The 57,671-nt window shown below is 72.7% G+C and carries 42 protein-coding genes and 1 pseudogene; 16 read left to right on the top strand and 27 right to left on the bottom strand.

From position 1 onward, the window contains the following. The first annotated feature begins 100 nt into the window (after positions 1–100). A complete protein-coding gene (locus P3T41_RS25805) occupies positions 101–1,114 on the top strand; it encodes a DUF5937 family protein (RefSeq protein ID WP_280692786.1) in 1,014 nt (337 codons plus the stop codon). A gap of 16 nt (positions 1,115–1,130) precedes the next feature. Here the strand turns inward: P3T41_RS25805 and P3T41_RS25800 are convergent, their stop codons facing one another. Further along, a complete protein-coding gene (locus P3T41_RS25800) occupies positions 1,131–2,417 on the bottom strand; it encodes a serine hydrolase domain-containing protein (protein WP_280692784.1) in 1,287 nt (428 codons plus the stop codon). Between the two features lie 211 nt (positions 2,418–2,628). Here P3T41_RS25800 and P3T41_RS25795 point away from each other — a divergent pair, with 211 nt between their 5' ends. Both P3T41_RS25795 and P3T41_RS25790 read left to right on the top strand, forming a co-directional pair. Next, positions 2,629–3,924, top strand: a complete 1,296-nt coding sequence (locus P3T41_RS25795; RefSeq protein ID WP_280692782.1) for a sensor histidine kinase — start codon at positions 2,629–2,631, stop codon at positions 3,922–3,924. Continuing rightward, positions 3,912–4,556, top strand: a complete 645-nt coding sequence (locus tag P3T41_RS25790) for a response regulator transcription factor (protein ID WP_280692780.1) — start codon at positions 3,912–3,914, stop codon at positions 4,554–4,556. Before P3T41_RS25795 ends, P3T41_RS25790 begins: the two co-directional genes overlap by 13 nt. Here P3T41_RS25790 and P3T41_RS25785 read toward each other — a convergent pair. Both P3T41_RS25785 and P3T41_RS25780 read right to left on the bottom strand, forming a co-directional pair. Next, complete coding sequence (locus tag P3T41_RS25785; protein ID WP_280692778.1) at positions 4,541–5,335, bottom strand: SDR family NAD(P)-dependent oxidoreductase; 795 nt, start codon at positions 5,333–5,335, stop codon at positions 4,541–4,543. The two genes, P3T41_RS25790 and P3T41_RS25785, sit on opposite strands and share 16 nt — an antisense overlap. Next, positions 5,332–6,267, bottom strand: a complete 936-nt coding sequence (locus P3T41_RS25780) for an alpha/beta hydrolase (protein WP_280692777.1) — start codon at positions 6,265–6,267, stop codon at positions 5,332–5,334. The genes P3T41_RS25785 and P3T41_RS25780 overlap by 4 nt, the downstream gene beginning before the upstream one ends. Before the next feature lie 102 nt (positions 6,268–6,369). On the opposite strand from P3T41_RS25780, the gene P3T41_RS25775 reads away from it, so the two are divergent. Beyond that, positions 6,370–6,789 carry a MarR family transcriptional regulator gene (locus tag P3T41_RS25775; protein ID WP_280692774.1) on the top strand — a complete coding sequence of 140 codons (420 nt, stop codon included), beginning with the start codon at positions 6,370–6,372 and terminating at the stop codon, positions 6,787–6,789. A 38-nt stretch (positions 6,790–6,827) separates the two neighbouring features. Here P3T41_RS25775 and P3T41_RS25770 read toward each other — a convergent pair whose 3' ends face one another. After that, positions 6,828–7,442, bottom strand: coding sequence for a LysE/ArgO family amino acid transporter (locus P3T41_RS25770; RefSeq protein WP_280692772.1), 615 nt, complete (start codon positions 7,440–7,442; stop codon positions 6,828–6,830). Positions 7,443–7,507: 65 nt separating this feature from the next. On the opposite strand from P3T41_RS25770, the gene P3T41_RS25765 reads away from it, so the two are divergent. Both P3T41_RS25765 and P3T41_RS25760 read left to right on the top strand, forming a co-directional pair. Further along, positions 7,508–8,401 carry a LysR family transcriptional regulator ArgP gene (locus P3T41_RS25765; protein WP_280692771.1) on the top strand — a complete coding sequence of 298 codons (894 nt, stop codon included), beginning with the start codon at positions 7,508–7,510 and terminating at the stop codon, positions 8,399–8,401. Positions 8,402–8,488: 87 nt separating this feature from the next. Continuing rightward, positions 8,489–9,175, top strand: a complete 687-nt coding sequence (locus P3T41_RS25760; protein WP_348533697.1) for a Type 1 glutamine amidotransferase-like domain-containing protein — start codon at positions 8,489–8,491, stop codon at positions 9,173–9,175. Between the two features lie 105 nt (positions 9,176–9,280). Here the strand turns inward: P3T41_RS25760 and pntB are convergent, their stop codons facing one another. The 5 genes from pntB to P3T41_RS25735 form a co-directional block, all read right to left on the bottom strand. Then, complete coding sequence (pntB, locus tag P3T41_RS25755) at positions 9,281–10,747, bottom strand: Re/Si-specific NAD(P)(+) transhydrogenase subunit beta (RefSeq protein WP_280692769.1); 1,467 nt, start codon at positions 10,745–10,747, stop codon at positions 9,281–9,283. 6 nt (positions 10,748–10,753) lie between these two features. Further along, a complete protein-coding gene (locus tag P3T41_RS25750; RefSeq protein WP_280692767.1) occupies positions 10,754–12,322 on the bottom strand; it encodes a Re/Si-specific NAD(P)(+) transhydrogenase subunit alpha in 1,569 nt (522 codons plus the stop codon). A gap of 240 nt (positions 12,323–12,562) precedes the next feature. Then, positions 12,563–13,912 (bottom strand): phenylacetate--CoA ligase PaaK, encoded by a 1,350-nt coding sequence (gene paaK / locus P3T41_RS25745; protein ID WP_280692765.1) that lies wholly within the window; start codon positions 13,910–13,912, stop codon positions 12,563–12,565. A gap of 326 nt (positions 13,913–14,238) precedes the next feature. Beyond that, entirely contained in the window at positions 14,239–15,792 is a 1,554-nt protein-coding gene (locus tag P3T41_RS25740) for a hypothetical protein (RefSeq protein WP_280692763.1), read from the bottom strand. 97 nt (positions 15,793–15,889) lie between these two features. Then, the gene (locus tag P3T41_RS25735; protein ID WP_280692761.1) at positions 15,890–16,420 is read right to left on the bottom strand and encodes a hypothetical protein; all 531 of its coding nucleotides are present in this window, start codon (positions 16,418–16,420) and stop codon (positions 15,890–15,892) included. Between the two features lie 95 nt (positions 16,421–16,515). On the opposite strand from P3T41_RS25735, the gene P3T41_RS25730 reads away from it, so the two are divergent. The 7 genes from P3T41_RS25730 (at position 16,516) to P3T41_RS25700 (ending at position 25,542) form a co-directional block, all read left to right on the top strand. Beyond that, the gene (locus tag P3T41_RS25730; RefSeq protein WP_280692758.1) at positions 16,516–17,085 is read left to right on the top strand and encodes a GNAT family N-acetyltransferase; all 570 of its coding nucleotides are present in this window, start codon (positions 16,516–16,518) and stop codon (positions 17,083–17,085) included. A gap of 146 nt (positions 17,086–17,231) precedes the next feature. Continuing rightward, positions 17,232–18,248 carry a GlxA family transcriptional regulator gene (locus P3T41_RS25725; RefSeq protein WP_280692756.1) on the top strand — a complete coding sequence of 339 codons (1,017 nt, stop codon included), beginning with the start codon at positions 17,232–17,234 and terminating at the stop codon, positions 18,246–18,248. Then, positions 18,245–19,960 (top strand): thiamine pyrophosphate-binding protein, encoded by a 1,716-nt coding sequence (locus tag P3T41_RS25720; protein WP_280692755.1) that lies wholly within the window; start codon positions 18,245–18,247, stop codon positions 19,958–19,960. Before P3T41_RS25725 ends, P3T41_RS25720 begins: the two co-directional genes overlap by 4 nt. After that, positions 19,932–20,612 (top strand): SRPBCC family protein, encoded by a 681-nt coding sequence (locus tag P3T41_RS25715; protein WP_280692753.1) that lies wholly within the window; start codon positions 19,932–19,934, stop codon positions 20,610–20,612. Before P3T41_RS25720 ends, P3T41_RS25715 begins: the two co-directional genes overlap by 29 nt. After that, complete coding sequence (locus P3T41_RS25710) at positions 20,609–21,634, top strand: ketoacyl-ACP synthase III family protein (RefSeq protein ID WP_280692751.1); 1,026 nt, start codon at positions 20,609–20,611, stop codon at positions 21,632–21,634. The genes P3T41_RS25715 and P3T41_RS25710 overlap by 4 nt, the downstream gene beginning before the upstream one ends. Before the next feature lie 267 nt (positions 21,635–21,901). Continuing rightward, on the top strand, positions 21,902–23,407 hold the full coding sequence (locus P3T41_RS25705) for a cytosine permease (protein WP_280692748.1): 1,506 nt from the start codon (positions 21,902–21,904) through the stop codon (positions 23,405–23,407). Positions 23,408–23,559: 152 nt separating this feature from the next. Beyond that, complete coding sequence (locus P3T41_RS25700; RefSeq protein WP_280692746.1) at positions 23,560–25,542, top strand: potassium transporter Kup; 1,983 nt, start codon at positions 23,560–23,562, stop codon at positions 25,540–25,542. A gap of 30 nt (positions 25,543–25,572) precedes the next feature. Here the strand turns inward: P3T41_RS25700 and P3T41_RS25695 are convergent, their stop codons facing one another. Together P3T41_RS25695 and P3T41_RS25690 are read right to left on the bottom strand one after the other, a co-directional pair. Beyond that, positions 25,573–30,069, bottom strand: coding sequence for a tetratricopeptide repeat protein (locus P3T41_RS25695; RefSeq protein WP_280692744.1), 4,497 nt, complete (start codon positions 30,067–30,069; stop codon positions 25,573–25,575). A 3-nt stretch (positions 30,070–30,072) separates the two neighbouring features. Continuing rightward, entirely contained in the window at positions 30,073–30,402 is a 330-nt protein-coding gene (locus P3T41_RS25690; protein WP_280692742.1) for a CU044_2847 family protein, read from the bottom strand. 127 nt (positions 30,403–30,529) lie between these two features. Here P3T41_RS25690 and P3T41_RS25685 point away from each other — a divergent pair, with 127 nt between their 5' ends. Further along, the gene (locus tag P3T41_RS25685) at positions 30,530–31,510 is read left to right on the top strand and encodes a hypothetical protein (protein WP_280692741.1); all 981 of its coding nucleotides are present in this window, start codon (positions 30,530–30,532) and stop codon (positions 31,508–31,510) included. A 25-nt stretch (positions 31,511–31,535) separates the two neighbouring features. Here the strand turns inward: P3T41_RS25685 and P3T41_RS25680 are convergent, their stop codons facing one another. The 13 genes from P3T41_RS25680 to P3T41_RS25620 form a co-directional block, all read right to left on the bottom strand. Further along, positions 31,536–34,118: an AAA family ATPase gene (locus P3T41_RS25680; protein ID WP_280692739.1), complete on the bottom strand. Its 2,583-nt coding sequence runs from the start codon at positions 34,116–34,118 to the stop codon at positions 31,536–31,538. After that, positions 34,115–35,509, bottom strand: a complete 1,395-nt coding sequence (locus P3T41_RS25675; protein ID WP_280692737.1) for a hypothetical protein — start codon at positions 35,507–35,509, stop codon at positions 34,115–34,117. Before P3T41_RS25675 ends, P3T41_RS25680 begins: the two co-directional genes overlap by 4 nt. Beyond that, positions 35,506–36,165, bottom strand: a complete 660-nt coding sequence (locus P3T41_RS25670) for a 4Fe-4S single cluster domain-containing protein (protein WP_280692735.1) — start codon at positions 36,163–36,165, stop codon at positions 35,506–35,508. The genes P3T41_RS25675 and P3T41_RS25670 overlap by 4 nt, the downstream gene beginning before the upstream one ends. After that, positions 36,162–36,665, bottom strand: coding sequence for a hypothetical protein (locus P3T41_RS25665; protein WP_280692733.1), 504 nt, complete (start codon positions 36,663–36,665; stop codon positions 36,162–36,164). The genes P3T41_RS25670 and P3T41_RS25665 overlap by 4 nt, the downstream gene beginning before the upstream one ends. After that, entirely contained in the window at positions 36,662–37,966 is a 1,305-nt protein-coding gene (locus P3T41_RS25660) for a hypothetical protein (protein WP_280692732.1), read from the bottom strand. Before P3T41_RS25660 ends, P3T41_RS25665 begins: the two co-directional genes overlap by 4 nt. Further along, positions 37,963–40,638 (bottom strand): hypothetical protein, encoded by a 2,676-nt coding sequence (locus tag P3T41_RS25655; protein ID WP_280692730.1) that lies wholly within the window; start codon positions 40,636–40,638, stop codon positions 37,963–37,965. The genes P3T41_RS25660 and P3T41_RS25655 overlap by 4 nt, the downstream gene beginning before the upstream one ends. A 5-nt stretch (positions 40,639–40,643) precedes the next feature. Next, entirely contained in the window at positions 40,644–41,846 is a 1,203-nt protein-coding gene (locus tag P3T41_RS25650) for a hypothetical protein (protein WP_280692729.1), read from the bottom strand. A 27-nt stretch (positions 41,847–41,873) separates the two neighbouring features. Beyond that, complete coding sequence (locus P3T41_RS25645) at positions 41,874–43,670, bottom strand: hypothetical protein (RefSeq protein WP_280692727.1); 1,797 nt, start codon at positions 43,668–43,670, stop codon at positions 41,874–41,876. A 178-nt stretch (positions 43,671–43,848) separates the two neighbouring features. After that, positions 43,849–46,839 (bottom strand): NHLP bacteriocin export ABC transporter permease/ATPase subunit, encoded by a 2,991-nt coding sequence (locus P3T41_RS25640; protein WP_280692725.1) that lies wholly within the window; start codon positions 46,837–46,839, stop codon positions 43,849–43,851. A 1-nt stretch (position 46,840) separates the two neighbouring features. Continuing rightward, on the bottom strand, positions 46,841–49,030 hold the full coding sequence (locus P3T41_RS25635; protein ID WP_280692723.1) for an NHLP family bacteriocin export ABC transporter peptidase/permease/ATPase subunit: 2,190 nt from the start codon (positions 49,028–49,030) through the stop codon (positions 46,841–46,843). Positions 49,031–49,149: 119 nt separating this feature from the next. Beyond that, positions 49,150–49,992 (bottom strand): HlyD family efflux transporter periplasmic adaptor subunit, encoded by an 843-nt coding sequence (locus tag P3T41_RS25630; protein ID WP_280692721.1) that lies wholly within the window; start codon positions 49,990–49,992, stop codon positions 49,150–49,152. Between the two features lie 200 nt (positions 49,993–50,192). After that, complete coding sequence (locus tag P3T41_RS25625; RefSeq protein ID WP_280692719.1) at positions 50,193–50,432, bottom strand: type A2 lantipeptide; 240 nt, start codon at positions 50,430–50,432, stop codon at positions 50,193–50,195. Positions 50,433–50,954: 522 nt separating this feature from the next. Further along, complete coding sequence (locus P3T41_RS25620; RefSeq protein ID WP_280692717.1) at positions 50,955–51,401, bottom strand: TetR/AcrR family transcriptional regulator; 447 nt, start codon at positions 51,399–51,401, stop codon at positions 50,955–50,957. A 32-nt stretch (positions 51,402–51,433) separates the two neighbouring features. On the opposite strand from P3T41_RS25620, the gene P3T41_RS25615 reads away from it, so the two are divergent. Both P3T41_RS25615 and P3T41_RS25610 read left to right on the top strand, forming a co-directional pair. After that, positions 51,434–52,318: an MFS transporter gene (locus P3T41_RS25615; RefSeq protein ID WP_348533696.1), complete on the top strand. Its 885-nt coding sequence runs from the start codon at positions 51,434–51,436 to the stop codon at positions 52,316–52,318. A gap of 109 nt (positions 52,319–52,427) precedes the next feature. Further along, a complete protein-coding gene (locus tag P3T41_RS25610; RefSeq protein WP_280692714.1) occupies positions 52,428–52,832 on the top strand; it encodes a hypothetical protein in 405 nt (134 codons plus the stop codon). 287 nt (positions 52,833–53,119) lie between these two features. Here P3T41_RS25610 and P3T41_RS25605 read toward each other — a convergent pair whose 3' ends face one another. From P3T41_RS25605 to P3T41_RS25595, 3 genes and pseudogenes are all read right to left on the bottom strand, one after another. Continuing rightward, entirely contained in the window at positions 53,120–55,252 is a 2,133-nt protein-coding gene (locus tag P3T41_RS25605) for a UvrD-helicase domain-containing protein (protein ID WP_280692712.1), read from the bottom strand. Positions 55,253–55,444: 192 nt separating this feature from the next. Further along, the gene (locus P3T41_RS25600) at positions 55,445–57,001 is read right to left on the bottom strand and encodes a hypothetical protein (protein ID WP_280692711.1); all 1,557 of its coding nucleotides are present in this window, start codon (positions 56,999–57,001) and stop codon (positions 55,445–55,447) included. 32 nt (positions 57,002–57,033) lie between these two features. Beyond that, positions 57,034–57,671 (bottom strand): annotated as a pseudogene (locus P3T41_RS25595) (glycosyl hydrolase family 32); the annotation flags it as partial.

Below are 57,671 nucleotides of genomic sequence, written 5' to 3'. Positions count from 1 at the left end.
CCCTGGCCATGAATTTAGACTGAGCTAATTCGACGGGCCGCCGCCCGTCGCCCGTCGCCCGTCGCCCGTCGCCCGTCGCCCGCCGAGGAAGGCCTGCCCCGTGCTGGAGTTGGAGTTCACCGCCCGCGACCTGGCCCACACCCGGTTCGCCGTCTCCCCGCTCTGGGAGGTGGTGGCCAGCGTCCGGGTGCTGCGGCGGCCGGACGAGCACCCGCTGCACCGACCATGGCTGGCGGCGGTCCGCCCCCGGCTGGCCGCCGCCCGGCTGGACTGGCAGTTGCTCGCCGACCTGGTGCCGGAGGGGCCGTTGGCGATCCCGGTCTTCGTGGCGCCGCCGCCGACCTCCTCGGTGCCGGATCTCGGGGTGGAGCTGGCGGCACTTCGGGCCACCGCGCCCGAGCAGGTCCGGGCCGAGCTGGACGGGCCGCGGGCGCCGCGCACCGAGCGGATCGAGGCGCTGCGCCAGGACCCGCAGGCCGAACTGGCCCGGCTGGCCGACACCGTGGCGGCGTACTGGGAACTCGCGCTGGCGCCGTACTGGCCGCGGTTGCGCGCCCTACTGGAGGGGGACGTGCTGCACCGGGCCCGGCTGCTCGCCCAGGGCGGTATCCAACAGCTCTTCACCGACCTTGACCCACAGGTGAGTTGGGTCGATGAACGGCTCTCGGTCGAGCACCGCTACGGGGGCGGCGGGCGCCGGCTGGGCGGCCGGGGACTGCTGCTGATTCCCTCGGCGTTCGTCTGGCCACGGCTCTTCTCGGTGACCGTCCCCGGCCGCCAGCCGACGCTGCGCTACCCGCCGCGCGGGGTGGCCACCCTCTGGGAGCGGCGCGAACGCGAGCCCGCGCAGGCACTGGCGGCGATACTGGGGCGCTCCCGAGCCTGGCTGCTGGCCGAGTTGGACGCCCCGGCGGCCACCGCGGAGCTGGCCCGCCGGACCGGGATCACAGCAGGCGGCGTCTCCCAGCACCTGGGCGCCCTGCGCGCCGCAGGACTGGTCGCCGCCACCCGAGCCGGCCGCCAGGTGCTGTACCGGCGCACCGAGGCCGCCGAGGTCCTGCTCGCGGCGGCTGACCACTCGTCAACGGCCGACGTTGCCGTGGCAGTTGCGTGATCGGCAGGCCTGAGCGTCAACTGGCAGGGGACGCGGGCGAGCTGGGGATCGGCTGGTCGAGCATGGTGCACACGGCGGCGTTCACCAGGGCCTGGTCGGCGGGGCCGGTCTTCGGCGCGGCCAGGCCGAAGATGGTGGTGGTGAAGACCGAAACCGTGCGGTGGCCGGTGGCGTCGGTGTAGTCCTCGCTGGAGTAGCCGGGGACCTGGCCGACGTGGCCCCAGACGGTGCCGCAGGGGGTGACCACCTGCTCGAGGCCGAGCCCGTAGCGGTTCGGATTGCCGCTCTCCTCCGCGACGGTGGTCTGCATCTCCTTGAGCTGGGCGGGCGCCAGGAGCTTGCCGGACATCAGTGCGGTGTCGAAGCGGGCCCAGTCCTGCGCGGTGGAGACCATGCCGCCCGCCGCCCACTCCGTGCTGGGGTTGATCCAGGTGGTGTCGACATGTCCGGCGGGCCGGGCGGGACCGGCGAACGCCGTGCCGGCGGGCGTGCCGGGCGGCAGCACCGGAGCGAGCTGGGCGGCGTCGGGCTCGTAGCCGTGCGCGAGAGCGGGGCTCTTCACCGAGTCGGAGCCGGTGACGAGGTAGGTGTTCTTCAGCTGCAACGGCCCGGCGATCCGCTGCTGGATCAGGTCGCCCAGGCGCTGTCCCGACGCCTTCTCGGCGACCAGGCCGAGCGCGACGTAGTTGGTGTTGCTGTAGGAGTACTGGGCGCCGGGCGCGAAGAGCGGGTCGTGGCGGACGGCGGCGGCGATCAGCTCCCCCGGCGTCCAGGGCCTGGTGTCCTGGCCGGTGAACGCCTTCAGGACGTCGGGATCGTTGGCGTAGTTGAACAGGCCGCTGGTGTGGTCGAGCAGCATCCGCAGGGTGATCGCGGACCCGTTCGGGATCAGGCCGGGCAGCCACTTCTCGACCGGGTCGGCGAGCTGGAGCCGCTGTTCGGCGACCAGTTGGAGGACCACGGTGGCGACCACCGTCTTGGTGTTGGAGCCCATCCGGAACGCGTCGCTCGCGGCGAGCGCGTGGTCGGCCGTGGTCCACGGCGCCTGCCGGGCGATCTCGATCGCCGGCCCGTTGCCGTCGTCGACCCGGACGATCACTCCGGGCGCTCCGGCGTCCACGTCCTGCTGGGCGAGCCCGGCCAGCCGGGCCTCCCGGGCTGCCACCGCGTCGGGGCTCCCGGTCGGGGCGTGGGCGGAGGCCTGCGGTGCGGCGGAGGACCCGCAGGCGGCGAGCGTGCCGGTCAGGGCCGCGGCCAGGACGAGCGTCAGAGCCGCCTGCCGACGGTGCGTGTATCCGGTCATGAGGTGTCCCTAAGAGTGGTTGGCGGACCGGGGGGTTTCCCGACCGCTCCAGCCTCCCGGGGGCGCGGGCGAAGAACACGGGTGCTGGACCCACTGCGGGGGTGGAGGAAACCCCACTGTGCGGAGCCCTGCCGGCCGGTCATCATCGAGACCCGGCCTGCGATCGCGGCCGGTCAATCGACGTGGCACCGATGCACGATGATGGGGCGTGATGAGTCACTCCAGCGAGCGTCCCCCGCCCACCGCCCTGCGTTCCGGACTCGCACTGCGGGTGAGCCTGCTGGGCTGGTCGCTGGTGCTGCTGCTCGGTGCGGTCCTGGGCGCCGGCCTCCTCACGCTCTGGGTCACCTCGGTGACGGCTGTCGCGCTCGGCGTCGGCATCCCGCTGGCCCTGCTCTCCACCGTCCTGGTCCGCTGGCTCGCCGACCTGCACCGCCAGTGGGCCGCCGACCGGCTCGGCGAACCGGTGCCCCGGCCCTACCTGCCGACGCCCGAGGGCAGTTGGCTCGTTCGGCTGTGGTCGATCCTGCGCGACCCGGCGAGTTGGCGGGACTGGGCCTGGCTGCTGGCCAACTCGATCACCGGGTGGTTCACCTACACGCTGTCGTTCGCGCTCTTCCTCGGCGGCGTCTTCTACCTGATCTATCCGATCCTCTACGAGCTGACGCCGCCCCAGGTGTTCCGCACTCCCCTGGGCAACGGCTTCCGGCTGCACAGCGTCCAGCAGTCGTTCGCGCTGGTCCCGCTCGGCCCGGTGCTCCTGCTGCTCTGGTACGCCACCGCCGAGCGGCTGGCGAACCTCAACGCCCGGGTGATCCGCTCCCTGCTCGCGCCCACCGCGCAGGCCCAACTGCGGGCCCGCGTCGCGCAACTGGCCGCCTCGCGAGCCGAGACCGTCGACACCCAGGCCGGCGAACTGCGCCGGATCGAACGGGACCTGCACGACGGCGCGCAGGCCCGACTGGTGTCGCTGGGCATGAGCCTCGGCCTGGCCCAGCAACTGATGCTCGACGATCCGCACGCCGCGCAGCAACTCCTGGAGGAGGCCCGCGAGTCGACCACCAGCGCGCTGGCCGAACTGCGCGACCTGGTCCGCGGCATCCACCCGCCGGTGCTCGCCGACCGTGGCCTGGACGGCGCTCTGAAAGCCCTGGCCTTGGTCAACCCGATACCGACCACGGTGCTGACCCGCCTGCCCGGACGGCTGCCCGCACCGGTCGAGTCCGCGGCCTACTTCGCCGTCGCCGAGGGCCTGTCGAACGCCATCAAGCACGCCCAGGCCCAGCACATCCGGATCACCGTCGAGTTCGAGCCCCACCCCGGCACCACCGCGGGGCTCCTCACCATGCGGGTGTCCGACGACGGCCACGGGGGCGCCGCCGTCGACGCCGGCACCGGCCTGCGCGGCATCGCCCGCCGTCTGGCCGCCTTCGACGGCACCCTGACCGTCGACAGCCCGCCCGGCGGACCCACCGAGATAAGGATGTCGTTGCCGTGCGCATCGTGATAGCCGAGGACCTCGCCCTGCTCCGGGAGGGCTTGATCAGGATCTTCCAGGTCAACGGCTTCGAGGTGGTGGAAGCCGTCGACAACGGCCCCTCGCTGATCCGGGCGCTGACGACCCACCGGCCCGACATCGCGATCGTCGACGTGCGACTGCCCCCGACGTTCACCGACGAGGGCCTGCGCGCCGCGATCGACGCACGCAAGCAGCTCCCCGGCCTGCCCGTCGTGGTGCTGTCGCAGTACGTCGAGCAGCTCTACGCCCGGGAGTTGATGTCGGACCGCGCCGGGGCGGTGGGCTATCTGCTGAAGGACCGGGTGCTGGACGTCGGCCGGTTCATCGCGAACGTGAAGCAGGTCGCCGCCGGCAGCACGGTCATGGATCCCGACGTGGTCACCGCCCTGCTCACCCACCGCTCGGCCGACCCGCTCCTGCTGGCACTGACCCCGCGTGAGCACGAGGTCCTCTCGTTGATGGCCCAGGGCCGCTCCAACGCCGCCATCGCCGGCCGGATGTTCGTCACCGAGAAGACGGTGAGCAAGCACAGCTACAACATCTTCGCCAAACTCGGACTCGAACCCTCCGAGGACGACAACCGCCGGATCCTGGCCGTCCTCGCCTACCTGGAGGGCTGAGCCCGCCGGTAGCGGGGGGCGAGTTCGGCGTGGTTGCCCTGGAGCAGCAGGGTGGGTTCCACGGCTGTCCAGTGCTCGAGGACCTCGGGGTCCTCGATGCCCGGGACGCACAGCACTTCGCCTTGCCGGTGGGCCGTCCACAGGGCCTGGGCGACATCGGGGGCGGGCATGGCGCGCGGGTCGCCGTGGTTCCGCCCGCCGGACCAGTCCGTGTCGACCAGGCCCGGACAGACGACGGTGGCCGCCACCCCGGTTCCTCGCAGTTCGCCCGCGAGGGCGCGGGTGAAGCCCACGACGGCGGACTTCGCGGCCACGTAGAGCGTGCGCGGGAAGCCCATGTCGAGGCCGGCGCTGAAGGCCAGCAGCGAGGCGACGGTGACGATGCCGCCCGAACCCGCTCGCAGCATCGCCGGGAGCACGGCCCGGGTGAGGGCGAGGTGCGCGGTGGCGTTGAGCCGCCACAGCCGGTCGACCTCCGCCGGGGCGAGGTCGGCCAGCGGCGTGTAGGCACTGGTGCCGGCATTGGAGACCAGCAGGTCCACCGGGCCGGCCTGGGCGCGGTCCAGCACCGCTTGCAGACCGTGGCTGTCGGCCAGGTCGGCGGGCAGGATCTCGACCCCGGTCCCGGCGTGGCGCAGGAGCTCGGCCTCGGCGGTCAGCCGATCCTCGCGGCGGGCCACCAGGATCAGGTCGTAGCCCTGCTCGGCGAGCAGCCGGGCCGTGGCGAGGCCGATTCCGCTGCTGGCTCCGGTGACCAGGGCCGTGGGCCGGGCCCTCACGCCGCGACCTGCTCCGGCGCGGCGGTGGCAGCCGGGTCCAGGCGGTCGCGCAGGAAGGCCGCGGCGCGGTCGAGCGCGGCGGCGGCCTCGTCCAGGACGGCGGCGAAAGCCTGGAAGACGTGCGGCGCCCCGGCCACGACGTCGAGGGTGACGTCGACGTCGCACTCGGCGGCCCGCGCGGCCAGGCGCACCGCATCGTCGAGCAGGACCTCGTGGCTGCCGGCCTGGACGAGCAGCGGCGCGAGGCCGCGCAGGTCGGCGAAGGCGGGACTGGCCTGCTCAGCGCGCGGGTCGGCACCGCCCAGGTAGTCCGCGGCCCGCACGCGCAGCGCGGTGGCGCTCATCGACGGGTCGACCCCGGCCTTGGTCTCCAGGCTGCGGCCGGACTGGGTCAGGTCCACCCACGGGGAGAGCAGCAACGCCGCGGCGGGTTGCGGCAGACCGGCACTCCGCGCGGACAGCAGGGTCGCCATCGCCAGGCCGGCCCCGGCCGACTCCCCCGCGACCACGATCCGCGCCGGATCGCCGCCGGCGTCCAGCAGCGCGCGGTAGGCGGCGAGGGCGTCGTCCACGGCGGCCGGGTAGCGGTGCTCGGGAGCGAGCCGGTAGTCGACGGAGAGCACCTCGGCGCCGGTGCGGCGGGCGAGGGCGGCGACCAGATTGAGGCTGGTCGCCGGTTCTCCGACGGCGTAGCAACCGCCGTGGAAGTGGACGATGGTGGCGGTCGGCGGGGTCGGGGTCGCCCCGTCGACCCACACCCGCAGGGCGGGCACCCCGCCGAGCACGGCGGGCTCGGTCCGCACGTCGGCGGGCACCGGGGCGGCGGTGAGCATGGCGCGGAACACCGCGCGCATCTCCAGCGGATCCCCGGCCAGGTCGAGCGGAGCACCTCGCAGCAGTGCCTTGACGTTCTCCATCTGGGTGGTAGTCATGACTGTCGCCCTCGCAGAGGTCTCGGGTGGAGCACGGAGTTCATTACTAGTAAGATACTAAGCACTATGAACCATGACGACAAGGCTTCGAGGAGCGGACCGATGAACAACGAGGACTTCCTGCGCCTTCTGGTGCGCGCGCAGATCCAGTTGTGGGACGCGGCGGACACCGCTCTGCGGACGGACCACGATCTGCCGCTCGCCCAGTACCTGCCGATGCGCGTGATCGCCCAGACCCCCGACTGCCGCGTCCAGGACATCGCGGACCAGCTCGCCATCACCAGCGGTGGCGCCAGCCAGGCCGTCGACCGGATCGAGAAGGCCGGCCACGTCCAGCGCAGACCTCACCCCGCCAACCGGCGCTCCTCCATCGTGGAACTGACCGCGCAGGGCAGCGCGCTCCTCGCCACCGCCGCCGCGACCATCGACCGGGAACTGGAGCGCCGCCTGACCCCGCTGCCGACCGCCGCCCGCACGCAGCTCGCCGACAGCCTCACCGCGCTGCTCGCCCGGGACCGCTGAAGCCGTCCCGCGCCGGGCAGTTGGAGCCTCGGGCAGGGTCAGGGATGGCTCGCGACCATCAGCGCGCCGAGCGTGGTCATCATGGCGGCGATGAGCGCGTCGAGGATGCGCCACGAGGCGGGACGGGCGAAGAAGCGTTCCAGCAGCCGCGCGCCGAAGCCGAGTGCGCCGAACCAGCACAGGCTCGCGACGGCGGCTCCGGCGCCGAAGGCCCAGCGCTGGGAGCCGTAGGAGCCGGCGATCGAGCCGAGCAGCAGCACGGTGTCCAGGTACACGTGGGGGTTCAGCCAGGTCAGCGCGAGGCAGGTGAGGACGGCGGCGCGCAGCGAGGGGGCGGTGTCGGCGGTCGGGTCCAGCCGGGCCGAGCGCAGCGCCCGGCGGGCGGCGAGCAGCCCGTAGCCGACCAGGAAGGCGCCGCCGATCCAGGCCAGCGCGGTGATCGCGGCGGGCCAGGCGTGCACCACGCTGCCGATGCCGGCGACGCCGAGGGCGATCAGGACCGCGTCCGAGCCCGCGCAGATCGCGACGATCACCGGCACGTGCCGGCGCCGGATGCCCTGGCGCAGCACGAAGGCGTTCTGGGCACCGATGGCCACGATGAGGGAGAGTCCGGTGCCCAGTCCTGCGGCTGCCGCGATGAGTACGTCGTGCATAGGGCGAGGCTAGGTCAGTCGCGGCGATGAGCCCAGCTAATGTTTCTTACGTATCCTTAGCACCCATGATGACCGGCCTTCCCCTGGAGCAGGTGCGCACCCTGCTCGCCGCTGCCGACGAGGGGACCTTCGAAGCGGCGGCCCGGGCCCTGCATGTGACACCCTCCGCCGTCAGCCAGCGGATCAGGGCGCTCGAAGAGCGCACCGGGCGGGTCCTGTTGCTGCGGTCCAAGCCGATCCGGCTGACCGACTCCGGCGAGGTCGTCGTGCGGTTCGCCCGCCAGGTCGCCCGCCTCGAGCGCGATGCCGGCGCCGAGCTGGGCCTGCCCGGCTCGGGCGAGCCGGCCCGGGTGTCGATCGCGGTCAACGCCGACTCGCTGGCGACCTGGTTCCTGCCCGCGCTCGCGCACGCCGGTCGCGAGGGGCGGATCTGCCTCGAGGTGCACCGGGAGGACGAGGAGCACACCACCCGACTGCTGCGCGAGGGCACCGTGATGGCGGCCGTGACCTCCTCCCCGCAGCCGGTCCAGGGGTGTTCGGTGCGTGCGCTGGGACGGATGCGCTACCGCGCCATGGCGAGCCCGGACTTCGTCGACCGCTGGCTCGGCGGCGCACCGCTGCGACAACTGCTCGGCGCCGCACCGGTCGTGGTCTTCGACCGCCGCGACGAACTGCAGGACCGCTTCCTGCACCGCCTCAACCCCCGAGCCACGCCAGGGGCGCTGCGCCACTTCGTCCCCGCCTCGGAGTCCTATCTGGACGCGGTGGTGTCCGGCCTCGGCTGGGGCATGCTCCCCGAGATCCACGTCGCCGCCCGGGCGGTCGGCGGACGGCTGCGCGATCTCGCCCCCGACCGGCCGATCGACGTCCCGCTGTACTGGCAACAGTGGAAGCTCGACTCCCCGGCGCTGGCCGAGGTCGCGGACGCCGTGGCAGCGGCGGCCGCCGACGCGCTGTGAGGGCGCCGCGCAGCGCCGCCACTGGCATCATGAGGTATCCGCTCGTGCCAGCCCTGACCACGTCAACGACGTTTCTTCGGAAGGGACATGATGAAGCTTCTCCTCACCGACTCCGGTATCAAGAACGCGAGCATCCAGGATGCGCTGGTCGACCTCCTGGGTAAGCCGATCGCCGAGTCCAGCGCCCTCTGCATCCCCACCGCGGGGTACGGCCACCCCGACGCCGATCCGGGCGGGCCATGGCGGTTCATCAGCGGACGATCTCCCAGCCCCATGACCGAGCTCGGGTGGAAGTCGGTGGGCGTGTTGGAGCTCACCGCGCTGCCCAGCATCGAGAAGGCACGCTGGGTCTCCTGGGTCCGGGAGGCCGACGTCCTGCTGGTCAACGGCGGTGACGCGCTGTACCTGGCCCACTGGATGCGGGAGTCCGGGCTGGCCGACCTCCTGCCGTCACTGTCCGACACGGTCTACGTGGGGCTCAGCGCCGGGAGCATGGTGGTGACCCCCCGCATCGGGGAGGACTTCGTGGGCTGGCAGCCGCCCACCGGCGGCGACAGCACGCTTGGCCTGGTCGATTTTTCGATCTTCCCGCACCTGGATCATCCGGCCTGTCCGGAGAACACCATGGCCGATGCAGAACGATGGGCGGCCGCGATCGCGGGTCCGGCGTACGCGATTGACGAGCAGACCGCCATCAAGGTGGCCGACGGCGTGGTCGAAGTGGTCTCCGAGGGCCGCTGGAAGTCGTTCCAGTACCCGCTCGTGCAGCCCTGACAGCCCTCCCGCTGCTGTCGGCCGGCGCCTCTGCTCCCCTCCGGCGCGGAACTGCTCGTCGACGGCGGCGTGGCGCAGGCGGCGTTCGCGGCCTGCGCCACCTTCCTAACCGGCCACCGTCGTCCGGCGTGCCCCGGTCGGCTCCGGGGTGCGCGGGTCCGCGGTGCCGAGGGCCTGGAGGATCTCCTCGACGCTCTGCTTCGCGTCGCCGAAGAGCATGCCGGTGTTCTCGCGGAAGAACAGCGGGTTCTGGACTCCCGCGTAGCCGGAGGCCATCGAGCGCTTGAAGACGACGACCTGCTCCGCCTCCCACACCCGCAGCACCGGCATGCCGGCGATCGGGCTGGACGGGTCGTCGGTGGCGGCGGGATTGACGGTGTCGTTGGCACCGATGACGAGGACGACCGAGGTGTCGGCGAAGTCGTCGTTGATCTCGTCCATCTCCAGGACGATGTCGTAGGGCACCTTCGCCTCGGCCAGCAGGACGTTCATGTGCCCGGGCAGGCGCCCGGCGACGGGGTGGACACCGAAGCGGACCTCGACGCCGCGCTCGCGCAGCCGGCGGGTCAGCTCCGCGACGGGGTGCTGGGCCTGTGCGACCGCCATGCCGTAGCCCGGGGTGATGACCACCGACCGGGCCTGGGCGAGCAGTTCCGCCGTCTCCAGGGCACGGATCTCGCGGTGCTCGCCCTGCTCCTCGTTCCCGGCCGAGGGGGCTTCGATGCCGAAGCCCCCCGCGATGACGGAGAGGAAGGAGCGGTTCATCGCCTTGCACATGATGTAGGAGAGGTAGGCACCCGAGGAGCCGACCAGCGCGCCCGTGACGATGAGCAGGTTGTTGTCGAGCAGGAACCCGGCGGCGGCCGCGGCCCAGCCGGAGTAGCTGTTGAGCATGGAGACGACGACGGGCATGTCACCGCCGCCGATCGAGGCGACCAGGTGCCAGCCCAGCGCGAGCGCGAGCACCGTGACCGCCACCATCAGCGCGAGGTTCGGGCTGACGGTGAACCAGATCGTCAGCAGCACGAACGCCGCGAGCGCACCGGCGTTGAGCGCGTTCTTGCCGGGCAGCGTCAGCGGGCGCGAGGCGATCCGGGCGGACAGCTTGAGGAAGGCGACGATGGAGCCGGTGAAGGTGACCGCCCCGATGAAGACGCCGATGAACACCTCGGCGTGGTGGATGCCCAGCAGGTCGGCGGCGATCCGGGTCTGCGCCGAGCCGTGCGACTCCACCTCCAGGTAGCTGTCCCAGCCGACCAGCACCGCGGCGAGGCCGACGAAGCTGTGCAGGACGGCGATGAGCTCGGGCATCTGCGTCATCTCGACCTGCCGCGCCCGCCACAGGCCGATCGCTGCGCCCAGCGCCATCGCGAGGACGATCAGGGTGACCGCGCCGGCCGTGATGCTCTGCGCCGCCACCACCACGGTGGCGACCAGGGCGAGGGCCATGCCGGCGATGCCGTAGACGACGCCGGCGCGGGAGGTGCGGTGCTGGGAGAGCCCGGCCAGGCTGAGGATGAACAGCAGGGCGGCGACCAGATCCGCGGCATGAGCGGCTGTCGTGGACGTCATCGGAACTCAGCGCCTTTCCGGGGCGGTGGAGAACATGTTCAGCATGCGGCGGGTGACGGCGAAGCCGCCGAAGATGTTCACGCTCGTCAGCAGGATCGCCACGAACGACAGCACCGTGACGAGCACGCTCTCGTGCCCGATCTGCAGCAGGGCGCCGATCACCACGATCCCGGAGATCGCGTTGGTCACCGACATCAGCGGGGTGTGCAGGGCATGGTGGACCTTGCCGATGACGTAGTAGCCGATGACCACCGCGAGCGCGAACACCGTGAAGTTCTCGGCGAGTTGGGCCGGAGCGAAGGCGACGAGCACGAACATCGCCAGCATCGCGGCGCCGATCAGGCCGAAGCGGGCCGCCGGGGTGAGCCGGGGCTTCTTCGGCTCCACGGCGGCCGGCGCGCCCGCGGGCTGCGCGGCGGGCGCGGCCGAGACGGCCACGGGTGGCGGCGGCCAGGTGATCTCTCCCGCGCGGACCACGGTCACCGCCCGCTGGACCACGTCGTCGAAGTCGATGACCAGCCGCCCGTCCTGACGTGGCGTCAGCAGCTTCAGCAGGTTGGCCAGATTGGTGCCGAACAGCTGTGAGGCCTGGGCGGGCAGCCGGGACGCGAGGTCGGTGTAGCCGATGATGGTGACGCCGTTGCCGGTGACCACCGTGCGGCCCGGCACGGTGCCCTCGACGTTGCCGCCCGCCGCGGCGGCCATGTCGACGATGACGCTGCCGGGCTTCATCGCGGCCACGTCCTCGGCGGTGAGCAGGCGCGGGGCCGGACGGCCGGGGATCAGCGCGGTGGTGACGACGATGTCCACGTCCTGGGCCTGCTCGTGGTAGAGCTCGGCGGCGGCGCGATCGTAGTCGGCGGAGGTCGCCTTGGCGTAACCGTCGTTGCTCGTCTCCTGGACGACGTTGACGGCGAGGTACTCGCCACCCAACGACCGTACCTGGTCGGCGACTTCCGGCCGGGGGTCGGTCGCGCGGACGATCGCGCCCAGGCTGGAGGCGGCGCCGATGGCGGCGAGCCCGGCCACACCGGCGCCGGCCACCAGGACCTTCGCCGGGGGGACCTTGCCCGCGGCCGTCACCTGGCCGGTGAAGAAGCGCCCGAAGACGTGCGCCGCCTCGATCACCGCCCGGTACCCGGCGATGTTCGCCATCGAGCTGAGCACGTCCATCGACTGCGCCCGCGAGATCCGCGGCACCGCGTCCAGCGCCAGCGCCGTGATCGGACGCGACGACAGCGCCTCCAGCAGGTCGGGTCGCTGCGCCGGGGCGAGCAGGCCGACCACGGTCGCGCCGTCACTCAGCCGGGCGATCTCCCCGGCTGACGGGGCGTTGACCTTCAGGACGGTGTCGGCCGACCAGGCGTCGCCGAGGTTCGCGCCGGCCGCGGCATAGGCCTCGTCGGTGAAGCCGGAGGCCGAGCCGGCCCCGGACTCGACGACCACCTCGTAGCCGAGTGCGAGCAGCCCACGCACGGTCGACGGGGTGGCCGCGACACGGGTCTCCCCAGGGGTGGACTCGGCGACCACACCGATGCGCTGAGGAGGGTGGTGCGTGGAGCCGTGTGCGGACATCTCTCGTGGCTCTCTCTCGTCGCAGGAGCGGTTCAGGAGCGGATCAGGAGCTGATGACGGGGGATCTGCGATCAGGGAAAAGTGTCCTCCCCTTGGGGGCTGGAACCTACACGCCCCGGCCGGGCGAGGCGCAGGGGTCGGGACCGTGACATGTTTCACCTCAACCCGGACCCGCGCGGTGGGTAAGGCAGTCTGTTGGGGCCGCGCCGGAAGTCCCCGGCCGGGCGGGCCGTCAGCGGATCACCGCTCCCGCAGGTCCCTGACCCGGCGGATCTTGCCGACCGAGCGCTCCAGCGTCTCGGGGTCGACGATCACGACCTCGACACTCACCCCGATGCCGTCCTTGACGCCCTGGCCGATCGCGCGGGCCGCCGCCTCGCGCTGCTCGGACCCGATGGCCGCGGACCGCGCCTCGACCTGGACGAGCAGGTGGTCCATCCGGCCGCGCCGGGTGAGCTGGAGCTGGAAGTGCGGGGCGACGCCGGGGGTGCGCAGCACGATCTCCTCGATCTGGCTGGGGAAGAGGTTCACCCCGCGCAGGATGATCATGTCGTCGCAGCGGCCGGTGATCTTCTCGATCCGGCGGAAGGCGGGCCTGGCGGTGCCCGGCAGCAGTCGCGTCAGGTCGCGGGTCCGGTAGCGGATGATCGGCAGCGCTTCCTTGGTGAGCGAGGTGAGGACCAGTTCGCCGGGGTCGCCGTCGGCCAGCACCTCGTCCGTGATCGGGTCGACGATCTCGGGGTAGAAGTGGTCCTCCCACACGTGCAGGCCGTCCTTGGTCTCCACGCACTCCTGGGCGACACCGGGACCGATCACCTCGGACAGGCCGTAGATGTCCACGGCGTGGATGTCCATCCGCTCCTCGATCTCCCGGCGCATCTCCTCGGTCCAGGGCTCGGCGCCGAAGATGCCGACCCGCAGCGAGGTCGAGCGCGGGTCGACCCCCTGGCGCTCGAACTCGTCGAGCAGGGTGAGCAGGTAGGAGGGGGTGACCATGATGATCTCGGGTTCGAAGTCCTGGATGAGCTGCACCTGACGTGCGGTCATGCCACCCGACGCGGGGATCACCAGGCAGCCGGCCCGCTCGGCACCGTAGTGGGCACCGAGGCCGCCGGTGAACAGCCCGTAGCCGTAACTGATGTGCACCTTGTGCCCGGGGCGGCCGCCGGCGGCGCGGATCGAGCGGGCGACCACGTCGGCCCACATCGACAGGTCACCGTCGGTGTAGCCGACCACCACGGGACGTCCCGTGGTGCCGCTGGAGGCGTGCAGCCGCCGGACCCGGTCCATCGGGACGGCGAACATGCCGAAGGGGTAGGTGTCGCGCAGGTCGGCCTTGGTGGTGAAGGGGAACCTGGCCAGGTCCGCCAGGCTGCGGCAGTCGGCGGGGGTGACCCCGGCATCGTCGAACTTCCTGCGGTACAGCTCGACGTGCTCGTAGGCGTGCCGCAGGGTCGCCTGGAGACGGGCGAGTTGGAGCTCCTGGAGCTCCGCGCGCGACATCCGCTCGGCGTCGTCGAGCAGTTCCGCGGGCAGGGGCTCCCCCAGGCGGGCTCGCGGGAACGGCGGCGCCGTCGGTTCACTGCTCATCGCGCCCCTGCCTCTCTCACGTCGGCGGCGGGGCGGGGCGGGCGCTGCGGCCACGATGCTCGCCTTCCACGCACCGACCGAACATTCGGTTATCGTGCGGCAAGGTCAAGTAACCCAGCAACGCCACGGCACGTCAAGGCTCAAATCCGCGCGGCGCCGCAGCTAGGGCCTGTACGGCGGATCTTTCCGGGCCCGCGACGCCGGGCATCCCGGCTGGACGCACGCCCGAATCGCCCAAGTACGTCCAGTACGAGGACGACTCGGGCGCACGCCCAGCCGGGCGCCCAGCGCCGCGGGCTCATCCGAAAAGATCCGCCGTACAGGCCCTAGGCCATCTGATCCCGCCGCAGGACCGGGACGCCGTCGACGACCGCGGCCGGGCGGTAGCGGTGATCCAGGATCCCCTGGAGGCGGCCCGAGGGGTCCAGCGAACTCGGCGGGTCGTAGAGGACCACCCAGCTCGGTCCCGAGGCGCCGTCGAGCCAGTCGGCCAGCCGGGGTTCGGCGGACGGGACGGCCTGGAACGCCGAGTTCCACAGGTAGGGGAAACCCGTCGAGCGGTCGGCGAGCAGGTAGAGGTCGGCGGAGGCGGTGAACGCGAAGACGGTGTCGGTGGGCGCGGTGCGGGTCCGCAACCAGCCTGCCAGCTGCCCGTTCACCAGCAGGCGTCGGTCGTCGATGACGGACGCCACCCGCTGCTGCGGCGTCTTCGTCGCCAGGTCGAACTGCACCGCGAGCGGGCCCGCGACGGCAGCCGTCACCAGCACGGCGGACACCAGCGCGCGGCCGCCGCCCGGACGCAGGCGCATCGGCAGCCGGGTCGCCGCCACGGCGGCGAGCACCGCGAGGGGGGCGATCGCCTGGACCCAGTAGTGGGGATGCGCGAACGGCCCGCCGAGTACCGCCAGCACGGCAGCGGCGAGCCACAGCAACAGCGGCAGCGGCAGCGGCAGCGGCAGCGGCAGCGGCAGGCGACGGTTCCGTGCGCGCAGCACCGTCGCGCAGCCGAGCAGGCCGACCACGACCAGGCCGAGCAGGTCCGGAGCCACGTGCAGGAAGGTCTGGTAGTCCGGGCCGAGCCGCGAGCCCGATCCGCTGGTCGCGGCGACCGCCGTCTGGAAGCCGACGACCGCGAAGTACCAGGCGGACCAGCCGGTGACGGCGCCGTGGACGGCCGCGGCCGCCAGCGGAACCGCCGCGCCGGCGCCCGCCGCGAGCAGCGCCCGGGCCCGCCGCCCGCCGGCGGTCGCGGCCACGGCGGCCAGCACGACCAGCGAATCCAGCGCGGACTGCTTCATCAACGGCGCGACCCCGCAGAGCACGCCGGCCGGCACCAGCCAGCGGGCCGCCGCCGCGCGTCGCTGCCACCAGAGGGCCAGCGCGACGCCCGCCGTGCCGACCGCTGAGGCGATCAGCTCGCCGTTGAACTCGTAGCCCTCGACGTACGGTCCGGCGCTGACCACCGCCACCAGCAGCCCGGCGACGACCGCTGCTCGCCGCCCCGCCGCCGCCCAGGCCGCGCCCGCCGCGCCGGCCGTCAGGACGACGGCGGCGGTCACCGCACCGATCCGCAGCGCCGTGGCCGAGTACGACAGGTCGGTCACCAGGCGGAAGACCAGCATCAACCCCTGCGGCCGGTCGACCCAGGCGGCGGGTGAGTAGAGGCGCGCGCCGCCCGCCCACCTCGCCGCCAGGTAGGCGTAGCCGCCCTCGTCCGGGTCCAGCGGCAGGTGCAGCAGCGGGAGGCGGACGGCGACGGCCAGCACGGCGGCGAGCCCGACCAGCACGAGCGCCACCGCGCGCGCCCGCCGCGCCGCCGGTGCGGGCGTAGGTGCAGGTGGGGACGGTGTCGACCGCCCTGGCTCGCCGGTGCCGCTCATCCGTGGATGGTAACCGTCGTGTCCACAGAGCCCGGTGCGGGCCGCGGGGTCGGCCTGTCGGTGGCGGCGCCCCGTCGGCCCCGCGCTCCGCCGTACGTCAGTTGATCCAGTCGAGCCAGCAGAAGGCGAGTGTGGTCAGCGCGCCCGGGGCACCGGCGCCGAAGGCGACCACCATGGCCTGGCCGATCGCGACGTCGGTGGGGTCGACGCCGTGCGACCAGGTCAGCCTGGCGTCGATCCCGGGGATCTGCTGGAAGGGGGAGTACGAGAGCAGGGTGCCGCGCGCCTCGGCGATGGGTGTGCCGTCCCGCAGGAGCCGGGCCCGGCACAGCCCGGTCGGCCTCAGCTCGTAGCCGCGGCCGCCCACCAGGGCGTTGCGGGTCCGCGCCGCTCGGCGCGGGTCCCAGCGTCGGTCCGTCCTGCGGCTCGTGGTCACCCGCCGGCCGTCGACGCTCATGGCGCCGTGGTCACGATCGGGCAGGACCGTGACGGCCGGCATGCCCTCCCCCTGCACGAGTGCGATGACGGAGGGCCAGCTGTCATGGCTGATCCGTATCGGCCCGAAGGGACTGTCGACCATCCGGTGCTTCGAGAGGCGGACTTTGCGGCGCTTGGTGAACACGGACACGGTCGGCTCAGCTCCCGGCATCGAAGATCGGCACAGTGTGCCACATGGGAAAATCCTGTTGCGAACGCCATCCGGGCAGGTGCGAGGATCCGGGGATGACCTACACCATCAAGACCGTGCGGCACCAGGATTGGCCCAAGGCCAAGGAGATACGGCTGGCCGCCCTGCGGGACCCGGTCGCGCACCTCGCCTTCCTGGAGACGCTGGAGCAGGCCGTGGCCAGACCCGACGACTTCTGGCAGGGCCGCGCGGAGGCCTCCGGCGCGGGAACGTCGCTGCGGCAGTTCGTGGCCGAGGACCCGGACGGCGAGTGGCTGGGCACGGTCACGGCCCGCGTCGAACTGCCCGGCGACGACACGGTCTTCGGGCAGGCCGCGAAGGCACCGCAGATCCACGTCGTCGGCGTCTTCGTCCAACCCGCCGCGCGCGGAGTCGGCTTGGCCGAGCGGTTGTTCGGCGCCGCCCTGGAGTGGTCCTGGTCGCTCGCCGAGCCCCGGATCGAACGGGTGCGCCTCCACGTCCACGAGGACAACGCCCGGGCCGAGGCCCTCTACCGCAAGGTCGGCTTCGACCGCACCGGCCACACGGTCCTGGTCCCCGGCGACACCCCGTTCCACGAGATCGAGCTCGCCATCCCGAGAAGCCGAGCCGCCTTCTCGGTGTGATCGTATGACCCTCCTCACATCGGCTTCTGACTCTCCGTGAACGCTACTGGTCAGTAGCGGTTCGCCGCTCCCCGGCCACCGCGCATGGCCGAATTCGTCAGTAGGCCGTCATTGCCGCCGCCCCGTGCCGGATACAGGCTGTGATCGTGCATCAGCGACGCGTGGTGGTGGTGATCTATTCCGGGGCCCAGGCACTGGACGTGGCAGGGCCGATCGAGGTGTTCGACACCGTGAACCGTCGGCTCGCCGAGACGGGTGTCCGCTATCGGATCGAGGTCGTCTCCGCCGACGCGCCGCTCGTGCGGACCTGCTCGGGCATGGTGATCGCAGCCGAGCCGCTCGACCACGCGGACGGCCCGATCGACACCCTCCTGGTCCCTGGCGGCTGGAGTCTCAAGGACGCGCTGGCGGACCGGGAGTTGGTCTCGTGGATCGGCCGGGCGGCCGCCCGGTCGCGCCGGGTCGCCTCCGTCTGCGGTGGGGCGTTCCTGCTGGCCGAGGCGGGCCTGTTGAAGGGGCGGCGGGCCACCACCCACTGGGCCTTCTGCGAGGAAATGGCCCGGCGCTACCCGGATGTGACGGTGGATCACGAACCGATCTTCGTCTGGGACGGCCGGTTCGTGACCTCGGCCGGGGTGTCCACGGGGATCGACATGGCCCTCTCCCTGGTGGAGGCCGACCACGGCGCGGCGTTCGCGCTGGAGGTGGCGCGGTACCTGGTCCTCTTCTTCAAGCGGAACGGCGGGCAGCCGCAGTTCAGCGCGATCCTGGAGGCCCAACTCGCCGATCGCGCACCGATTCGCGCCGCGCAGGAGTGGATCCTCGAGCGCCTCGAGCAGCCGCTGCCGCTACCGGAGATCGCCGAGCGCGCCAACATGAGCCTGCGGAACTTCGCCCGGGTGTTCCGGCGCGAGGTGGGTACGCCCCCCGGCCAGTACATCGAGCAGATGCGCATCGCCCGGGCCCGCAAGCTGCTGGAGACCACCGAGTTGCCCGTCACCCAGATCGCCCGCCGCTGCGGGTTCCCGGCGCCGGAGACGTTCTTCCGCTCCTTCGGTCGGTCCTTGGAACTGACCCCGAACGAATACCGCCGACGCTTCCAGACCATCTCGCCGTCCGGCCTCGTCGTGCGGCCCGACCTGGCGGAGAGGAGCTCCGATTGACTGCCAAGGTCCGGCTCGTCGACTACCTGGCGCGGGAGTTGGCCAAGGCCGGCGTCAGGCACGTGTTCGGCGTGGGTGGCGCGAACATCGAGGACCTGTACGACGCCCTGCACGCCACGGGCGACGCGATCCGCACCGTCGTGGCCAAGCACGAGTTCTCCGCCGCCACCATGGCGGACGGGCACGCCCGGGCCACCGGGCGCCTGGGCGTCGTCGCGGCCACCTCGGGGGGCGGAGCGGTGAATCTGGTGCCGGGGCTGGCGGAGGCGTATGCCTCCCGGGTGCCGGTGCTGGCGTTCGTGGGACTGCCGCCCACCGAGTTGGAGGGGCGCGGGGCGTTCCAGGATTCCAGCGGCAAGGCGGGCTCCTTCGACGCGCGGGAGCTGTTCGCACCCGTGACGCGGTTCTGCGCCCGGGTCGATGACGCGGACTCGATCCCGGAGCTGCTGGCGCGGGCGGTCGCGGCAGCGCAGCGCGATCCCAAGGGGCCGGCGGTGCTCCTGCTGCCCAAGGACGTACAGCAGGCACTGGTCGAGGCCAGGGAGCCGATACCGGCGCCGGCCGTCCCGGCCGCACGCACGGAGCCCCGGGCCCGGGCCCACGCGGTCGGCGTGCTTCGTGCCGCGCGGCGCGTCCTGATCGTCGCCGGCGAGGGCGTGGCCTCGGCCGGCGCGCGGGCGGAACTGGCCGAGCTGGCGCGCCGCCTGGGCGCCTGGGTGGCGGTCACCCCCGATGCCAAGGACGTGTTCGACAACCACGACGCCCGGTTCGCGGGGGTGGCCGGGGTGATGGGGCATCAGAACGTGCCGGACTGCCTGCGGCGATCCGATGTCTGCCTGCTGGTGGGGACCCGGCTGCCGGCCATGGCCCGCGCCGGTCTGGAGCCGGCACTGGCCGGGACACCGTTGATCTGCATCGATCCTGAGCCACCGTTCGTGCCCGGGATCTCCCTGCGCGGTGAACTGCGGGACACGCTGCGGATGGTGGCCGGCCGGCTCGACCCCGGTCCGCGGCCGGCTCCCGACCATGCCGGCCCCGCTCCCCTGCCGACGCCATCGACGCCGCCGACCCCGCGCAGTGGCGCCACCTCCTACGCCTCGGCGGTGGCCGCGATCGAGGCCGCGCTGCCCCCCGAAGCGCACGTCTTCGTGGACGCCGGAAACGCCGGGGCCAGCGCGATCCACCTGCTCCCGGCCCCGCGCCACGGCCGCTTCGTGGTGGCCGTCGGCATGGGCGGCATGGGCTACACCTTCGGTGCCGGGATCGGCGCCGCGCTCGCCACCGGGCAGCGCACGTACGTGCTCGCCGGTGACGGAGCGTTCTTCATGCACGGCATGGAGGTCCACACCGCGGTCGAGCACGCCGCACCCGTCACCTTCGTGATCTTCAACAACAACGCCCATGCCATGTGCGCCACCCGGGAACAGCTGTTCCTCGGGGCCCCGCACCCCAGCAACCTGTTCCGTCCCACCGACATCGCCGCGGGGGTGGCAGCCATGTTCCCCGGCCTGGACGTGACCCGGGCCGAGGACGGCCCGCACCTGCGGCAGGCGCTGCTGCGGAGCAACGCGGGCAGCGGTCCCGCGTTCGTCGCGCTGGATTTCGACCCTGCCGAGATACCACCGTTCCTGCCCTTCCTGACCATCGCCGGCCGCGAGCCGGCCGAGAACGAGGAGACCACTCATGAGCGCGGACCCGTCCATGTCGGCTGAGTTGGCTGAGTCGGCTGAGCTGGCCGACATCCCCGGCCTGACCAGGGTCGAGAACACCGACCTGGAACAACTGGTGGGCCGGTGTGCCGAGTTGACCCGACCCGCCTACCCGCACGAGGAGGTCTACGGGAAGTACTGCACGATCCAGGAGTACGTCGACTGCCCGCCGGAGCAGGCCTACGAGTACCTGAGGCAGGGTCACCACCTGGAGGAATGGACGTTCAGCCTAAGGAACTTCGTCCCCACCGGCACTCCCGGGCTGTGGGTCGGCAACGACCGGCTGGAGGAGCAGACCCGGATCTTCTGCAAGGTGGAGACCCATCCGGAGGCCATGACCGTGGACTTCCACTGCGCCTGGGACCAGGGCGACAAGCTCTGGATGGTCTACCTGATGCGGGTGGTGCCCGCCCAGCTGGTGTTCAACAAGCCGGGCTCGGTGATCACCTGGACCAACTGCCGGCACCCCTACTACGACGAGAACCCCCACCCCGACCTGGCGCCGCGCGCGGACCGGCCGTGGGTGGGCGACTACTGGGACCTGTTCTACGCCGGCCACACGGTGGAGATGGCGAACCTCAAGGCGATCCTGGAACACCGCCACCGCAGCGGGCTGCCGGTCAGCACCTCCCCGCGCGCGGCGGTGGTGCGGTGACCACGGTCAGCCTCACCGATGTCGCCGGCTATCTGCCGGGCGAGCCCGTCCCCGCCGAGTTCTACACCGAGTACCCCGGCGCCGAGGACAAGCTTCGCGACAACCCCATGTTCAGGGTCCCCCCACGGCGGCACCACGTGGCCGTGGGCGAGACCAACGTGGACATGGTCGAGCGCGCGGTGCAGCCGCTCATCGAGCGGCACGGGCCGGAGGAGATCCGCTCCGTGGACGTCCTGCTGATGCACAGTCAGCTGCCGGACACGCCGTTCGTGGGCGCCGGGACCGAGGTGGCTCGCCGGCTGGGGCTGAAGCCGCAGTGGCTGATCGACGTGGCCAACGCCGGTTGCGCCTCCTTCGTCCACATGCTCGAACTGGCCCGGCAGATCCTCACCACCACCGACGCCAGGACCGCACTGATCTGCAACGCACAGAGCGCCGCCGGCCAGCTGTTCACCCAGTCCGACGTCCGCCGGCTGGCCCAGGCCGCGATCCCCGGAGACGGCTGCGGGGTGGGCTACCTGACCACCTCGGGGTCCTCACCGGTGCTGGACGTGACGACCCGTCACATCGCCGACTACGGCGGCGACATGACCGCCGTGCTGGACGACGGTCGCAAGTACTGGGAGCCCGGCACCTCCCAACTGCGGATCGGCTTCACCGAGTCCGGCATCGCCAAGGTCCTGGAGCGTGGCAACCGCCTGGTGCCGGAGGTCGTCGCGGAACTGTGCCGACGGCTCGGTGTCGCCACCACCGGGATCGACCTGCTGGTGACCAACCAGCCCAACCGCACCTTCCTGCAGAACTGGCGGGAGGCACTGGGACTGCCGGCGGATCGGCATCCTGACACCTTCGACAGCTGCGGAAACATGTTCGGCGCGGCGATCCCGGTCACCCTGGACCGCGCCATCCGTTCGGGACAGGTCGCCGACGGCGACCTGGTGGTGCTCGGCGGCTTCGCGCACGCGGGCGACTACGCCGGTGCGGCGGCGATCCGCTGGGGCGGCGGCCGCACCGCCTCCTAGGCCTCCCGTCCGGGCCGCTGTCGCCCGCTCGCCCGCCCGCCCGCTCGCTCGCTCGGACCAGGACAGAGTGGCCAAGCCCGGCCCTCCCCAGCCACCCGACGCGCACCGATATCCGCATCTACCGGTACCCCCGGGCGGTAATGGCATCAATCAGGTCACATCTGGAACACAGTAGGATGGCTCGAACCGCGTGCTACGCGCGAAGAGTTCCACAAATGTTCCACATGTCCGATGTATCTCCCGCTTCACACGCCCGGAGCCACCCTCATGGACAATCTGTCCACCGCCGACACCGACGGCGCGATAGAGACGCGCGGTATCGAACCTGTCCCGGACCACGAGCGGCGCGGCAGAGTCCGCGAGCTCTTCCCGACCTGGGTCGCGGCGAACATCAGCGTGCTGCTTCTCACCATGGGTGCGGCCCTGGTGGTGTTCAACCAGTTGAACTTCTGGCAGGTCCTGATCGTCGCGGCGTGCGCCGCACTCGCCTCCTTCGGGATGGTCGGCGTGCTGTCGGTCTCCGGAAAGTGGGGCGGGGCGCCGGGTGCCACGCTCTCGCGGGCCACCTTCGGCGTGCGCGGCAACCTCTTCCCCGGCGCGATCCTCTGGGTCGCGCGGTTCGGCTGGGAGACGATCAACGCCGTCACCGGTGCCTACGCCGTGCTGACCGTTCTCGACCTGCTCTTCGGCGTCAAGAGCAATACCGCGCTGATCGTCATCACGCTCTTCCTCTTCGTCGCCTGTACGTTCCTGGTCTCCGGCATGGGCCGGAAGGCGCTGAACGTCTGCAACACCTGGTCGACCTACCTCTTCGGCGTCTTCAGCGTCCTGGTGCTGGGCTACCTGATCGTGCACATGCACTGGAGCGAGGTCTTCTCCAAGCCCGCGGGCACCACCGCGATGATGATCGCCGGCATCGGGACCATCGCCGCCGGCGGCATCAGCTGGGTCCCCACCGGCCCGGACTTCGCCCGCTACCTGCCGCACGCCGCCTCCGGGAAGAAGATCGTCGGCGTGACGGTCTCCGGCGCCGGCCTGGTGATGGTGCCGATGGTGCTGATGGGTGCCGTGATGGCGGTGGCCTCGCCCGGTCTGGCGCAGGCCGCGGACCCGGTCTCCTTCCTCGGTGACCTGCTGCCGACCTGGCTGGCCGTGCCGTACCTGCTGACCGCGATCGTGGGCATGCTGCTGATCAACAGCCTCTCGATGTACTCGGCCGGCTTCACCGCCCAGACCATGGGCGTCAAGCTGCCGCGCGCCATGGCCGTCAGCATCAACGCCGTGATCTCGCTGGTCGGCGGCCTGATGCTGATGCTGGTCGCCAAGAGCTTCCTGGGCTCCTTCATCACCTTCCTGATCCTGCTCGCCGTCTCCTTCTCGGCCTGGATCGGCGTCTACGCCGTGGACATGTTCCGGCGCCGGTCGCGTGCGGTGCGTTACGACGCCGCCGCGCTGATGGACACCAGCCGGAGCAGCCGGTACTGGTACCGGGGCGGCTTCTGCTGGCAGGCGATGGTGTCCTGGGTGCTCTCGCTGCTGATCGGGCTCGCCTTCACCAAGTGCGACTGGTTCGCCGGCCCGTTCTCCGGTACTCCCATCGGCAAGTACGGGCTCGCCTGGGCCGCGACCATCGTGATCTCCGGTGTGATCATGGCCGTGCTCCCCACGCCTCGGGAGAACACCTCCGCCACCGCCGGGGAGACCACCGGTCTCCAGGCCGAGCAGGCCGCACCGGCCGAGCGGAGTGAGCAGACCGAGCGCGTCACCGTCTGACACGAACGAGCGAACGCGCGCACGCGACGTCTCGTCGCCGGCCGCCCGGCCGCCGGCTCACCCGAGCCGGCGGCCGGGCGGCCGGCGTTCGCGGACGAGCACCGGGGGCACCCCCTCGCCCGATTGCGGCATCCGTATGATCTTCCTTCATCATGCGTATCGAACTCGCTAAGAGCGCGCCCGTCGGCCCGACCGCCCCTGCACCCGGCGACGCGCCCGACGGCAACAGACCCGGCCACCACCGCCCGGCCATGGCCGCCCTGACCCTCGGCGCGCTGGGCGTCGTCTTCGGCGACATCGGCACCAGTCCGCTGTATGCCATCCAGACCGTGTTCACCGCCGACAACGGCGCGGTCGGGACGGCGCCGGACGAGGTGTACGGGGTCATCTCCCTGGTGTTCTGGGCCATCACCCTGATCGTGTCGGTCAAGTACGTGACCTTCATCCTGCGCGCCGACAACGGCGGCGAGGGCGGGATCATGGCACTCACCGCCCTGGTCCAGAAGCTCGACTTCAAGTCCGTGCGCACCAAGGTGATCCTGGTGGCGCTCGGGATCTTCGGGGCGTCGCTGTTCTACGGCGACGGCATGATCACGCCGGCGATCTCGGTGCTGTCGGCCGTCGAGGGGCTGAAGGTCTCGGCTCCGGGTCTGAGCAGCTTCGTGATCCCGGTCACGATCGCGGTGCTGGTGCTGCTCTTCGCGATCCAGCGCTACGGCACCAACCTGGTGGGCAACCTGTTCGGCCCGATCATGACCGTGTGGTTCCTCATCCTGGGCGTCGTCGGCGGGGCCGAGGTGGTGCGCCACCCCGCGATCTTCAAGGCGCTGTCGCCGGTGTACGGCCTGAGCTTCATCGTGGACCACGGGCTGGTCGCGTTCGTGGCGCTGGCTTCGGTCGTGCTGGCCGTGACCGGTGCCGAGGCGCTCTACGCGGACATGGGCCACTTCGGCCGGTCGCCGATCCACCGCGCCTGGTTCTTCCTGGTCTTTCCGACGCTGACGCTCAACTACCTCGGCCAGGGCTCGCTCATCCTGCGCTCGCCGTCGGCGATCTCGAACCCGTTCTTCCTGCTGATGCCCGGCTGGGCGCAGTTCCCGATGGTGATCCTGGCGACCATCGCCACCGTCATCGCCTCGCAGGCGGTCATCTCCGGCGCGTTCAGCGTCACCCGCCAGGCGGTGCAGCTCGGCGTCCTCCCCCACCTCACGATCCGGCACACCTCGGAGCACGAGGTCGGCCAGGTCTACGCGCCGGTGATCAACTGGGGTCTGTTCGGCGCGGTCGTGGCGCTGGTGGTGGGCTTCGGTTCCTCCGCCTCGCTCGCCTCCGCGTACGGCGTCGCGGTCACCGCCACGTTCGTGCTCAACACCGTCCTCTTCCTGGCCGTGGCCCGCGTCATGATGCGCAAGCCGGTCTGGCTGGTCGCGCTCGGCGCCGTCGTGTTCCTGACGACCGAGATCGCGTTCTTCGCGGCCAACCTCACCAAGGTCGTGCACGGCGGCTGGCTGCCGCTGCTGGTCGCCTTCACGGTCTTCACGATCCTGATCACCTGGCAGCGGGGACGGCAGATCGTCACCCCGAACCGGACGGCGCTGGAAGGCCCGTTGCGCGTGTTCGTCGACGAGGTCGACGCGATGGACCCGCCGGTGCACCGGGTCGACGGCACCGCGGTGTTCCTCAACGCCAACATCGAGACCACCCCGCTGGCGCTGCGCGCCAACGTCGAGCACAACCACACCCTGCACAAGAACGTGGTCATCCTGTCGGCCGTGGTGGAACGGGTGCCGCACATCCCCGAGACGGAGCGGTGCGTCTTCGACGACCTCGGCCACAGCGATGACGGCATCACGCACCTCACCGCGCGCTTCGGCTTCATGGACGAGCCGAACATCCCGCAGGTCCTGCGGCTCGCCTCGCAGCACCCCGACGCGGGCCAGATCCACGGGCTGCGGGTGGACGAGGTGTCGTACTTCCTGTCGCGCATGACGATCGTCAGGACCGCCGCGCCGGGCATGCGCCGGTGGCGCAAGCGGCTCTTCCTGACGCTCGCCAACAACTCGAGCAGCCCCGTCGCGTACTTCGGGCTGCCCAGTGACCGGTGCGTCATCATGGGCGCCCAGGTCTCGGTGTAGCCGAAGGCCAGGTCGGTCCGGCCGCCCCCGTCACCCGCCGGCGCGGGCGCGCCAGAACGCCGCCTCGAGCGGGTCCGCCTCGGCCTCGGCGAGCTGCGCGAGCAGGAGCAGCACCGCCGGCGGCAGGCCGGCGGAGCGGGCGGACCCGGCACCGTCCTGCTCCGCTGCACCGGCGCGACGGGCCGGCACGACCGCGGCGGCGGCCGTTGCTGCCGCTGCTGCCGTCGTCCGCGCCGGCGGAACGGCGGCGGCCGGCTCACCCGCCGCCGCCAGGCGGTCAGCGCCGTCCGGTCCGCCAGCGCTGTCCGCGTCGTCCGCACCCAGCGTGGCGAGGATTTCCCGGGCCCGTTCCCGGTGGCCCAGCCGCTGCAGCTGCAGTGCGTGGTCGAAGCGGGCCCGGCGCTCGATCTCGGGATCTCCGCAGTCGCTCGCCGCCTCGAACCAGGTGCGGGCCTCCTCCTGCCGTCCCGGCATGGTGTCGAGGATCTGTGCCAGCAGCAGCAGTGCCCCCGGCCGGTGCCCGTTGCCCTCCTCGTGGGCCACCGGTAGCAGCACCTGCTCAGCCCGCGCGTACTCGCCCAGCCGGAACAGGGTGCTGCCCAGGTAGCGGCGGACCATCGGTTCGAGCGACGCGTCGCCGGAGTCGAGCGCCTCGGTCAGCAGCGCCCGCGCCTCGGCGAACTGGTTGAGCGCCCGCCGGGCGACGCCCAGCAGCGCGGCCGCCCGGGGCGCGCTCGCCGTCCCGGGAAGCTGCCGTGCCGCCTCCAGCAGTTCGATCGCGGACTGCAACTCACCGACCTCGAGCAGGTGCTCACCGGCATCGACGAAGGCCAGCATCGTGGCCTCCGGGTCCTCGGACTCCGCCGCGCCCGCGATCACTTGGAGGGCCTGGTCCTCCTCCCCGCGCTGCCTGAGCAGCACACCGAGCGTGGCCCGGGCGGCCTCGGTCGCCTCCGAGGGTTCGTCCGCGATCACCTCGCGCAGCAACTCGGCGGCCTGGTCCGGCTCCTGCTCCGCGATCAGGCGCTTGGCCAGGTGGAAGCGGGCCAGCTGGAGCGCCGTTCCGGTGGCGGTGCCCACGGCGGTCACCAGATGGGCCCGGCCTTCCTCCCACCGACCTGTCTGGAGCAACAGGATGCCGAGGAACGCCATGCCGGTACCGGCCGCCACCGGGTGCTCCGAGGCGATCAGTTCGCGCAGCAGGACCTCGGACTCGTCGAACCGCTCCAGGTTCACCAGGAGCAGGGCCAGGTCGATCCGGGCGGCCAGGGCCCAGGCGGGGTGCCCCGAGTCGATCGCCAGCCGGTAGGCGCGCTCGGCCTCGTCCGGCCGCGCCTCGCGCACCAGGAGGTCGCCGAGCAGGTCCGCGGCCTGGGGACCGAGATCGGCGTGCGATGACCCGGCGACCTCCGCCAGCAACTCGGCGGCCTCCTCGGCGCCGCCGAGCGCGGCACCGTCGAACGCCGCACCGTCGAACGCCGCGCCATCGTGCGCCGCGCCACCCTGCTGAGCCGCGACGTCGGGGTTGGCGAGCAGCAGGGCGAGGTTGATCCGGGCCGCCAGGGACCACTCGTGGCGCCCGAACACGATCGCCCTCCGGTAGGCGGCCACGGCCTCGTCCGGCCGTCCCATCCGCAGCAGCAGGTTGCCCAGCAGGCAGGCCGCCCAGGGCGCCAGCCCGCGCTGGTCCGACGCGGCCACCTCCGCCAGCAGGCGGCGCGCCTCCTCCTGCTGCTCCGCGCCGGCCAGCAGGAAGGCGAGCCCCACCTGTCCCATCCGGGCCCACACCGGGTGGCCGCTCGCCACGGACCGCCGCAGCCAGTGGTCGGCCTCCTCGGTCCTCCCGGCGGACCCGCACCAGTGGCCGAGGTGGGCCATCGCCTCGGGCCCCCAGTTGGGGTGGCCCGCGTCGACGACCTGCCGCAACAGCGCCAGCCCGTCGTCCAGCCGACCCAGGAGGAGCCAGGCGATGCCCAGGGCGAACTGAGCCGCGTCCACGCTCAGCGGCCCCGCAGCGCGGACGGCCACCTCCAACAGCTCCGCCGCCTCCTGGTAGCGGCCGCGCACGATCAGCAGCTCGCCCAGTGAGGCCTGGGCGATCGGCCGGGCCAGTGGATCGCCGTCCGCCAGCACGGACCGCAACAGCTCCTCGGCCCGGTCCAGTTCGCCCTGATGGACCAGCACCCCGACCAGGCGGGCCCGGGCGATACCGGTGATGGAGGAGCTCGCCGAGGCGCCGACCGCCCGGGACAGCGTCCACGGCTGGTCGGCCGGCTCGCCCCCGCCGCCCATCGGCCGCCGCGCCGGGACCTGCTTGCCGTCCTCCGGCCCGCCCATGCCGAGCGGGGCGACCGCGGCCGTACTGCCCTCACCGACCAGCAGCCGGCCGAGCCGGGCCGTGGCACGCGGGCCGACCTCCTCCACCCCGTACGCCAGCACGGCCGCCAGCAGGCGCTCGACCTGCTCGGCCTCGCCCAGTTGCAACAGCACGCCGGCCAGCCCGACCTGGGCGATCAGCGAGACCTGCGGATCCTGCGCGGCGACCGCGCGCTCCAGCAGGTCCCGCGCCGTCTCGTACTGCCCGCGCGCCGAGAGCAGCCCGGCCAGCTCGGCCTGGGCCAGCTCGGCGACATTCTCCAGCCCCGAGGCCGCCGGCTGCCGCAGCAGTTCCTCGGCCTCGGTGAACTTCCGCTGGTAGAGGCGGATGATGCTGAGCATCAGGGCGGCGACCGCGCGGACGTCCTCCGCGCCCTGGTCGACGATGCCGGCGAGCAGCTCCGCGGCAGTCTCCTCCCGGTCGCGCACGATGGCGGCCTGCGCGAGCGTCAGCAGGTCGGTGCCGGACAGCGTGCGGGCGGCGTAGGCCCAGGCGAAGTCGGGGACCTGCGCCGGGGCACCGCCGACGGCGTCCAGGTACTCGGCCAGATAGGGGAAGGCCGCGTAGCCCGGCCGCCCTGACGCGTCGGTGGCCCGGCCCAGCAGGGCGATCCCCGCCTGCGCGCGGTCGCGTGCCCAGCCGAGCCCGTCGTGGAACGGCGCCTCGCCCGGCTCCAGGTCCAGTTCGGTGGTCCACCGCCGGTACTCGTCGAAGAGTTCGCGCAGGGTCTGCTCGTCGAGCGGGGTCGGCGCGCCCATCCGCGACCAGTCGGCGGCGGCCTTGACCAGCAGCCAGCCTTCGGGGCAGCTCTCGGGGCCCGCGTCGAAGCGGACCTCCAGGGCGGGCGCGGCCACCAGCATCTCGCCGATGCCGCGCACCGAGAAGTCCTCCTGCGGGTAGAGCCGCGCGGCCTCCCGCCGCTCGTCCTCGGCCAGGGTGTGATCCAGCGTCACCACCGTGGCCCGGCGCAGCACTTCGCGCGCGGCGCGGCCGACCTCGTCGTCCAGGGCGCGCAGTTCGTCCTGGTGCCGGTAGGTGAGCGTGCCGACCACCAGACAGGACGGGACCTGCTGGAGCAGCAGGACCAGCGCGCGGGCGTCCAACGCACCGGAGAGCAGGTAGTGGTGCAGGTCGTCGAGCCAGACGACGACGGGCTCGGGCGTCTGCGGCAGGCCCGCGCGGGTCAGGTCCTCCAGCGCGTTCCGATCGCGCCGCGGGACGACCAGCCGGGCTCCGCCATGGGTGCGGCTCAGGCGCTCGTGCAGGGTGCGCGACTTGCCGGCCTTGGCGCGGCCGGTGACCAGCACGAAGCCGCCGGCCGCCAGCGCCGCGTCCACCGCGCGGTCGGCCGACGGCCGTGCCACGTACGGCTCGTAGCCGGTGGCGGTGTACTTGGACTCGCTGACCCCGAGGTCGTGCGGGTCGACCTCGGCCAGCCGGGGAAGTTCCCCGGCGGCGAGCGGCACGGCCAGCAGCCGCCCGAGCCGCTCGCGGTGCTCCTGCGCGGTGATGTCGTGGACGAACGGGCCCAGCGCGGGCCAGAGTCGGCCGATCGAGTCCAGCGACTTGGCGAAGCCCACCCGGCGATCGGCCTTCTCCGGCTTCTGGCGCGCGGCGACCATGCCGACCACCCCGCGCAGGGTGTTGTTCCACACCGGACCACCGGAGAAGCCGGGTTCGGTCGTCCAACCGGTCGGCGTGGTCGACTCCAGCTGCAGCCAGTCGATCTCGGCGTAGCCGACGATCTCGCCCCGGATCGGCACGCCGCCGCTCTCGTGGCCCCTGGGGAAGCCGTAGCAGCGGAAGGTGTGGCCGAACACGTCGACGTCGGTGCGGCGCAGCGGCGCGGGCTCGGCCCCGGGCGGCGCGGGCCGGCTCAGCTCCAGCACCGCGACGTCGCCCGACCAGTCCCGCCGCGGGTGCCAGCCGCCGGGGACCACCAGAGCCGGAATCGGCTCGTGTTCGGCCAGGAAGGGGAAGTGGACGTGCACGGGCCCGGTCGGGGGTTCGACGGGGTTCGCCGGGTCGACCACGTGGGCGCAGGTGAGCACCAGCCGGTCGGAGAGCAGCATCCCGCACCCCTCCGGCACCTGCCCGCCGGCCGGCCGGATGCCGGCGAACCAGGGCGGGCGAGCCGGATCGAACGCCACGGCTCAGCTCTCCGCCGCCGACCCGGTGGCCCGCCAGCTGAGCGTGACGTCGAAGTGGCCTTCGGCGGCGGTCTTGGCGATGACCACCCCCGCCTCCGCGTTCAGCTTGATGCCGAAGGAGACCTCGATCTGTTCGGGCTTGAGGTGGCGGAGCGAGTCCAGCACGGATTCCAGGGTGGGGCGGCTGGCGGCGAGCGCCTCGTCGAGCCGGTGTGCCGCTTCGGCGATCCCCTGGTCCGTGCGCGAGACCAGCTCGATCCCCGGGGAGTCGTCGTCGACCTCCACCACCAGGGAGGTCCCCTGCGGGCCCTGGAAGCGCAGCAGCTCACTCACGAATCCCCCTGGTTGACGTGGCTCGCCGATCGGCCGCCGTCAGGATATCCGCGCCCGCGGCGGCGCCGGGGGCTTTTGCGTCGATAACATGAGGCGCAGAGATGATCGGCCCGGCCCCGGGGGTGGCGTGGAAGAGATCAGGCGGGAGATCCGGCAGGCGCTCGACGGCGGTGGCGCCACGGCCTCGCTCGACGTCCTGTGCGCGGCGCTGACCTGGGCCTGTGCCGAGCTGCGCACCCTGGAGGCGGGCCCCGGCGGGACCACGGCGCTGGCAGCGCTCTACGCGCTCGACGACGCCCTGAGCGCGGGCGCCGGGCTCCCCGACGTGGTGCCCGGGCTGCTCGACGCCGCCCGGGCCGGCGCCGGCCTCCGGCAAGGCGTCCGCGAACTGACGGACCGTATGGCGCAGGCCGGGCGGCTGCTCGCCGACGAGCGCGACGCGCTGACCGAGCTGGCGGGCCGGGAGGAGGAGCTGCGACGGCGGCTGGCCGAGCATGGAGAACTACGCCGCCAGGTGGACGAGTTGCGTCGGCTGGAGCGGATCGTCGCGGCCCTGGACGGCCTCGGCGAGCAGCAGGAGGCCATCACCGCCAGGCTGTTGCAGTTGCGCGGCAAGGACGCGGGCGTCGAGGACGCCCTGCGGATCGGCGCCGAGCGGCTGCTGCGGCTGTCCGGCGAGCAGGCGGCGGTGCTGTCGCCGCAGACCCGTCAGACGCTGGAGCTGGCCGACCGCGCCGAGGCCGAACTAACCGCCGAGCAGCAGGACTTCGACGAGGGGGCGAAGCGGCTGGCCCGGGCCCGGGAGCGGCTCACCGAACTGCGCGCCCGGCGCGGCGAACAGCTCGCCGCGCTGCAACTGCACGCGCGGGCCGACGCGGAGCTGGCCAGGGCGCTGGCCGGCGCCGCTGCCGCGGAGGAGCCGGCGCCGGCCGCCGCGTCCGGGCCCACCGTCGCCGCCGAGCGGTCGGCCCTGGCGGAGGCCGAAGCGCTGGCCGACTATCTGGAGGCCAGGCTGCAACGAGTGGATGCCGTCCTACGCGACCTGCTGGACCGGCGGGAGGCGGCGGACGCCCAGGCGCACGCGGCCGTGTCCTGGGCGACGCCCTGACGGTCGCACCGCTGCCCGCCCGCCGTCACGGCGGCGGCACGTCCTCGGCGGTGAAGGCGACCTGACCCGTCATGGGCTCCTGTTCCCCGGGTCCGCGCAGTCGCCGGGCCAGGCGGAGCTCCATCGCCTGGAGCAGGCCCGCCACCGCGCGTGCGTTCCCGAAGTCCCGCGGTTGCGCGGCGCGCCGGACCTCGAACCACGCCGCCGCGCGCTGGGCCGCCTCCGCCGACAGCAGGTAGCGCTGCGCCTCGGCCTTGCGACGCAGGATCTCCACCAGGTCGGCGGTCGGGTAGTGGTCGAACGGCAGCGTCTGGGTGAAGCGGGAGGCCAGGCCGCTGTTGGCGGCCAGGAACTCGCGCATCTCGCGCGGGTAGCCGGCGGCGATCACCACCAGCCGCCCGGGGTACTGCTGCATCTCCCGGACCAGCGTGTCGATCGCCTCCTTCCCGAAGTCCTGGCCGCCCGGGCCGGCGGCGAGGCTGTACGCCTCGTCGATGAAGAGCACGCCGTCCAGGGCGGAGCGGACGGCCTCCTGGGTCTTCGGCGCGGTCTGGCCGACGTACTGGGCCACCAGCTCGGCGCGGGTCACCTCGACCACCTTGTCGGAGTGCAGCAGCCCGAGGCTGTGCAGGAGCCGTCCGACCAGGCGGGCCACCGTGGTCTTCCCGGTCCCGGGCGGCCCGAGGAAGAGCAGGTGCGGCGGCTGGGCGAGCTCCAGGCCCCGGGCCTGACGGAGCGCCACCACGTCGGCCAGCCCGGTCAGGAACTCCCGTACCTGCGGCAGCCCCACCAGGTGGTCCAGCTCGGCCAGCAGGTCGGCGGCGGTCGGCGCCGGGCGCGGCAGGTAGTCCTGGTACTCCGTGGGGAGGTCCTCGGGGAGCAGCGGCCGGCCGAGCTCCTCGCCCACCCGCTCCGCCCAGGCGGCGAACAGCGCGTCGGCCAACTTCCGCACGGCACGGGCGTTGCCGAAGTCCGCGGTGCGGACCCGGTGCATCCCGGCGAGGACCACCCGCAACCGGTCGACCGCGGCCTCGTCCGGGCGCAGGCCACGGTCGGCCAGCAGCCCGAGCAGGATGGTGTGCAGCGTCTCGGGGTCGTAGTCGGGAAAGTCGAGCCAGGCCGCGTTCCGGTCCTTCAGGCCCGGGTTGGTGCCGAAGAACTCCGCCATCTTGGCGGGGTAGCCGGCCAGCACCACCACGAGCCGATCGCGGTCGTTCTCCATTCGCTGGACCAGCGCGGTGATCGCCTCGGCGCCGAAGCCGTGCTGCTGGTCGCTCAGGGTGTAGGCCTCGTCGATGAAGAGCACGCCGTCCAGCGCCCGGTCGATCAGCGCGTTGGTCCGCTCCGCCGTCTGGCCCACGAAGCCGGCGACGAGGTCCGGGGCCTTGGCCTCCACCAGGTGGCCGCGGCGCAGCAGGCCGAGATCGCGGAAGATCTCACCCACCAGGCGGGCGACGGTGGTCTTTCCGGTCCCGGGGTTGCCGGCGAACAGCAGATGGTGGGCCCCGGGGTCGCGCGAAATCACGCCCCGGGCGCGCAGCCCCCGGGCGGCCTCGGCCTGGGCCCGCAGCGCCCGCAGGTGCTGCTTGACCGGCTCCAGGCCGGGCATGGCGTCCAGCCGCGTCCAGGGGCTGTCGTCGTGCGGCGTCACCGAGGTGACCAAGCCCCGGTCCAGGACCGCGCGCCGGTCGAGCGCGGTCGCCTCGGCGATGAGCCCGCGCAACCCCTCGCGCCAGGCGGAGGCCCGCTGCGGGCGCCCCGCGAAGGAGCGCAGCACCGGTTCCAGTTCCCGCCAGTCTCCCACCCGCAGCCCCTCCTGCAGGCGCAACTGCTGTACCAGGCGGTTCAGTTCCGCGTCCTCCGGGAGGCCGATCCGGAAGGCGCCGCCGAGCGCCGGCTGCTCGATCTGGGCGCGCAGAAAGCCGCTGAGCGCCGGGTAGGAACCCTGACCGGCCACCAGGCGCTCGACCTCGCCCAGGGTCGCCTGCCGGAAGACGAAGATCCAGCGGTTGCTGCCGAGGCGGTCCTGCGCCTGGTCGGCCAGGGCACCGGCCAGTTGGCGGGAGGCCTGGTGGTGCCGCAGGATCTCCGCCGCCTGGGTGTAGACCACCGCGCTGCGCACTGCGCGCTGCCGCAGGTATCCGTGATGCGTCATCACCGCGAAGGGGTCCGCCACCGAGCGCGGGGCCGGGGCCGCGGCGGCGGGCGTCGCTGCGGCGTCCGCGCCCAACCGCAGCCGCCCGAGCGGGCCGCTCAGCCTCGGATTGCGCATCAGCTCGCCGGGACCCTCGGCCCGGCTCTGCGCGCCCCGGCCCTCCTCGCCGGGGCGGCTGTGCCGGCGGGAGTCGGCGTCGCGGAAGTAGAGCGGCCGGCTCAGCGAGGAGTAGACGATCCGCTGGTAGCCCGCCGCGCGCAGCAGCCGCCACAGCACCTCCTCCAGCCCGCGCACCCGGTAGTCCGGGTCGACGAAGATGTCGTCCACACCCGGGCCGTACAGCACGGTGAACGGCTCGTCGGTGCGCAGCCGCAGGTCGCGGAAGCGCTCCCCGTGCTGCTCCGCCCGGCCGCGCCCGCCAGGCCGGGGTGCCTGCTCCGCCGGCCTGGTCACGGGCGGGTGGACCCTTCGGACCGCTCCCCGCGCCTGCGGTGGGCCGCCAGGTCGTACCGGTCCTCGCCGACCGCCAACGGCTCGGGCTCGGGCGGGAGTTCGGCCAGGGGGGCGTGCACCTGGTGGCCGTGCTCGGCGAGGGCCCGCTGGATCGCCTCGGCGCGGCTGCGCCGGTCGGCCTCCGACTCGGTGTCGTGGTCCAGGGAGACCACCCGCAGCACGACGCCGCCCGAGTCCGGCTCGGCCCGCTCGATGTCGAGCACGATCTCGCTGCCGTTCTCGTGACGCAGCTTGGCGAAGAAGGCGCCGCGCTGGTCGGTGTCGGCGAACTCGGCGTCGACGAGGCTGTAGAAGGCGGTCTCGGCCAGCACCTGCGCCACCTCGTCGGCCAGACTGACCCGGACCTGCGAGGCGAGCTGGCTCAGGCCGGCCCGCTGGACGGCGTCGCTCAGCTGCGCCTCGAACATCGGCGCCTCCTCCTCGCAGATCCGTTGCAGGGCCTGCGCGGAGCTGGCCTCGTCCCGGGCCCGCCGCAGCGCCGCACCGGCCAGCCGGCGAAAGTCGGCGAGCCCGCCGCCCGACCAGTAGTCGACGTCGAGCACGACACCCGGGATCTCGCGCTGGTCGGGCCCCAGCACCGACCGCTCGGCGTTCTCCTCGATCAGCAGCTCCACCAGCGCCACTGCCTGCACCGCGGCCGACTGCCACGACCTGCGGGCCAGGTCCTCCTGCTCGACCTTCACCCGCAGCTCGCCGAGCGTGTGGTAGCCGTCCTGGGAGACAGCCAGCGCCGCGTCGTAGCGGCCGAGTTCGTGGTTGCCGCGGGCCTGCGCCAGCCGGGTCAGGACCGCCGCCAACTCACCCGGCGCGTACCGCTCGTGCGGCAGGGTTTCGGCGATCAGCGCCGCCATCGTGTCCGCGTCCGCGAGCCAGGCGCGGGACAGCTCCTCGGCCAGGGCCCGGTCCTGGGTCAGCTCGTCGATTCGCTGCGTCAACTCGGTGCTCTGCGCGATCCGTTCGCGGCGTTCCGCGGCGAGTGCGGACGCCATGGCCCGCTGCTGGGCGTCGAGTGCCGCCCGGGTCTCGGCGCGCAGCTCGCCCACCCCGTCCGCCAGACGCCGCTGCAGGTCGGCGGCCTGCTGCTGGAGGCGCTGGTTGGTCTCGGCCTCCAGGGTGCGGGTCTGCTCGCTGAGCCGCTGGACGCTCTCCTCGCTGCGCTGCTGCCGGCGCCGCAGGTCCGCGAAGCCGCGCTCCACGTCGACCCGGGCCTGCCGGCGCACGTCCTCCACCAGCTTCGGGAGGTCGCGGCGGACCTCCCGCAACTGCTCGGCGCTGCGCAGCAGCCGGTACCAGGCCGACTCGTCCACCTGGATGCGCTTCCTACCGCTCATGTCCCGTTCCCTTCCATGGCGTTGCGGCTCAGCCGGGTCCTGACCGCGTCGACCGCGGCGTCGAAGGCGTCCAGCAGCCCGGGCGGGGGCACGCCCACCAGCAGGGCCGACGGCCCCTCAAGGGCGATCTCGGCGCTGCGCGGACGGTCCTCGAAGTCGTACTCCTCCTCCCCCGCCCAGGAGTTGAGCCGGTGCACCCGCTGGTTGCGGCTGCCGCGCAGCCCTCGTCCGTCGTTCAGCTCCGCGACGTACTGGCCGTCCACCAGGACGTCCACGCAGGCCAGCAGTCGGGCCACGCCAGGGTCGGGCGGGTCCCGGCGCAGCCGCTCCAGGCGGTAGCCCGTGAAGCAGAGCACCGAGAGGTCGCGCTCGGCCCGCGCCCGGGCCACCGTCTCGGCGAGCGCGGCGGCCTGCGCCATGGGCTCGCCGCCGGACAGGGTCAGGCCGGTCACCCGCGCGTCGGCGAGCAGTTCGGCGGCCAACTCCCCCGGGGCGACCAGGCGGGCGGGCCGGTCCGGGATCCAGTCCGGCGACATGCAGCCCCGACAGGTGAACGGACAGCCCTGCACCCAGACCACGGACCGCAGTCCCGGACCGAGCGCCCGGGTGCCGACCCTCGTCGCGGCCACGTTGACCAGCGACCCCGCCCCGCTCACCGCGGCCACCCGTCCCGGCCGACGCTGTCGGCCGGGTACTCGTCGTAGCGGAAGGCCGTCCCACCCACCACCACGCGGCTGCCGGGGGCGCAGGTCACCGCGCTCGCCCGGGCGGCGGAACCGTCCGGGCTGTAGCGGATCCTCAGCGAGACCTCGAACCGGCCGCCGACCCACCGGCGTCGGCCGTGCACCCGACCGGCCCCGCCGAGCCGGGGGCTCAGCAGGACGCTGCGGCCGGTCAGCAGGACGCACTCCGGAGCCTGCCCGCCGAAGGCCGGTTCGACGAAGAGCTGTCCGCCGAGTGCGGGCCGCTCCGCGCACAGCCAGCCGAACGCGGCCAGCACCAGGACGAGCAGCAGGACGCCGACCACGGCGCCGAGCGCCAGCGCGAGCACCAGCGCCAGCACGAGAAGGGCGGCGAACCCCAGGGCCACGGGCTGGTGGCGGAGCCGGCGGGCCAACCGCTCGGCCGGGTCGAAACGGTGGTTGCTCTGGTTCATGACCGCACTTCCTCGAGGACGCCCGGCAGTCGGCCGAGCGGGTATTCGTGTGGTGCGCCGCCGCCGAGTGGCCGCAGCACGAGGCGGGCCCGGCCGTCGAGGGCCAGCGCAACGCCGACATGGAACCGCTCCTCCGGTGCGCTGGCGGGCAACCGCGCCGAGCCGACCCGCACGGACGGCCCGCCGTCCACGCCGCGCACCCAGACCTCCACCTCCCGGGGTGCCTGCCCGGCGCCGCCCACCGCGACCCGTCGCCCGCCCTCGGCGGCGAAGACCGCGGGCGCCTCGGGGATCAGGGAGCCGGCCGGACAGAGCGTCAACTCCGCTGCGGCCAAACGGCCGTGGCGCACCTGGCGGGTGCCTACCACGACGGTGTAGGGGTAGCGGTCCGCGGGGTCGACCCGGCCCGCGGCGACCAGGGCCGCACCGAGGACGGCGGCCAGCGCGGGGTCCGTCCCGCCGGGCAGCTCGACCAGCCGCCCCGGATCGCCCACCAGCCGCCGCACGGCCGGCAGCCGGGCCAGGCCTCCCACCACGACGACCGGCGGGGCGTCGGTGGTGGCGTCGGCCGTTGCCTCGGCCAGGGCCTGTCGCAGCTGCTCCCGCAGCGGAACCAGCGCGCGCCGTACCGTCCCGGCCGGCACCTCCAGGGCGCCGACCCACAGCACGGGCGTGTCGTCGTACCGCGTCGGGTTCCGCTCGGCGCGACCGACCGCGAGGTCGAGGCGCTCGGCGAAGCCGGGGACGCGGCGCGCGTACCGCAGCGCCTCCAGCGACGCCGCGTCGGCGCCGCTCGGACCGGCGCCGACCAGGGCGTCGTCGAACGCCGCGCCGAACCCGCCGGACGGGGCCCGCCGGACGGCCCCCAGCAGCGCGAGACCGTGCGGCGTGGCGGCGCACACGGTGACCGCCACCGCCGCCGCGCCGAGCTCGCACAGGGCCCAACTCCCCACCAGCTCCTGACCGTCGTGGCGCAGCAGGGCGAGCGCGGCCGCCGCCGGGTGCAACGGTCGCAGCCGAGGGAGAGCGCTGCGGGCCGACCCGAAGACCTCGGCGATCGTGCGGGAGCACTCCGCTCGCGCCGAGTCCGGACAGAGCAGCACGACCGACTCCGGAACCCCGAAGCGGTCGCGGAACGCCGCGCAGCCGGCGGCCAGCACCTGGCCACCGACCTGGCCCGGCGCCACCGGCAGGCCCTCACCCGGCACGGCCCCCGCCAGGTCGGCCAGGACGGGACGCCCCGCGGTGTCCAGGTGCGCGAGCCGCACGAAGCGGGTTCCGACGTCGACGGCGAGGCTCACCCCTCCCCCTCCGTCCGTTTCCGGCCCGGCAGTCGCCAGCGCCGACCGCCCTCCGGTGCATGGGACTCCGCTGCACCGGACCCCCGTCCGCCGGACGCCGGCGGCACCGCGGGCGGCAACTGCGGTGGCGGCCACGCCTGCGGTGCGCCGGCTCCCGGCAGCTGCTGCCGGGAGCCGTGGCCGAGCACCGAAAGGGCCGTCTCCAGGCGCCGCAACTCACCCTCGGAGCAGCGCAGCAGCTCGTCGCGCAGCAGCGCGGTGTCCCGGCGGCCGGCGATCTGCCGGTAGAGATCGGTGGCGAGGTGCGGGGCGCGCCGCCACAGCACCTGGGCCAGCCGGTCCACCTGCGGCGCCGACCAGCCCGCCAGGAGGGGGAGCAGCTCGCCGGCCAGCGCCTGCGGCAGCGGTCCGGCCCCGGCCGTGTCGACCAGCACCTCGCCGAGCCGCTCGGGCTCGGGTCGGCCGTGCGGCAGGCCGGTGGCGATCGCGATCGCGTCGATCCAGCGCAGTTCGGGCAGCGCGGTCAGCGCGGCCAGGACCCGTGGCGGAAGGCCGAGCGTGAGCCAGCCGCGATCGCCGGTCCGCAGCCGTCCGGCCAGCGCGTCGACCAGCGCGCGCTCGACACGGGCCTGCCGGGCCAGCAGTGGCTCCAGCACCCGCCACCGGCCCGGGTCGGGCCGATCGCCCAGCAGGGCGTTGACCACGGTGGCCGCGATCTGGTCGGCGAGGGTGGCCAACCGCCCTGCCAGCGCCCGGGCGTAACGGTCCGTCCAGGCGGCATCGGCCGGATCCGGGCTCGCGCCGTGCGGCGGGTTCGTCGCCGCGGCCCGCCGCTCCCGGGCGAGCTGCTGCTCCAGCGCGGCCAGCGGTGTGCCGACCCGGCCCCGCCCTGCGATCAACCGGATCAGGTCGAGGTCGGCCGAGCGGGCGATGTCCTCGCCGGGCCGCTCCGATTCCCCACCGAGTGGGGCCAACCTCCCCAGGCGCTCGGCGAGTTCGGGCCCGTCCACGCTCAGGGCGACCACCCAGAACAGCGGCCAGAGATCCTGGAGCGCCGCCGGACGGTGGTTCGCGGCCGCCAGCGCGAGGATCTGGCGCCACCGATGACCGACCCCCACGCGCGCGAAGTCCTCGGCGTCGCCGGGTGACAGCTCGTCCCGCGTCCACCGGCCGCTGAGGTAGGCGGCGTAGCGGAGCCAGCCGGTGCTCTGCCGTAGCGGCAGCAGCTGGGCCGCTGCCAGCAGGCGGCCCAGCACCACCTGGTCGAACGCGCCGTGGTCGAGGGCGACCTGCGCCCAGGCACGGCCGAGCTCCGGGTGCTCGACCAGGACGCGGTCGGCGCTCGCCGCCTGCGCGCCGAAGGCCTGCTGGGCCCGCCAGGCCAACGCGCCGCCCCAGACGAGCTGCGGCCCGACCGTTGACGCCGGGTCCACCAGGGCGCCGAGCAGGCTCGCGAACTCCGGTGAGCCGGGCCCGCGCAGCTCCCGGACCAGCTCGAGAGCGGCCATCGCCCGGTCCTGCGCGGGCCCGGCGGCGGACTCGGCGAGGACGTCCGTGGCCAGCCAGCGCGGGAGCTCCGGCCGCCAGTGCCGGCGCAGCAGCTCCAGGGCGCGCCCGTCCCCGCCGCCGGCGCCGGCCGCGCGGCCGAGGAAGCGGAACAGGACGCCCGCCCGGTCCGCGTCCAGCTCGGCCGCGTCCGGCAGCGCGAGCACCCGGCCCACGTCCTCGACGCGGCCACGGCCCGCCTGGACCTCGGCGACGACGGAGTCGACCAGGTCCACCTCGCGCAGCGCGCGGAACGCGCCGGCGCCGTCGCGCCACTTGAGCGGCGTGGTCGCGCCCAGCAGGTGCCGGACCAGGTCGACGGTGGCGAAGCCCTTGCGGCGCAGACGGCGCAGCTCGGCCAGGTACCGGCCGGCGCCCGCGTCCGGCGCGAGTTCGGGCGCGGGCTCGCCGTAGCGGACCTCGGTCTGTGCGGAACGGGCGGACTCCGCGAAGGAGAGCGTGAGCTGATGGTCCGTCAGACCGCTCCAGGTGGCCGCGCTGAGCCAGCAGCGGCAGCCGTAGGGCAGCAGCGAAGCGATCGCGTCCACCAGCCACACCCGCTCGTCGGGCGGGGGCAGCGGGCGGCCGGTCGGTGTGACGACCACGAGGTGGCCGTCGAGCAGCAGCGCTGCGACGGTGGCCGCCCAGTCGAAGCCCAGGTCCTCCACCGCCGCCGCGAGCGCCTCGGCATCGGCGGGCGCCGCCGCCGGCTCCAGCGGCGGCGCGTCCTGCTGATGCCGCGGCCAGCGCACGGCCGCCGCCGCGTCGGCCAGACCGCTCCAGGTGATCCGCGCGCCGCTGGCCTGGGCCCAGTCCAGGAGCAGCAGCCGCGAGGTGATGATCGGCGCCCCCGTCCCGTCCAGGCTGCCGTCCCAGCTGTGCTCCACCACGGCGCAGGCGGCCGTCTGCTCCCCGTCCACCCCGCTGAGGAACACCCGCCAGGGCAGCTCGTCGGGCCCACCGCCCCGGCGCACGGCCGGTGTTCCGGTCTGCGCGCCCCACAGCCAGCGTCCGGCGCGCGCCTGGGGCAGGCTGCCGCCGAGCACCTCGTAGCCCATCGTCTCGCCGGCGCGCTTGCCGAGTACGGCCCACTGCGCGCTGAGGGGTTCGGCTCCCGGGCGCCGCATGCCGGTCACCGGCGCCAGAGCCGGCGGCGACCGCCGCCGGCCCCGGCGCGGTCGCCGCTGATCCTGCGCTCCAGCGCGATCACCGGGTCCAGGACGTTGAGCGGCTGCGGGACGGTGGCGATCCGCGGCTGCCCGTCGACCAGTTCGACGTTGGCATAGGACCGGTAGTCGAAGATCCCCGCCTCGTTCAGCCGGAAGCCGATGGCGGAGATGGCGTGATAGCTGATCCGGTCGGGGTGGAAGTTGGTGTTCAGCGCGTCCCGCACGAGTCTGGTGGTGGAGCCGCGGAAGGTGTCGCAGAGCCAGGCGAAGTAGCCGGCGCTCAGGTGTTCGGGCACCTGCGGCAGCCGCGCCCCGACGTCGTCCTGCGTCACCCAACCGGCCTCCACCGAGGGCCGGAAGAGCTCCGGGTCGTCGAACTTGGCCACGCAGACGGCGACCTGGTGCGGCAGCCGGCCCCGCAGCAGGCCGCGCTGCTCCCGCACCCGGGAGTAGAGCGCGTTGAGCGTCGCGTGGAAGAACCTCACGCTCTGGGTGGCCGGTTCACCGTCGAGTAGCGGGTCGAAGAGGTAGATCAGCCCCTCGGCGTCGGCCAGCTGGTTCACGATGGCGGCGTGCTGGGGGTGTTCGGGCCGGAACGACTCGCCGCTGACGTCGTGGATGTCGAGCTCGAAGCCCACTTGGCGGATCCCGCCGAGCTGCCTTGGCACCTCGCCCTGGAACGACCAGGTCATGCCCTGCACGCCCACCGTCGCGCCGGGGAAACCGCGTTCCACGGTGAGCTGGTTGACGCTGCCGTTCAGGAAGTCGACGGCTGAGTTGCCGACCCCGCTGACGACCCAGTTGCCGCGCTCGTTGCGGGCGTGCTGCATGGCGGCGATCGGCAGCGACGCGAGGAAGGTGGTCTTGCCCGAGCGCGGCGCGCCCCAAAGGCCGATCCGGACGGTGGCCGGGCCCTGGCCGCCGTCCCGAGGGGACCGCGGGATCGTGGCCGCCCCGGTGTGCCCGTCCATGGACTGCGACGCCCCTGGGACGGCGGTGCCGAAGGACCCGGACGCGTTCGGACCGAGCGGTGGGTTCGCCGCCCGCGAGCCCTGGGAACGCGAGGAGTTGCCGGACCCGGGCCCGTCCCAGGACGGCCCGCCGGTGCCCTCGTCGGGGCTCTTCTGCTGGTCCGGATCGGTCCCGAACGGCTTGCTGGACGACATCGGCTGCCTCCTCGGCAGGACTGCGGATCAGAGCAGAGGGTGGGCCAACGCGAGCCCACAGGGCGGGCCTTCGGCCCGCCAGGCGGGCAGCAGGCGGCGGGCGACCGAGGCCGGAGGGAGCCGCTGGTCGAGGGATCCGTCGGCGCCCAGCTCCGCCCAGGACTGTGCGCCGTACTGCTGCAGCAGACGGCGCACGCGGTCCGTCGGCGGCTGGTCCGGGAGGCTGTCGCGCCGCACCAGCACGTCGATGCCGTGGGTGCGCAGCGCCGCCAGCTCGGTCCGCCAGTCGACGCCGAGCGGGCAGGCCGGGACGTGCCCGTGCTGGGTCGGCTGCCCTGGTGGCCGACCGCCGAGGACGACGACGCGGCGCTCGGTGCTCGGTGCGGCGTCGGCGGTCGGGGTCGCCATCAGGCGCACCGCCCTGAGCGCGTCCTCCAGCGCGGCGGCGGTGTCCTGGCGGCGCCGGCTCGGCTGCCACTCGGCGAGCGCGGCCAGCGCCACCCCGGGCGTCCCGAGCGGAACGGTGTGCAGCAGGGTGTGCCGCGGCGCGTAGGGGCTCTCGCGGACGCCGTGGTCGTAGTAGCCCACCGCACCGACGGCCGGGCGCGCGGCGGCGCCTTGCGGGCCCGCCAGCGCCGCGATCAGTTCACGGGTGAAGCCGAGCCGCTCGACCACCTCGTCCGGTGAGGCCGCGTAGGAGAGCTCGACGGCGAGGAAGAGTTCGAGGCGAGGTGGTCGGCGCAGCCGCCGCGGCAGGCTGTCGATCAGCTCGGCGAGGTCGGCGGTGCCGGCCGGTTCGGCCGCCGTACCGTCCGGCAACCGCACCTCGACTTCGCCCGGCCCGTGCAGCACGAAGACCAGCTCGGCCGGCCGCAGCCCCGGCAAGCTGACGCGGTGCGCCGACACGACGCTGGCCCGGGTGCCGGTGCCGACGTCAGCGTCGGCCTCGTGTCCGGCCAGCACCGGCAGGGTGACCACGGCACCCTCGTCCGGGCCGCCGTACACGGTGAGCGCCACGGCGGCGGTCTCCCCGAGCGGCAGTCGCGCGCCGGCCCGGAAGAGCGTCGTGGTCTGCGGCCGCACCGCACCACTGTGCGCGTCGACGGCGGCCAGCAACAGCTCGTGGTCGCGTCGCAGCGGCACGCTCCGCAACAGTCGCCGAACCCCCGCAGTACCGCCGGCGGTGGGCCCGACCTGCGCGTCGGGCGCCCGGAGCGACCGCACCACGGCCGCGGCGCGGGCCGGCAGGAGCCAGTCCGGGCGTTCCGACAGCAGGACGGTCCGCTGACCGGCCGCCGGCGGCAGCAGGGTTCCCAGCAGCCGGCGAACGCCGCGGTCGAGGGCGACACGGTCGACCGGCGGACCGGCGCCGATGCCACCGGCCAGCTGGAAGGCGCGGACGGCGGGGTCGGCGGCGAATTCGGGGACGATCGAGCCCCAGGCCGCACCGCCGACCTCCTCGGCCCAGGGGATGCCGTTCGGGTCCGTGCCCGCCTTGATCAGGCCGACCCGCTCGGCGGTCAGCTCGACGAACCAGAGCACCGCGTCGGGCTTCGCGACCAGCTCCGCCAGCAGGCGGTCCCAGCTCTCGCCGTCGACGCCGCCCACCGCGGCCCGTGCGGCAAGGGCGGTCGCTCGGGCGTCCCACTGATCGCGCGCGGCACGCAGCGCCTCGCGTTCGCACCGGACGTCCTCCTCGACCGGTGCGCCGAGGAAGTGATCGCCCTCGAGCCGCCAAGCGCAGGCCGGACAGCGGCTGCCGCTGTCCGCCGGGCTGCAGCAGACCGGGCAGGCCCGGTCCGGGCCGCGTAAGCCCCCGCTCATCGATTGTCCCCCAACTCACCTGCACGGGCCTTCGTGAGACCCGGTCGAAAACCTGCGCTGCCCCCCGACAGCCTCCTCATGTTGGCACAACGCACCTGTGTGGCACGAGCGTTCTGACACATGGTTGATGGTACGGATACGGACTGCCCGTCCTGACCCGCGAGAACCGTGCGGCAGGTCAGCCGATCTGACGGCGGACCAGCTCGTGGAACACGCCGCCCCGGTCGGCCAGCAGTTCGGTCGGCGGCCCCTGCTGGATGACCCGGCCCTCCGACATGACGATCACGCGGTCGGCGTCCAGCACGGTGGACAGCCGGTGGGCGATGACGATGCGGGTGGCCTGCAGCTTGCGGGTGCTCGCGATCACGATGCGCTGAGTCTCGTTGTCCAGGGCGCTGGTGGCCTCGTCGAAGAAGAGCACGCGTGGCCGCCGGATCAGGGCCTGCGCGATCATCAGCCGCTGTCGCTGTCCCCCGGAGACGGTGCCGCCGCCGTCAGAGAGCACGGTGTGCATGCCCATCGGCATGAGCTTGATGTCCTCGGCCAGGCCGGCCATCTCGGCCGCCTCCCAGGCCTCTTCCAGCGAGAACAGCTCGGCGCCGCAGATGCTGTCCAGAATGGAGCCGGTGAACGGCTGGGCGTTCTGCAGGACGACACCGCACTGCCGGCGGACGGCCGCCTGATCGAGGGCGGCGAGGTCCTGGCCGTCGTAGAGCACGCTGCCCGAGGCCGGTCGGTCGAAGCCGATGAGCAACCGGAGCAGGGTCGACTTGCCGCAGCCGCTGGCCCCGACGATCGCGACGAACTCTCCTGGCTGGACCTGGAACGACACGTTGTCGAGAACCAGCGGCCCGTCCTCGGCGTACCGGAAGGAGAGCTGCCGCACCTCGATCCCGCCGGCCAGCGTGCCGGGTTGGGCACTACCACCGCGGACCTCCGGAAGCTCCTGGAGCACCGGCTTGATCTGCTCGAACATCGGCAGGACGGCGGCGGCCGAGATGAGCGCGCCGGTGAGCTGCGTCGCCGAGGTCAACATCATCGTCACCGCGGTGTTGAAGGTCAGGAAGCCGCTCGCCGACAGGCTCCCGCGGGCCGGGCCCGCGAGCAGCACGAACATGAGGAGCGTGCAGAGCGGCAGATAGACCGCGTTGAGCACCGTGATCAGGTTCTTGATCCGGCCGACCCGCTGCTGCAACTCGCGGCTGCGGGCGAACTCCCTTGCCCAGGCGGCGTAGGCGAAGCTCTCCGCCGCGGCGACCCGCAGCTTGGGCAGGCCGCGGAGCGTCTGGAAGGCCTGGTTGTTGAGCTTGTGGTTGAGTTTGATCAACCGGCGCTGCCAGCGGAGCTGCCACATGCCCAGGCCCAGGAAGAGCGAGGCGATGACGATCAGCAGGGCGATCGCCGCCAGCGCCAGCAGCGGGCTGTAGCAGAGCAGCAGAACGAGGTTCACCGCCCCGACCGTGCCGGCCTGCACGGTCACCGACGTGATGCCGGACAGCACGCGGCGGATCGCGCTGATGCCCATCGCCGCGCCGGCCAGCTCGCCGGTGGAGCGCTCGGCGAAGAACCTGGTCGGCAGGCGCAACAGCCGGTCCCAGACGGCCGGTTGGAGCGTGGCCTCGATCCGCCCCTCCAGCCGCAGGATGGAGATGTTCTGCAGCAGCATGAAGGCGGCGGAGACGAGGGTGGCGGCCGCGACCGCCAGTGCGGTCTGGACGATCAGGCCGTTCTCGCCCTGCGGCACGTAGGCGCCGAGCACCTGTCCGGTCGCGATCGGCACCAGGGTGCCGAGGCCGACCGCGACCAGGCCGCCCAGGATCAGGTTGCGCAGGTCGGCGCGGGTGCCGCGAACGCTGAACCCGAGCAACCGCCAGGCGGACAGGGCCTGTTCGGGCAGCGGCCGGTAGAACATGACGGCGCGGGGTTCGAACTGGTCCGCGTTCGCCGCGTCGATCCGGGTGCGCCTGCCGGTGACCGGCTCCACCGCCTCGTACCGGCCGCGACGCCACAGCAGCGCGACCGGGGCGCCACTGGCGGCCCGCTGGCCCACCAGGGGGCCGGTGTTCTCCCGCCACCAGCGCCCGCCCAACGCGACCACCCGGGTACGGAATCGGGAGCTCAGGGCGATGCGCTCGACCGGGTTCAGCCGGCCGGTCGACGAACCATCCGCCGCCGAACCACCCGCCGCCGAAGCACCGGCCGCGGGCTCCACGACCTTGATCCCGGCCGCCTCGGCCACCAGGCGGCAGACGGCGAGGGTCGCGTCCTCGCCGCCCGCGCCGTGGTCACCTGCGGCACTCCCCGACCTGGCGGACCTGGCGGACTTACCGGCCTTCGCGGACCTGCTGCCCTTCGCGGACCTGCCGGCCTTCGCGGGCCGGCCGGACCTGTCGGGCCCGTCGATCGAGGCCAGCAACGCCTGATCCGCGTGCGCGCGCACGGCTTCACCGGCCTTGATGCCGGCGGCGGTCCGGTCCTCGTGCGCACGATCCAGCTGCTCGATCCAGCGGTCCAGCGCGAGCAGCAGCCGCGACTGCTGGTTGATCAGGCGCTGCCACAGCGCGCCGTCGATGAGCAGGTCCCAGGCGCCCTCCTGGCTCATCGGGGCACCGTACTGCAGGCTGCCGGGATCCACCGGCATCCAGAGGATGTTCTCGTCGGCCGGCTCGTACCCGCCCACCGGCGCGTCGGAGCCGGGACCGGGCATCTCGAACAGGACGCGCAGGCCGCGTCCGATGCCGCGGGCGAACGCGTCCTCCAGCGGGCTGAGGACCGGCTCACCGCCGTCGGGCGACCACTGGTCGCCGTACTGTTGGGACTGGTACTGGTGCTCGTAGTTGTACTCGTACTCGGGCCGGAACAGCTCCCTGAACTCGATCCGGCGCAGCACGCAGCCCCGCAAAGGCCGGCCGACGAGGGTGTGTTGCGGGCCGTCGACCGGCCCGAGCAGCAGGGCCCCCGTCTCGAGCCGGCCGAGGAAGTGCCAGCTGCCCTGGTTGACGGCGTCGACCGCGAAGAGGTCCATCGCGCCGTCCGCGACCAGCCAGAGCACCTGCGGCCCCTCCAGCCGCAGGCTGCGCGAGCTCGCGCAGTCGACCAGGGTGCCCAGGCCGCCCAGGGCACCGACCACCAAGTCGCCGGTGGCCGGCGGATGGTGAACGGATGTCATGTCAACGCTCCCCGACCAGCTCGGCGTACGGGCCGCCGGCGGCCACCAGCTCCTCGTGGCGCCCGCGTTCGACGACCGTCCCGTGGTCCAGCACGACGATCTCGTCGCTGTCGCGCACCGTGCTCAGCCGGTGCGCGATCAGGACGCAGGCGCAGCCACGGCGCCGCAGGTTGTCGATGATCACCTGCTCGGTCTCGGCGTCCAGCGCGCTGGTCACCTCGTCGAGGACCAGCACGCTGGGCCGGCGCACCAGAGCCCGGGCGATCTCCAGCCGTTGCCGCTGGCCGCCGGAGAAGTTGTGGCCGTCCTGCTCCACCCGGCTGTGAATGCCGCCGGGTCGCCGGGAGACCACGTCGTGGACGGCGGCGTCCTTCAGGGCGGCGATGACGGCCTCGTCGGATATCGACGGGTCCCACAGCGTCACGTTGTCGCGGACGGTGCCTTCGAAGAGGAAGACGTCCTGGTCGACGAACGAGACCGAGGCGGAGAGCGAGCCGCGGGAGATCTCCTCCAGCCGCTCTCCGTCGATCCGGATCGTGCCCTCCCACGGGCTGTAGAGGCCCGAAATCAACCGGGACACGGTGGACTTGCCGCTCCCGGAGCCACCGACGAGGGCGACCTGCCGGCCCGGCCCGACCGACAGGGAGAAGTCGGTGAGCAGCGGCTGGTCCAGCGGGCTGTAGCCGAAGGTGACGCCCTCCAGCGTCACGTGTCCCCTGAGCCTGCGGGTATCGGCGGCCGGCTCCTGCTGCGCGTCTCGCGAGCTGGACGAGTTGGCCGAGTTGCGCGAGCTGGGCGGGTTGACCGAATACCGGGAGTCCACCGGGAAGTTCTCGACGTCCTTGAGCCGGGACACGTCGGCCGCGAAGTCCTGGGCCCGGCCCGCCACCCCGTTCAGCCGGGTGACCGGCGCGGTGAAGCTGGTCATCAGCGTCTGGAAGGCCACCAGCAGGCCGATCGAGATATGGCCCTCCACCGCTCGAAGCCCGCCGATCAACAGGATGAGCGCACTGTTCAGCGCCGCCAGCGTGGGAGCGACGACGGCCAGCACCGCGCTCGGCACGCCGAGTCGCTGCTGTCCGTCCAGGGTGGTCGCGTGTTGGCCCGCCCAGCGACGGAAGTACCCGTTCTCGCCCCCGGTGGCCTTCATCGTCTCGATCAACTGGAGCCCGCTGTACGAGGTGTTGGTCAGCCGGGCGCTGTCCGCGAGCAGCCGCTGGGTGCCGGTGGCCCGGATCCGGACCACCACCCGCATCGCCACCACGTTGAGCAGCGCGACGGCCACCCCGATCAGGGTCAACTGCGGGTCGTAGGTCCACAGCAGGACCGCGTAGAGGACCACGACCAGGGCGTCCACGCCGGCGGCGGCGAGGTCTCGGGCCAGCGTCTCGGCCACCGCGTCGTTGGACTGCAGCCGCTGCACGAGCTCGGCCGGGTTGCGCTGGGCGAAGAACGTGACGGGCAGCCGGAGCAGATGCCGCAGGAAGCGGGCGCTGCTCAGGGTCGACGCGATGATCCGGCCGCGCAGCAGGTTCGCCTGCTGAAGGCCCGTCAGCACGGCGGTCAGCAGCACCAGCGCGGCCATCGAGGCGAAGAGCACCGGCAGCAGGGAGGACTGGTTGCCGCCCGGGCCGCTGCCCCCGACCACGAACGTGTCGATGTACGTCCGGCTCACGGCCGGCGCCGCCGCACCGACGGCCACCAGCAGGAAACTGGCGGCCAGGGCGGCCAGCAAGGTGCCCGTGGTGCCGCGCAGCCGGGCCGGCAGCGCACGCAGGATGCCCGGCTTCCGGCCGCCTCGGCGGAACCTGGCGCCGGGTTCGAAGGTCAGCACCACACCGGTGAAGCTGGCGTCGAACTCCTCGGGCGAGACGAACCGGCGGCCCCGGGCGGGGTCGTTGAGGTGCACACCGCGCCGGCCGAAGCGCCGTCCCATGCCGTCGAAGACGACGAAGTGGTTGAACTCCCAGAACAGGATGGCCGGCGCCCGCACCTGGGCCAGGGCGCTCGGCTCCATCTGCATGCCCTTGGCGTCGAGGCCGAACCCACGGGCCGCCTTGAGCACGTTGCTGGCCCTGGAGCCGTCACGGGAGACCCCGCAGGCGATGCGCAGTTCCTCGAGGGGGACGTGCCGGCCGTGATGACCGAGCACCATGGCCAACGCGGCGGCGCCGCACTCCACGGCTTCCATCTGAAGGATGGTGGGGGTGCGGACGGCCTTCTGCTTCTTCGGCTTCTGCTTCCTGCGCGTCGGCGTGGGCGCGGGCGTCCGCCTCCGCGTCGGCATCGGCGTCGGCTTGTGCTGCGCGGTCAAGGAAAGAGCCAATCGATCGGATGCTGCGCGGCCAGGTGCACGGCACCACTGACCAAGGTCATGGATTCGATCGGATCCGGCGGACCGCTCGCCGACGACCACGCGTAGCCGGACCTCGTGCCGGCCGACCGGTCCAACTCGACCAGGACCACCACGGGTTGGCCCTGAGCCGAAAACTGCTCGCCCAACTGGCCGTCCCCGAGGAAGCCGGTGATCTGCTGCTGCGTCTGGGGGACCCGGCCGACCGCCTTGACGTGGCCTCGCAGCACCCCGAACTGCTGTGCCGGCGCCGACTGGACGCTCAGGTCCACCGCCGCGCCCACCGGCACCGTCGATGCACTGCCGCCCGGCACGTACAGCAGCGCCACGATCGGGTCGTCAGCATGGTCGATCCGCTCGACGGTCGCCAGATCCGCGCCGGTGGCGACCACCGCACCGATCTTGGCTGACAGCGCGGTCACCCGACCCGCCGCCACCATGCGCACGGTCGTGTCCGCCTGCCCCGTGCCCTGACCCGTCCCCTGGCCCGTTCCCTGGCCCGTGTGAACGCTGAACAGCTGCGCGCCGACGGGCAGCGTGTCGCCCTCGTTGGCGAATACCGCGGTGACCTGACCGGCCACCGGACTCTGCAGGACGTAGCTGCCCTCCGCATGGGTCAGGATTCCGGGTGCGCTCAGCTTTGACGACACCGTCCCGAGCACCGCCCAGGAACAGGCGGCTGCCATGACGACCGCCGTCACGGCCAATACGAGCCAACCCTGCGGCCGGGCGAAGCGCACCGGTATGTCGAGCTCTTCGCGCGATTGCAGCTTGGAAAGCGCCTGCTGGCGGAACTGCACGGAACTGATCCTTCAACGACGTTCGTCCGGCGCTTTCGCCTGAGGCATTCGACCGCAGCATTCTCCTGCGGCATTCGACTGCCGCTGACGCGTTCAGCTACCGAATTGATCTGCGGCATTCAGCTACCGCGTTGAGGTGGCGGTGAGGTCCGTGGACCCCGGAATCGGGGGGCAGCCGGGGTCCACGGCAGGCGCCTGGGTCAGAGACCGAGGCCCATGGTGTTCACGCCGGCCAGGCCAGTGACGTTCGAGACCAGGCCGGTGACCTGCGAAACGGGCACGATGGACTCGACCGTCCCGAGAAGGTCGCCGAGACCGACATTGACACCGGCGCCGACGCCCAGCGCGGAGACGCCGGCGGCGATGCCACCGGAAACGTTGTCCAGGTCGCTGTCGGAGATCTCGCGGGTCTCGATCTGGGAGGCGAAGTCGTTACGCATGATGCGCTGTTCCCTTCATAGCACTGAGTGTTTCTGAGTTGTCGTCGGCCGGCTGGACGGAAAGCCGATCCGGCCGACTGCCACGGTGGCATGGAATCTCGGAAACCCGAAATCGCCGCAATGACCGTTGCTGACGCGAAATCCAACCACGCCGGCAGGAGGCCCGTCCAGCCGGCCCATCGGAGTTTCGGTGAACGTTGCGGCAAGGCGTTCCGCCGGCACCGGGCAATGGCCATCAGAGGTCGACGAGATCTTCACGCAATATCAGTGACAATTCTCGCGGGTGCGCCAGAGCGGACCCGACCTGCGGGCTTCTGTCCGGTTTTGAGGGTGCTTTGTCCGGATACCGGTCGGATTCGCCTTTCGCTCGCACTTGCGTCACAGAAGGCTGGAATCATGGAGATCCGCTCGCCCTGCCGAGCGGCACGGCGGCGGCTCCACGCCCCTGCGGGCGTCCCCCCACGAACCCTCGCCCGTGCACCACATGACATGCACAGGCGTGCGATCAGCGCAGGTGCGGCGTCAGGCCGGGGCGGTGAAGCCGCTGGCCCAGAAGCGGCCGTGGATGGCGAGTTCCAGCAGCATGCGGGTGGCTTCCTCGGCCGGCATGGGCGGGGCGTCCTGTTCGAGCCACCAGTGCAGGACCGACAGGTGCTCACCGACCCAGGCGCGGGCCAGCAGTTCCGCGGGGAGACGCGGTTCGACGCGGGTGTGGTCGGCGCGGGTGCTGAACACGGCCGCGACTCGACGCACCGATCCGTCACTGAAGGTGCGCAGCGCCTTGCCGTCGCCCTCGCCGCGCAGGATGACGCGGTACAGGTCGCGCTCCTGCTCCGCGTGGCGGAACAGCTCCAGCAACGGCTTGCCGGTGAAGCCGACCTCGGTCTCCTCGACGAGCGGGTGCAGTCGCTCGTCGAGTTCCCGGAGCAGGTCGGTGGTGACCTTGGTGAACAGGCAGCGCCTGCTCATCCCTGCTGCTGCCGACGGCCGGCATCAGCGCGGTGCTGTGGGTGCCGGCCGTCGGCACAGTCGTGGGCCTCGGCCTGCTGTGGACGGGACGCAGCGCCAGGTCCGAGCGCACACCACCGGTGGCTCGTGTCGACTGGCCTGCTGCCGTGCTGCTGGCAACGGCTCTGGTCCTCGCCGTGCTGGCCCTGCACGACGGCGCGAGCTGGGGCTGGGGATCGCCCGGCACCGCCGGCTGCCTGGGTGCGGGCGCGCTGCTCCTCGCCGTCTGGGTGATGGTCCAACTACGCACCCCCACGCCGCTGATCGATGTGCGCCGACTGCTGCGGCCGCGCCTGCTGCCGGTCTTCGCGGTCGGCGCCTGCGTCCACTACATCGTCCTCGGCGGGCAGGTGTCCTACTCGACCTACCTCACCGGTTCCAACGGGCTCGGGCTGCCGTCCTCCTCGGTCGGCCTGGTCCTGCTGCCCGCCTTCTGCGGCATGACCCTCCTCAGCGCCTGCAGCAGCAGGCTCGGGCGGGCCATCGGCTACCGCAGGGTCACCGTCCTGGGCGCGGCACTCGTCGTCCTCGGCACGGCAGGACTGCTGCTGCGGCACTCGGCAGCCGCCGACCTCGCGGTCACGCTCGCCTTCTGCGGCGCCGGCATGGGACTGATCTCCGGAGCCGCCCGCATCCTCGTGGTCGACAGCGTGCGGGCCGAGGAGACGGCGGCCGGCGCGGGGCTCTTCGAACTGCTCGTCAGCCTCGCCACCGCAGTCGGCTCCGCGGCCACCGCCGCGATCCTGACCGCCCAGGGCGGCGGCCACCAGGCCTACCTGACAGCCTGGACGGTCAGCGCCGGCATCGCCCTGCTCGGCCTCGCGGCCTCCCTGCTGCTGCGCGGGGCTGGGTCGGCCGGCTCAGCTGTCAGGCGCTGACCGGGGCGCCGGGCGGGCACGGGCCGGGCCGGTGCGGGCTGGCTGATGGTCAGTCACCCGCTCGGGGTCGTAGGGTTGGGGGCAGAAGCTCGACAGGGAGGGGTGCACGGTGGATCCGGTTTCGGTGAGCATGCTGCTCGCGGCGTTCGCGGGCGGGGCGGGCGGCGAGGCGGGCAAGCAGGCGCTGGAGGGGGCCTGGAAGCTGGTGCGGCGCCCGTTCCAGCGCCCCGCGCACCTGCCAGCCGCGAGCAGCGGGGAGGCGGAGCTCGTCGCGCTCGAGCAGGCGCCCGCCGATCCGGCGCTGGCCCAGCAGCTGAGCATGGCGCTGGGGATGCGGGCGGCGATGGACCCGGAGTTCGCCGGTGAGCTGACCGCCTGGGAAGGCCAGGCGAAGTTGGTGCGGATCGAGAGCGGCACGGTGTACAACAACACGATCAACGGCGGCATCCACGGCATGACGATCCAAGCCGGGAAGATCGACCGCGTCTACAACCAGACAGACGGCAGAGGCTGACGTAGCGTCAGGAAATGCGACGGGCGCCCGGCCCCTGGATGCTGTTGGCTGATTCCGGGCGCTCGCGTGACGTCGGCTCCCAAGACCCGGTTGTGGTCTTGGGAGCCGACGTCGTCGTTCGGGCAGGGCGTCAGATGTTGACCGCCCTCGCGACGGTCAGAGCGGTCCTGTTCCGGTGCGGCGACGAGCGCACCAGCGCGACCGCGTCCCGTTCGAAGTGATGGCAGATCTGGATGCGCGCCAGGTCCGAGAGTCCGCAGGCGCCCGTCCGGCCGCGCCCTTCGCCATCAGCTTGTGGAAATTTCAGTGCCCGACGCGTTCACTGCCCCCAGCCAGAGGCGATCACGGGCTCGAGTCATGGCGACGAAGAGTTGGCTGCGTGCCAGCTCCGCGTGCTCCTCGGCGAGTTCCCTCTCAGCGTCCGTCGTCTGCAGGAAGTCGTCGTACTGCGGCAGGTAGACCTGTTTGAACTCCAGGCCCTTGGAACGGCGGTAGGTGCCGAGCTTCACCGCGTGGACCGGCCGACCCTCGTACTGGTCGAGCGAGATGACCGGGATTCCCGCCGTGATGAGAAGCCGCTGGTAGTGGTGCAGGTGCTGCCAGGACGAGCACAGCAAGGCGCAGTCACCCCAACCTGTCGTGTCAGCCGCCTCGGCGTGGTCGTCAGGAGTCGCGTGGCCGTGAGTGCGCAGTGCGGTCAGTAGGGCCTGGTCGTGCTCCGCCAGCGTTCGGCTCTCGCTCCGAATGACCTGACCCGCACGATACGACGGGTCGATGTCGCGCCGCCCGGGACTTCGCTGTCCGTCCAGGTCCTCGAAGTCGTCGCCCTGGACGACGGCGAGCGCCGCTTCCAGGATCTCCTTCGCGTTGCGGTAGTTGGTGCGCAGTACCTGCCCCCGATCGCCGCGGATATCGATGCCGGCCTCACTGACACGGAAGCCTCCCGGATAGACCGCCTGTTGGCCGTCGCCGATCAGAAGCAGGCCGTTGGGGACGTCGCCGGCGAGAGCGTGAAGCAGTCGCAGCCCGGTGAGGGTGAGGTCCTGGATCTCGTCAGTGATCACCGCGGCGTACGGGGGTGCGGCCTGCGTGGTGCGCAGATGGCCGAGGGCAAGAGTGAGGATGTCGTTGAAGTCGTGGACACCGCGTTGCGTGCGCAGGCGTTCGTACTCCTCGTACAGGGCCCAGACAGCTTCGCGGTGGTTGCGGCGCAGGGTCACGCGCCGGCGGCGGCGCGGCAGGACCGCGTACTGCTCGAAGGTGGTGATGCCCCGGCCTTTGATGACGTAGTCGATCTCCTCGCGCCAGTAGTGGGAGGTGGCGTCGATCGTGGCGAGCACACCATCACGGCCGGCGCGCAGCCAGGCGAGGCTGAAGGCCGAACGCGCGCGGTCGCCGTGCAGATGAGACGGCATACCGTGCTCGCGCAGGTAGCTCTGGGTCCAGGAGTGGAGGCTGCTGAACTCGACCCGGTCGCTGATGGCGGGGGCCATGGTCTGCAGGAAGGTGCGTTGGACGCGCGGGAGATTGTTGGCGTAGGTGACGTAGAGGATGCGGCCGGCTGTGCGTCGGGCGAGGTGCGCGGCACGGTGGAGTCCCACGACGGTCTTGCCGGTGCCCGCAGGGCCACTGATACGGGCAGGGCCGGCCCAGTTGCGTCGTACCAGGGCGACTTGGTCCGGATGCAGGAAGGTCATCCACTGCTCGATGGGGGCCTGCCGTGCGGCGGCGAGCTCCGCCTCCCGGATGTCCTCAACGTCGAAGAGAGCATCGGCGCCGGCCGCCACACTGGCCTGGCCGGGCTCCGCGGGCATCGGTGTCGCCGGGACGACCACGGTTTCGTACGCCGGAAAGGCCCGCTCAAGGTGATCCCCGATGGCTCGAACAGCGGCCGCCTTCAGGCGGGTTGGCTCACTCAGCAAGGCCGGGGCCGCTTCCTGCTCGCCCAGGAGCTGCACGGCTCCCAGACGCCGGTTCAGCCGGTGGCCCGCGAAGACCATGAGCGGACGGACCGCTACCGGCGACAGGCCGAGCTCACCAACCACACGCTCCGCCAACCGCGTCACCGCCGTCAACTTCGCAAGCTCGTCGTCCCGGTTCTGACCACCGGCACGCAACTGGTCGCCCGCCACCTCGGGTTCGGATCGCCAGTTCTTGACGTCCACGACGTATACGCCGCTCGGCCCGACCAGCAGCATGTCCACGTTCGCCGAGGCCGTGCCCGGCCAGCGGCGGTCTACCAGCAGCCGCCAACCCTGCTCGGTGAGGAACAGCAGCCTGGCCGCCACCAGTCGCTCACCCTCGCTTGCCGCTTGCCAGCGGCGCGCCTCCGATCGCGCAGCCTGCATCTGCTCACGCAGCTTCGCCTCCCGCTGTCGAGCGTCCTGCGCCCGACGCCAAGCTGATCCACCTGCAGCCATCGACACCCCCCACGATCGACACACAGCGTAATGATCATAGTGCGATGAGCAAGATCCCACAGGGGCTCAGCCGAATCGGTGAGCAGCGATGTTCAGCTGATCAACAGGACGCCGAAGCCGCGCCGCAGGCGGCCCCGCAGCCTCGGCACCGGGGTGCGAGGTCACGAGGCCGCCTGCGGCGCGGGCTGAGCGTCAGGCGAGCGACGGGCCGGCGGTGGAGTTCAGCCAGGCCCAGTCGGACCAAGTGCTGAAGCCGGTCTGCCACTTGTGGTAGACGCCGGCGCTGCTGGTGGCGAAGACCTCGATCCGGCCGTCCTGGTTGTCGGCGGCCGTGATCTGGGTGCCGCCGGTGCCGAAGGTTTCCCAGGCTGACCAGTCGCCGTTGACGGCTGTCTGGTAGAGGTGGGTGGCGGTGGTGCCGTTGATGGCGAAGACCTCGATCCGGCCGTCGACCGAACGGGCGGAGGAGAGCTCGGAGTTGGTGGCTCCGGCGGTGGTGGCGGTCCAGTCGGACCAGGTGGTGGGGGTGGTCTGCCACTTGTGGAAGACGCCGGTGCTGTTGGAGGCGAACACTTCGAGGCGGCCGTCGGAGTTGTGATTGACCGTCAGGTCGTAGCCGCCACCGCCGAAGTTCTCCCAGGACGACCAACCGCCGTTGACCGCGGTCTGGTAGAGGTGGCCGAAGGTGGTGTCCGACAGGGCGAACACCTCCAGGCGGCCGTCGGGGGCGTTCTCCATCTGCAGCCGCGAGTCGGCGGGGCCGCCGACGCCGGCCCAGGCGGCGAAGGCGCTGTTGGGTGCGGTCTGCCAGGTGTGGAAGACGCCGGCGTCGCTGGAGGCGAACAGCTCGATCCGGCCGTCGGCGTTGCTGCCGGCCGCTACGCGGTATCCGCCGCCGCCGAGGTTGGCCCAGGCCGACCAGCCGGCGTTCGGGGCGGTCTGCCAACTGTGGTCGAGTTCGGTGCCGTTCACCGCGAACACCTCCAGCCGACCGTCCTGGTTCGGGGCGATCGCCAGCTGGGCGTTGGCCGGGCCGCCGGTGTCGACCCAGTCCGACCAGCTGCCGTTGACCGCCGTCTGCCAGGCGTGCCAGATGCCGTCCGGGCCCGCGGCGAAGGTCTCCAGCCGGCCGTCCGCGTCGCGGCCGGAGACCACCCGGCCGGCGGAGTACGGGTGCGGCTTGACGGCGCTGTCCTCGAGGACGTTGTTGTAACGGCGGGCGCTGTAGGCGCTGTTGGGGTGGCCGTCGAGGGAGGCGTCGTTGATGTTGGCGGTCAGGTGCTGCACCGGTGTCGAGCCGAAGGTGTAGTAGGAGAAGCCGCCGTTGGCGTCGAGCCACTGGTCGAAGAGGAAGACGTGGTCGCTGTAGTCGTCCATGATATCGCCGGGGCGCAGGGCGCTCCGGTCGATGGCGTACGAGTACGAGTCCGACAGCGAGCCGGTCCAGGCGTTGGCGTTGAGGTGCCAGGCCATCGCCACGTAGCCCGAGCAGTCGCGGCGGTAGTTGAAGTCGCCGCCGGGGCCGGGTGAGTAGGAGCCCTGGTCGTAGGGGCCCGGCTGGTTGTCGACCCAGTACTGGGCTCGGGCGATGATCTCGCTGCGGGTGATCGGGCCGCCGAGGGCCGAGTCGGCGGACGCGGTGCCGGCGGACGCGAGTCCGGTGCCGGCCAGGGCGAGGAGGAGGGTGAGGGCGAGCAGCAGCGCGCGGGCCGCTGAGTTCCTCGACGTTGACAGCTTGGACGATGGCATCTCGGTCTCAACTGCTCCTTTCGAATGATGGGTCACGGGCCGACCCATGCCGGGCCGCCGAAAGTGCCGTCGCCGTTCCAGGCGCTCCAACCGCCGTTCGGCGCGGTCTGCCAGATGTGCGAGATGTTCGCGCCACCGGGAGCGAGGGCGAACACCTCCATGCGCCCGTCGGCGTTGTGGCTGACGTTCACGGTCGCGGCCGCGGTGCCGAACGAGCCGTTCCAGGCACCCCAGCCGGCCGACGGCGCGACCTGCTCACGGACCGCGATCGAGTTGCCGTTGGGCCCCAGGACGAAGACAGCCATCCGGCCGTCCGCCTCATGGCCGACCACGGGCGTGCCGCCGGCCGGGCCACCGAAGGTGGCGTCCCAACTACTCCAACCACCATTCGGCGCGGTCTGCCAGATGTGCGAGATGTTCGCGCCACCAGGGGCAAGAGCGAACACCTCCAGTCGGCCATCAGCGTTCTGACTGACCGTCAGACCACCAGCCGGACCGCCGAAGGAGCCGTTCCAGGCACCCCAGCCGGCCGACGGCGCGACCTGCTCACGGACCGCGACGGAGTTGCCGTTGGACCCCAGGACGAAGACAGCCATCCGGCCGTCCGCCTCATGGCCGACCACGGGCGTGCCGCCGGCCGGGCCACCGAAGGTGGCGTCCCAACTACTCC

The sequence above is a fragment of the Kitasatospora sp. GAS204B genome (assembly GCF_029892155.1).
Classification (GTDB): domain Bacteria; phylum Actinomycetota; class Actinomycetes; order Streptomycetales; family Streptomycetaceae; genus Kitasatospora.
The sequence above is the reverse complement of the archived record's forward strand: the minus strand, read 5'-3'. Positions and strand labels throughout refer to the sequence as shown.

Excerpts from the sequence above, each read along its gene's own strand:
- P3T41_RS25765 (WP_280692771.1), top strand. The coding sequence starts at position 7,508 with ATGATGACCGGCCTTCCCCTGGAGCAGGTGCGCACCCTGCTCGCCGCT.
- P3T41_RS25715 (WP_280692753.1), top strand. The coding sequence starts at position 19,932 with ATGAGCGCGGACCCGTCCATGTCGGCTGAGTTGGCTGAGTCGGCTGAG.
- P3T41_RS25740 (WP_280692763.1), bottom strand. The coding sequence starts at position 15,792 with ATGAGCGGCACCGGCGAGCCAGGGCGGTCGACACCGTCCCCACCTGCA.
- P3T41_RS25640 (WP_280692725.1), bottom strand. The coding sequence starts at position 46,839 with ATGACATCCGTTCACCATCCGCCGGCCACCGGCGACTTGGTGGTCGGT.
- P3T41_RS25705 (WP_280692748.1), top strand. The coding sequence starts at position 21,902 with ATGGACAATCTGTCCACCGCCGACACCGACGGCGCGATAGAGACGCGC.
- P3T41_RS25775 (WP_280692774.1), top strand. The coding sequence starts at position 6,370 with ATGAACAACGAGGACTTCCTGCGCCTTCTGGTGCGCGCGCAGATCCAG.
- P3T41_RS25650 (WP_280692729.1), bottom strand. The coding sequence starts at position 41,846 with ATGTCGTCCAGCAAGCCGTTCGGGACCGATCCGGACCAGCAGAAGAGC.
- P3T41_RS25625 (WP_280692719.1), bottom strand. The coding sequence starts at position 50,432 with ATGCGTAACGACTTCGCCTCCCAGATCGAGACCCGCGAGATCTCCGAC.
- pntB (WP_280692769.1), bottom strand. The coding sequence starts at position 10,747 with ATGACGTCCACGACAGCCGCTCATGCCGCGGATCTGGTCGCCGCCCTG.
- P3T41_RS25750 (WP_280692767.1), bottom strand. The coding sequence starts at position 12,322 with ATGTCCGCACACGGCTCCACGCACCACCCTCCTCAGCGCATCGGTGTG.
- paaK (WP_280692765.1), bottom strand. The coding sequence starts at position 13,912 with ATGAGCAGTGAACCGACGGCGCCGCCGTTCCCGCGAGCCCGCCTGGGG.
- P3T41_RS25665 (WP_280692733.1), bottom strand. The coding sequence starts at position 36,665 with ATGAACCAGAGCAACCACCGTTTCGACCCGGCCGAGCGGTTGGCCCGC.
- P3T41_RS25655 (WP_280692730.1), bottom strand. The coding sequence starts at position 40,638 with ATGCGGCGCCCGGGAGCCGAACCCCTCAGCGCGCAGTGGGCCGTACTC.
- P3T41_RS25645 (WP_280692727.1), bottom strand. The coding sequence starts at position 43,670 with ATGAGCGGGGGCTTACGCGGCCCGGACCGGGCCTGCCCGGTCTGCTGC.
- P3T41_RS25800 (WP_280692784.1), bottom strand. The coding sequence starts at position 2,417 with ATGACCGGATACACGCACCGTCGGCAGGCGGCTCTGACGCTCGTCCTG.
- P3T41_RS25770 (WP_280692772.1), bottom strand. The coding sequence starts at position 7,442 with ATGCACGACGTACTCATCGCGGCAGCCGCAGGACTGGGCACCGGACTC.
- P3T41_RS25730 (WP_280692758.1), top strand. The coding sequence starts at position 16,516 with ATGACCTACACCATCAAGACCGTGCGGCACCAGGATTGGCCCAAGGCC.
- P3T41_RS25635 (WP_280692723.1), bottom strand. The coding sequence starts at position 49,030 with ATGGAAGCCGTGGAGTGCGGCGCCGCCGCGTTGGCCATGGTGCTCGGT.
- P3T41_RS25675 (WP_280692737.1), bottom strand. The coding sequence starts at position 35,509 with ATGAGCGGTAGGAAGCGCATCCAGGTGGACGAGTCGGCCTGGTACCGG.
- P3T41_RS25795 (WP_280692782.1), top strand. The coding sequence starts at position 2,629 with ATGAGTCACTCCAGCGAGCGTCCCCCGCCCACCGCCCTGCGTTCCGGA.
- P3T41_RS25605 (WP_280692712.1), bottom strand. The coding sequence starts at position 55,252 with ATGGCTGCAGGTGGATCAGCTTGGCGTCGGGCGCAGGACGCTCGACAG.
- P3T41_RS25760 (WP_348533697.1), top strand. The coding sequence starts at position 8,489 with ATGATGAAGCTTCTCCTCACCGACTCCGGTATCAAGAACGCGAGCATC.
- P3T41_RS25700 (WP_280692746.1), top strand. The coding sequence starts at position 23,560 with ATGCGTATCGAACTCGCTAAGAGCGCGCCCGTCGGCCCGACCGCCCCT.
- P3T41_RS25780 (WP_280692777.1), bottom strand. The coding sequence starts at position 6,267 with ATGACTACCACCCAGATGGAGAACGTCAAGGCACTGCTGCGAGGTGCT.
- P3T41_RS25620 (WP_280692717.1), bottom strand. The coding sequence starts at position 51,401 with ATGAGCAGGCGCTGCCTGTTCACCAAGGTCACCACCGACCTGCTCCGG.
- P3T41_RS25600 (WP_280692711.1), bottom strand. The coding sequence starts at position 57,001 with ATGCCATCGTCCAAGCTGTCAACGTCGAGGAACTCAGCGGCCCGCGCG.